Origin of the sequence: Billgrantia campisalis (assembly GCF_022341425.1) — a bacterium.
GTDB classification, from domain to species: Bacteria; Pseudomonadota; Gammaproteobacteria; order Pseudomonadales; family Halomonadaceae; genus Halomonas; species Halomonas campisalis.
Genome location: NZ_JABFUC010000011.1, coordinates 1 through 56,277, shown reverse-complemented (window position 1 = coordinate 56,277; position 56,277 = coordinate 1). Strand labels below are relative to the sequence as shown.

Genomic DNA, 56,277 nt, shown 5'->3' with positions numbered 1-56,277 from the left:
GCTACCCCATGGCCAGTTCGGGCAAGCCGCGCAAGGCGCTCAAGGTGGGCCTGCTGGCCTCGGTGATCGGCGACCTGCTGGCCACCCTGCTGCTGATCGCGGTGGCCATTCCCTTCGCGTCGGTGGCGCTGAAGTTCGGCCCCTACGAGCTGGCCGCCATCCTGATCTTCGCCCTGGTGTTCATCGCCGGCATGGCGGGGGGCTCCTTCCTCAAGGGCCTGGCCGCCGGGGGCATGGGGGTGATCCTCGGCACCGTGGGCCTCGACCCCGAGACCGGCGCCATGCGCCTGACCTTCGGCTATGCCGAGCTGATGGAGGGCGTGCCGATCCTGCCGCTGGTGATCGGCACCCTGGCACTCGCCGAGATGTTCGTGCAGCTCGACGAGTACCGCCGCAACAAGGACGCCAGCGTCATCAAGCTCGGCAAGAACGCCGATGACGACCTCTCCTACCAGGAGTTCAAGGGCACCCTGCCGACGATCCTCAAGAGCACCGGGGTGGGCGCCTTCGTCGGCGCACTGCCGGGGCTCGGCCCCTCGGTGGGCGCCTTCATGGCCTACGGGCTGGCCAAGCGCAGCGCCAAGGACCCGGACAGCTTCGGCAAGGGCAACCCCAACGGCATCGCCGCCGCCGAGGCCTCCGACAATGCGGTGATCCCCGCCAGCTATATTCCCCTGTTCGGTCTGGGCATCCCCGGCAGCGTCTCGGCCGCCCTGCTGGTCGGCGCCTTCATGATCCACGGCATTCAGGTCGGCCCGCTGATGCTGCGCGACCACCCGGAGATGCTCTTCACCCTGTTCTCGGGAATGATCGTCGCCAGTCTCTTGATGCTCGCCGTGGGCTGGTACGGCCTGCGCCTCTTCGCCCGGGTCACCAGCGTGCCGCCGCACATCGTAATCTCGGTGGTGATCTTCCTCTGCCTGGCCGGCATTCAAGTGCAGGGCTACGGCACCTTCGGGCTGGTCACGGTGTTCGTGTTCGCGATCTTCGGCTACTTCCTGAAGAAGTTCGACTATTCCTTCGTGACCTTCCTGGTCGCCTTCATCGTCACCCCGATGTTGGAGATGAATCTGCGCCAGTCGGTGATTCTGTCGGGTGGCGAGTTCAGCATCCTGCTGGAGCGGCCCATCGCCCTGGCCTTCGTCGTGTTCACGGTGCTGATGGTGCTGCATCTGGGCTGGACCAGCTACCGGCGCTGGATGCAGGCAAGGTACAAGGCCAAGCAGGTGTGATCCCCCGGCCGGCCGCCGAGGCCGGCCTTCACGACGGCCCCCGGGCCAAGAAACACAACAGCGCACCAAAGAGGTTCCAACCATGAAAATGAAACTGCTGGGTACCGCCGTGCTCTCCGCCGCCATGGCCGTTGGCGTGGCCGGCCAGGTCCAGGCCGATGACTTCCCGACCAAGCCGCTGACCCTGGTGGTCGGCTGGGGCGCGGGCGGCAGCACCGACATCCAGGCCCGGGTACTGGCCAACGTGCTCGAAGAAGAGCTGGGCCAGCCGGTCAACGTGGTCAACCAGCCGGGGGCCGGCGGCGGCGTGGCCCTGGCGCGCCTGGCCAACAGCACCGACGAGGGCTACACCTTCGTCTTCGGCACCTCCATGACCATCACCTTCGGTCCGCTCTCCACCGAAACCACCTACGACCTGGACGACTTCCGCTACGTGGCCGGCGTGACCCTGGGGCAGTCGGCCATCGTCACCGGCGAGAATCGCCCCTTCGGCGACAGCTGGGAGGACCTGGTGGCCTACGCCCAGGAGAACCCCGGCACCAGCTACGCCAACCAGACCGCGCTGGATCGCATGATCATCGAGTACATCGCCCAGCGCGAAGGCCTCGACCTGCGCATCGTGCCCACCTCCGGCGGCGCCGGCATGGCCCCGCTGATCCTCTCCGGCGACGTCGACTTCGCCTACAGCGGCGGCACCCACTCCGGCTACGCCGAGACCGGCGAGATGCCGGTGCTGCTGAGCCTGGCCGAGGATCGCCTGGTGGCCTACCCGGACGCCCCGACCCTGCAGGAGGCCGGCTACGACATCAACGCCGCCGAGATCCGCGTGGCCATGGTGCCCAAGGATACCCCGGACGCCCACGTCGAGCGCCTCGCCGAGGCGCTGAAGGCGGCGACCGAGGACGAGCGCTTCATCGAGGTCACCGAAGAGCGCATCCTGATGCCGGTGACCTGGATGCCAGAGGAGGAGGTCACCCAGACCCTCCGCGACCAGGTGGAAGGCTACAAGGCGCTGCTCGAGGAGCTGGGCGGACTGCCGGAAGACGAGGAGTGATCGACGCACACCGCCCAGCGTAAGCGGGCAGTGACCACTGCGCCCGAGGCCAGCGAAAAGCGGTCTCGGGCGTTTTTTCGTGATAGCACCTAATGCATCAGACAGGTGATGCAGTCTGCTGCACCTCATGGCGCCAAGAATGCAACGCAGTGCATCGTTGCGCCCAATTTTTTCAATCAGATCAACTGGTTTAATCGGAAAGCGCTACCAACAAGGAGGCGTGATCATGCCAAGCATTCTACTTCTGTACACCGGAGGCACCATCGGCATGCAGCCCTCTGCCGCGGGCTATGTACCCGGTGAGGCCTTCGCCGAACGGCTGGCGAGCCTGCTGGCGGCCCACGGCGGCGCGGCCCTCCCCGAATACCGGCTGGTGGAGATGCAGCCGCCGATCGACAGCGCCGACCTGACCCCGGAGGTGTGGAACCGAATCGTCGAGGTGCTGGCACGCCACTGGGACGCCCATGACGGGGTGGTGATCCTGCACGGCACCGATACCCTGGCCTATACCGCCTCGGCGCTCTCCTTCATGCTCGGCGCCCTGGACAAGCCGGTGATGCTGACCGGCGCCCAGATCCCCCTTGGCGAGCCGCGCAGCGACGCACCGGGCAACGTCGCCACGGCGATGCAGGCCGCCTTTGCCCCCGGGGCGCCACGGGAGGTCTGCGTCGTCTTTCATGATCGGGTGCTGCGCGGTAACCGCACCCGCAAGGTACGCAGCCAGGGCATGGATGCCTTCGACTCGCCCAATGCCCCCTGGCTGGGCGAAGCCGGTATCGAACTGCACTTGGACCGGGCGCCGACCCTGCCCGTGGGCACGCCGGACTTCTCACCGGTGGTCTTCGAAGCCGACCGCGTCGGCGTGCTCCATTGCCACCCCGGCATGTCGGCTCGCCTGGCGGAGGCAATGCTGGAGGACTCCCGGCTCCAGGGGCTGGTGCTGCTGACCTATGGCGTCGGCAACCCACCAAGCCTGGAGGGACGTCTCATGGAGAGCCTGCGGCGGGCCACGGAGAGAGGGCTGGCCGTGATCAACCTGACCCAGTGTCACCAGGGGCTCGTCCACCAGGGCACCTATGCCACAGGCGCCGCCCTGAACGCCGCCGGGGTCGTCTCCGGTCAGGACATGACCCCGGAAGCCGCCGTGACCAAGCTGCAGGTGCTGATGGGCAGAGGGCTGGAGGGCGACGCCCTGCGCCGGGCCATGGCCCGGCCGCTGCGCGGAGAAATGGCGCCGCTCTAGGCGGCAGCCAGCCACGCGGGAAGTGCGACAGCGCCGCCCCTCCGGGCGGCTTCGATCGCTCGGCGCCTAGTCCCCCAGCGCGGCCAGGCGGTCGGCCTGGATCACCTCGATCCAGTAGCCGTCCACGTCCTTGACGAATACCACGTCCTTGAGCTTGCCCTGGTCGGCGCGCTTGACGAACTCGACGCCGTTGGCGTCGAACCAGGCCTCGGCGGCATCCAGGTCCGGCACCGAGAAGCAGATATGTCCGAAGCCCTGGGGCTGGTCGTTGCCGTTGTGGTAGGCGAAGTCGGCCTGCTCCTCGGTGCCCCAGTTATGGGTCAGCTCCAGCAGACCCTTCTGGCGAAAGGTCCAGACGGTGCGCTCGCCGGCGTCCTCGGGCACCGACTCGTCCTCCTCCAGCCGGGCCAGGAAGTAGAGCGAGAACTGCAGCTCCTCGAAGTCGAGCCGACGCAGCACCCGCATGCCGAACACTCGGCTGTAGAAGGCCAGGGCCTTCTCCGGGTCCTTGACCCGCAGCATGGTGTGGTTGAGCCGGAAGCCGGCGCTGTCGGCGGTGGGGGTCTGAACACCGGGATACTGCTCACCCTTGAAGCTCATGCCATTCTCCTCGCGTCGTCGTTCGATACCCCTAAGATGGGGACCCGGGCGTGATGATTCCAGCCCCGTGGCGGCACGCGGTCCGCCGGGGCATTTTTCGATACAAATACTATACGCCTCAGCGTCGCATGTGCAGCCACCCAGCGCAATCGCCACGGCCTCAACCGGCATAAGGCTAGCCGGTCAGAATGGCGTGGAAAAAGCCCTGACAGACTTCTACGCTGGTTATACACCAGACCATCACCCGCGAGATAGCACCATGTCCGACAGCGACCTGACCCTTGGTGACCACATCACCCACAAGCAGCTGATCAAGGCCGTGGCCAACGGCTTCACCCCCATCGTCGAAGTCGAATCCCAGGACGGCATCTACACGGTGCGCCTGCACCATGCCAACGGCGTGGCGACGCTCTCCGATGCCCAGGGCCACACCCTGACCTTCATGGGCACCGGCGAGATCCGCGACCTGATGGGGGAGACCGGCCTGACCCACGGAGTGCTGACCTGGGCCGACCAGTGCGGTGACGAGATGATCGGCGTGCCGGGGCATGCCATGACCCCCGACGAGATGCTGACCTACGGCACCCGCATCGCCTTTAGCTGACGCTTCCCCAACCCCGGGGCAGCGGCTAATGTAGGGACATGCCCACTGCGCAGGAGCCTCCGGCATGCCCAACCGCCCCGCTACCTGGCGTCTGATCGCCTGCCTGGCACTGCTGGTCCTGCTGGCCGGCTGCGCCGGGCGGGATATCCCCGACCGTAGCCCGGCCCCAGAGGCCGGGCTCTCCATCGAACGCGCCCTGGCCCTGTCGACCGCCAAGCGCGCCCTGGGCACCCCTTACCGCTTCGGGGGCAATACTCCGGAGGGCCTGGACTGCTCGGGGCTGGTGGAAATGGCCTACCGCTCAGCCGGCATTCAGGTGCCGCGCACCGCCGACGAGCAGTATCGCCGCCTGCCCGCCGTGGCGCAGCCGCAGCCCGGCGACCTGCTGTTCTTCGGCGATCGCCGCAAGGCCTCCCACGTTGGCATCTACCGCGGCAACGGCCAGATGATCCATGCCCCGGGGCGGGGCCGCGAGGTGGTCAGCGTGCCGCTGGACGTGGCCTACTGGCAGCAGCGCTTCCTGGGCGCCGCTCGCCCGACGCCCTGAGCCTTCCCCCACCCGCCGCCCGACGCGTATCATCTTCGGCAATACGACAGGGGCGCCGGTGCACCGGCTGAGAAGCACCCTTGGAACCTGACCCGGATCATGCCGGCGGAGGGAGTCGTGCAGGCCGCGCCTGTACCTCGCCGCTCCGCCCGGAGGAGCCCATGCGAATCGATCTTTCCCTCTATCTGGTCACCGACCCGACACTCTGCGCCCGCCATGGGCTGGTGGAGACCGTGGTGGCCGCGGTACGCGGCGGTGTGACGGTGGTGCAGCTACGCGACAAGCACGCCAGCGACGCCGAGCTGACCGACCAGGCGCGACGCCTCAAGGCGGCACTGGCCGGCAGCGGCGTGCCGCTGATCATCAACGACCGCCTCGACGTGGCTCTGGCCAGCGGGGCCGATGGCCTGCATATCGGCCAGGACGACGGCGATGTGGCGCGGGCCCGGGCCGCCCTGGGGCCGGCGGCCATCCTCGGGCTCTCGGTGCAGCGCCACGACCAGCTCGCCGCCCTCGACCCGCAGCCGCTCGACTACCTGGGCCTGGGCCCGGTGTTCGCCACCGCCACCAAGCACGACCACGCCGCGCCGCTGGGCTTCGACGGCCTGGCCGCCCTGGTGGCGAAGAGCCCCCTGCCGGCGGTGGCCATCGGCGGCCTCAAGGCCGAACATGCCGCCCGCGTGCGCGCCGCCGGCGCCCAGGGGCCGGCGGTGATCTCGGCGATCTGCGGACAGGCGGACCCCGAGGCCGCCGCACGGGCGTTTTTCACCGACTGAATCAGCGAACGAAACGAACGCTACGAAGGGAAGGGATCGAAAGCGAGAGTCAGCGTTCCCGCTCCCGCGTGAAGCGCTGCATGATGTCCAGGGTCTCCTGGCTGACATGGTGCTCCATGCCCTCGGCATCGATTCGCGCCGTGCGATCGCTGACCCCCAGGGCACGCAGGAATTTCAACACGATGGCATGACGCTGATGCGACATCGCGGCCATCGCCTCGCCCTTTTTGGTCAAGAACAGCGAGCGGTAGGGCTTGCTGGAGACCAGCTCCAGGGCCTTCAGGCGGGCCACGGTCTTCGACACCGTGGCCTGGCTGACCCCCATGCGGGCGGCGATATCCGTCGAGCGCGCCTCGCCCTGATGCTGCAGCAGATCCGCGATCAACTCCACGTAATCCTCGAGAAGCTCGGTTTCATGGGCGTTGCGCACGGCAACGTACTGCTGCGCATGCTGGTCGCTGGGCGGCAGGGCATCCGCCTTGCTAAGGCGATCCGGCGTCACATCGTTCGGGGAGTCGGTCATCGCGCCAATATAGCCAAAGTCTTGATTGGGCAGCAACCAAGCGGCGATAGAAATTTCCTACTACCCTACAAGTTAACCTTGGCTAAAATATTAACCATGGACTCAGAAAATCGCTGCAGCGACACACCCCCATGCAACGGCTTGCCGCCAGAGGAGAGTGACACCATGCCGGCCCCCAAAGGTTTCATGCTGCTCAGCGCCCTCACCTTAGCGTTGACGACCACGGCAGTGTCGACCACGACACAGGCCGAGCCCCCCCCGCTCAGGGTGGCCGCCACTTTCTCGGTGCTTGGCGACCTGGTGCGTGAGGTGGCGGGCGACGATGCCCGGGTCGAGCTGCTGACCCCGGCGGGTGCGGAGGTGCATGAATGGGAGCTGATTCCGAGCAACTTCATCACCCTCGAAGAGGCCGAGATGGTGTTCTACAACGGTTACGGCCTCGAGCAGTGGATGGGCCAGGTCAATGCCACCGCAGCCGACGGCGTGCCGGTGATCGCCGTGGCGGAGCAGAGCGGCTACCCCACCCAGCCCATCGTGACCGGCGATTACGCCGGCGAGGTCGACCCGCACATGTGGATGGACCCGCGTGCCGCCGCCGAGTACGCCCGGGTGATCGCCGACGCCCTCGCCGAGGCGCGGCCCGAGGCGGCCGAGGCCTTCCAGGCGCGTGCCGAGGAACTCGGGGAGTCGCTGCATGCGCTGTATGACGAGCTGATGGCGTCGCTCGCGACCATTCCCGAGGAGCAGCGTCTGCTGATTTCCAGCGAGGCGGCCTTCGTCTATTTCGCCGAGGCGTTCGGCTTCGAGCACGACGGCATCTGGGGCACCAATGCCGAGGAAGAGGGCACGCCGCGCCAGATCATGCGCATCATCGACATGATCGAGGAGAAGCAGCCGGCCGCCATCTTCTGGGAAAGCACCATTTCCGATCGCCATGTGCGCAGCGTGGCCGAGGAGACCGGGGTGGCGATCGCCGGCCCCCTCTACGTCGACTCCCTCAGCGAGCCGGATGGCGAAGCGCCGGACTATGCCGGCATGCTGCGCCACAACGTCCGGCTCTTGCGCGATGCCCTGGGTGGCGAACATGAGTGACGCGGTTGCCGCGCTGGAGGCACGCCGCCTCTATGCGGCCTATCACCAGCAGCCGGTGCTGGAGGACATCACCTTGCGGCTGCCGCAAGGGCAGTGGACGGCGATCATCGGCCCCAACGGCGCCGGCAAATCCAGCCTGCTCAACCTGGTGATCGGTAGCCTCGCCCCGCTGCGCGGCGAGCTGAGAGTCCTCGGCGAACGCCCCGCCGCCCAGCGCAAGGCCGGCAATATCGCCTACATGGCCCAGCAGGAAAAGATGGAGTGGGATTTTCCCATTTCGGTGCGCGAGACGGTGCTGACCGGCCGCTACGGCCTGATACGTCAGGATCCGCTCTGGCAGCGCCTGCTGCCGCGCTACTGGGCCAATCCCAGCCACCGGCGGGCCGTCGAGGCCGCCCTCGAGGCCGTCGACATGGCCGAGCATGCGGAGCGCCCCATCGGTGAGCTCTCGGGCGGCCAGAAGAAGCGCGTGCTGCTGGCTCGCGCCCTGGCTCAGCAGGCCAAGATCCTGCTGCTCGACGAACCCCTGGCCGGGGTGGACCCGCCCAGCGAAGCGCTGATTCTCACCACGCTCGAGCGTGAGCGCAGCAAGGGGCGCAGCGTCATCATGGTGACCCATGACATGCCCAGCGCGCGCCGCCATGCCGACAACGTGCTGCTGATCAATCGCACCCTGGTCGGCATGGGTCCCCCCGACGAAATGCTCAGCGACGCCATGCTGGCCCGCCTGGCAGTCGGGGCACCCGAAAACGGGCGCGGAGGGGTGAGCGTTGCCGCTTGAACCACTGGCCACCGGCATCATCGACGCCCTGATCGCCCTGCTGATGATGGCAGTCAACCTGCTGCCCGAGTCGCTGGCGGCTCCCTTCGAGTACCGCTTCATGCAGCGCGCCCTGCTCACCTCGGTCCTGGTGGGGGCGATCTGCGGGCTGCTCTCCTGCTACGTGGTGCTCAAGCGCTGGTCGCTGCTGGGGGACGCCATCTCCCACGCGGTGCTGCCCGGCGTGGCCATCGCCTACCTACTGGGCTGGCCGTTTTTCATCGGCGCCTTCGCCACCGGCGCGCTGACGTCGCTGGGCATCGGCGCCCTGGAGCGCCATACCCGCATCAAGGCGGATGCCGCCATGGGCCTGATGTTCACCGCCGCCTTCGCACTGGGCATCGTGATCATCAGCAAGATCGCCACCAGCACCCACCTGATGCATATCCTGTTCGGCAACGTGCTGGGCGTGCAGACCTCGGCGCTGATCCTCACGCTCGCGGCAAGCCTGGTGGCCCTGCTCGCTATCTGGCTCGCCTATCGCCCCCTGCTGCTCTACACCTTCGACCCCCAGCAGGCCCAGGCGCTGGGTTTCCATACCGGCCTCATCCACTACGGGCTGATTCTGCTGCTGACGCTGACCATCGTCGCCAGCCTGGAAACGGTGGGCATCATTCTGGTGGTGGCGATGCTGATCACCCCGGGTGCCACGGCCCACCTGCTGACCGACCGCTTCCCCAGCATGCTGGCGATCTCGGTGGGCGTCGGGGTGAGCTCCGCGGTGACGGGGCTGGTGCTCTCGGTGTCGCTGGATGTCGCCTCGGGGGGCACCATCGTGCTGGTGGCCTCCGGGCTGTTCTTCGTTGCCCTGCTGGCGGCCCCCCGGCACGGCCTGGTGGCACGCCACTGGCGGCGCTGGCGGATGAATCGTGCCTAAGAAGTTGGGCGGCGCTTCAGCGTCGTCCGACGATCATGATAGGCGATGGCCAGGCCGCTGCCGATGATCAGGGCGCTGCCGATGAAGACCCAGAGATCAGGCATCTCGCCCCAGAACCACCAGCCCAGTAGCACCGCCCAGAGCATGGCGGTGTAGTCGAAGGGCGCGGCAATCGCAGCTGGCGCGAAACGGAAGGCCATGGTGATGCAGCCCGTGGCGCCCACCCCGAAGACCCCCGCCGCCAGGAAGCCCGGCCAGTGCCAGGGGTGAGGCGTCTGCCACACCCAGGGCAGCGCCACCGCGGTGATCACCAGCGGCACCAGCGTCATGTAGAACACCATCGCCCAGAGATGCTCGCGGCCGCCGTAGCGCCGCGCGGTGATCATCATCAGCGCATAGAAGACCGCCGCGCCGATCAGCACCAGCGACCCAAGCTGGAAAGCATCGCCGCCGGGGCGCACCACGATCAGCACCCCCACGAAGCCGAACAGTGAGGCGGCCAGCACCGGCGGGTCGATCTTCTCGCCGAGCAGCGGCACCGACAGCAGGGTGACGAACAGCGGCGCCACAAAAGCGATGGCCGTGGCCTCGGCCAGCGGCAGCAGGGTCAACCCCAGCACGAAGCAGACCATGGTGCCGGTATAGATCAGCCCGCGCACCAGATGCACCCCGGGCCGGCGGGTACGCAGCTTGCGCAGCCCTCCGCCGTAGTAGGCCAGCAGGGCGATCAGCGGCAGCGACACCAGGGTACGAAAGAAGATGATCTGCAGCGGCGAATGCACCTCACCCAGCCACTTGGCGATGGCGTCGCCGATCGCCAGGCACAGCACGCCAGCGCACATGAACAGAATGCCCTTGAACGACGGAGACATCGCCCCTCCCTAGACGGCCAAAAAACCACCCCGCCGACCTGGGACGGACGACGGGGCTTGTTGATTAACAACCTAACGGCTGGTGGAGTCGGCGGCAAGCAGAACGCCCCAAAATGGCGCATCTGAGCATCGGCAAGCCGGAAATGGGAGGCCGACTAGCCCCCGCGCCGCGGCGGGGTGACGCGGCCATCACGCCCGCGCCCCGCGTTGAGCGGGGCGCGGACAGTTGCCAAGCCAGACTAGGGCGCTAGTAGTGGGCGACCACCATACAGTCCATCCCCTGCTGGCGCAGGCTGTTGCAGGCGCTGTGCGCCTCGCTCTCCTGCAGCTCCACCAGACGGGCGCGGTAGACGCGCTGCTCGCCTTCGGACGGCGCCACTGCGACACGCCCCCCGTTGACCTGGCTGGCCAGCCGCTCGGCGGCGCGCGAGGCCAGGCTGCGGGCCTGGTCGGCATTGCTGAAGGCGCCGACCTGGACGGCCCAGGCGCCTGCCGGCTGCGGAGCTTCGGCCCGGGCGATCAGGTCGCGAAGCGGGTCGTCGGCAGAGCCCATCTCGGCGTCGGCCCGGCCGTACGGCTCGGTGCTCGACTCGGTGAGGCGGGTCTGCAGGGCGGAGCTCAGCGACACCGTGGACGCCGGTTCTGCGCTCGCCACCTGGACAGCCGGCGTCGGCGACGACGGCTGCTGCGGCAGTTCCATGCGATCACCGAAGACATCGGCCTGGGCGATCCAGTCGCCGCGCTGAAGCATACTGAGCCGCACGTAGCCGCGATCGAGCAGGTCGGCCATATGGGCATCGCGGGATGCCGCGGTAAAGCCCCCCATCACCACCGACACGATACGCCGATCATCACGCACCGCCGAGGTCGCCACATTGAAGCCGGAGGCGCGAATAAAGCCGGTCTTCAACCCATCGGCCCCCGGATAGCTGCCGAGCAGGCGGTTGTGACCAGTGATGGTCTGGCCATTCCAGGAGAAGCGGGTCTGAGAGAAGTAGTGATAGTACTGGGGAAAGTCCTGCATCACCCGGATCGACAGGGTCGCCATGTCCCGTGCGGTGGTGGTCTGGCCGGCATCGGGCAGGCCGTTGGGGTTGCGGAAGGTGGTGCGGGGCATGCCCAGCTGGCGCGCCTTGTCGGTCATCATGCGGCCGAAGTTTTCCTCACTGCCTCCCAGGGCCTCGGCCACCACCACCGCCACATCATTGGCGGAGCGGATCACCAGCGCCTGAATGGCGGTCTCCACGGGAAGGGTCGAACCCGCCTTCACATAGAGTTTGGACGCCTGCCGGGAGGCGGCATAAGCAGAGACCGGCAGCGGTGAATCGAGGCGCAGGTCGCCCCGCTCCAGCGCTTCGAACAGCATATAGAGGGTCATCATCTTGGTCAGCGAGGCGGGATAGCGCGTGGCATCGGCATTGGCCGAATGCAGCACGTCGCCACTTTCCACATCGATCACGATAGCCGCATAGCGCGGGTTGGCGTGGGCCGTCTTGATCGTCAGCAGCAAACAGCTCAACAGCACGACGGCGACCGCGCCGAGGCGAACTCGGTGGGAGGAGCGCATGGCAGACACCTCTAGGTTCCCTTGTTTATCCCCTGCGGCCCGTTTCTGTCACGCGAGCCTGTCATCAGTATGGCCATTAATCGCCGGCTTTACAGCTCGAAAAGCGGCGAAAAGAGGTGATATTCCAATAGCGTTGAATCATTCAACTCTGCAGGCACTCCCCCAAGGCGCACACCTGCCCCGCCTCTCGTGGCTAGGCCAACACCTTAGCCGCACCCACATAAGGCAACAAGAATCATTTACATTAATTTGCCTAAGTGGGACACTTCCTGACGATCTTCACCACGGCCATTCTCACCATGTACGATCTCGCCGAGCTGACCTCCTTCGCCCAGGTGATGCAGACCGGCAGCCTGACCCGCAGCGCCCAGCAGTTGGGCGTCGCTAAATCGACGCTGAGCCGGCGCATCGCCCAGCTCGAGAACCAGCTGGGCCAGCCGCTGCTGCGCCGCCAGTCCAACCGCCTGCTGCCCACCGAGGCGGGCCTGATGTTTCACGGCTACTGTCTGCGGATACTGGAACTCGCCGAACAGGGCCAGCGGGCACTGAACGAGCTGCATCAGGAGATCAGCGGCGAGCTGGTAGTCGAGGCGCACAACGCCCTGGCTCGCAGCTGGCTGGCATCGCAGCTGGCGGCCTTCATGGAAGCGCATCCCGGCATCCGCCTGACGTTGCAGACCTGCCACGCCCCGCCTGACGCCCCCGACAGCCCGGTCATCTGCCTTTGGCTGGGAGCGATTCCGCCCTCGGCACTGCGCCAAGAAACCCTCACCTGGCTGGGGCGCGGGCTCTATGGGCACCCCGACTATCTGGCTCGCCACGGCCATCCCCGCCACCCCGAGGAGCTCTCACGCCATGCCTGGATCGACCTGCTGGGCGAAACCGAGTGCGGACTCACCCTGAGCCACCCGGATGAAGGCGACTATCACTTCCAGCCGCCCGATTCACGCTTTCGCGTCGACCAGCACATGCTGCACGGCGATGCGATCGCGCGCGGTCATGGCCTCGGCCTGATGCCCCACTGGCTGGCCGCCAAGCGGGAAGCCGCCCACCCGGGCTCCCTGCACGCCTGCCTGCCTGACTGGCAGGCTCCGCCGATCCCGGTGACCCTGCTGCATGCTTACGGACAGCAGCCACGCAAGGTCTCGGCCCTGCTCGATCACCTGCGTCAGACGATGCCGCAAGAGTGGCAATCCTCCCCGCGCGGCGGAGCACCGAGCCGACCGCCGCGCCTGGCGCCCGCCTGAGTGCGTCACGCCCCGCACCGGGGAATCGTGCCGGGCGTTGTCGATTACGCAACGCAGCGTTGCCCAGCCTCACCCTGGAAATGGGAACTTTTCGCACTAGAATCACCTGCACGATTGATAATCAATATCATCAACACAGGTGACCCATGTTCCGTTTCCGACCGACCGTCCTGGCGGCGGCCATCGCCGCCGCCAGCCTCACCGCTCACGCCCAGGACAGCGCCCGGCTCGATAGCATCGTGGTGACTGCCGCCGGCTTCGAACAGGCCCTTCGCGACGCCCCGGCCAGTATTTCGGTCATCACCCGAGAAGAGCTGGAGCAGAAGCGTTTCTCCAATATTGGCGAGGCGCTCGCCGACGTGCCGGGCATCGACGTGCGCGCCGGCACCGGCAAGACCGGCGGGAAGAACATCAGCATTCGCGGGATGCCGAGCGAGTATACGCTGATCCTGATCGACGGCCGCCGCCAGAACACCTCGGGCAGCGTCACCCCTAACGGTTTCGGGGAAACCTCCACCAGCTTCATGCCGCCGCTCTCGGCCATCGAGCGCATCGAGGTAATCCGCGGCCCCATGTCCACGCTCTACGGTTCCGATGCCATGGGCGGGGTCATCAACATCATCACCCGCCCGGTCAGCGACACCTGGACGGGCAGCCTCTCGCTCGACACGACCTTTCAGCAGGACCGGGACGCGGGGAATTCACAGGGCCTCAACCTCTCCGGCTCCGGCCCGCTGGTCGACGATGTGCTGGGGCTGCAGCTGCGCGGCCGACTGTTCGACCGCGACGCCTCCGAGCGTTTGATCACCGACAGCGCCGGACGCGACCCGCGCCCCGTGGAAGCCCGCATCTATTCGCTTGGGGGCCGTCTGACCCTGCGCGCCGACGACAGCCACTCGGTCTGGCTGGATGCCGAACGCGCCCGCCAGACCTACGCCAACGACGACTGCCGACTCGGCACCCTGGACGGCACCAGTCGGGCCACGTGCGAGCCCGAGCCAGGGCAGTTCTGGGGCTACGAGGACGAACTGCGCTTCAATCGCGATCAGGTGGCCATCGGCCACACCGGCCGCTTTGCCGTCGGCACCCTGGAGAGCAGCCTCACCCACAGCGCCACCGAGACGCTGGGGCGAACCCTGCCCGCCGGCAGCGCGCCGACCTATGGCTACGAAGCCCAGGGCGGTGAGCCGCGGCTGCTGGAAAACCGCGATATCGTCCTCGACACCAAGCTCACCCTGCCCGTCGATGCCCACATGGTGACCCTGGGCGGCCAGTATATCGATGCCCGCCTGGAGGATGGCGCGGCCGGTGATCAGGCCTTCGAGCAGCACAGCTGGGCGCTGTTCGCCGAGGACGAGTGGTGGCTGCGTGACGACCTGGCACTGACCCTGGGCGGGCGCTACGAGCACCACGATGCCTTCGGCGGCCACTTCAGCCCCCGTGGCTATCTGGTGTGGAACACCACCGACCAGTGGACGCTCAAGGGCGGTGTGAGTCGAGGCTACAAGACCCCGACCCTCAACCAGCTCCACGACGGCATCACCGGATTCGGCAACCAGGGCCAGTCGGTGAGCATCGGTTCGCCGGACCTCGAGCCGGAGAAGAGCACCAACTTCGAACTCGGTGCGGTCTATGACAGCCTGGATGGGCTCTCAGTGGGCGGCACCCTGTTCTATAACCGCTTTACCGACCGCATCGCCACTGGCGCCGAGATTCCCAACTGCCTGCATCCGGACGGCAACGTGCCCGGCTGCATCAGCGTGGGCAACTTCTCCCAGCAGACCGGCTTCTCCCAACTGATCAACATCGACAAGGCGCAAACGCACGGCCTCGAACTGGAGGCACGCTATCGCTTCTCGCCCGCCTGGGAGGTAAGTGGCGGCTATACCTTCACCGATTCCGAGATCACCTCCGGCGAAGACGAAGGCATGCTGCTCACCAACGCCCCCAAGCACAAGCTGACCGCCAGCCTGACCTGGGACATCAGCGACCGCTGGAGCACCACCCTGGACGGCGAGTACTACTCTTCTCGTAAACGCTTCCCGGAAGGCACCCCCACATCGGGCTCCAACCTGTCTCTGTACGAACAGCTTGGCAACACGCTGGACAGCTACGAACTCTTCCACCTGCGGACCAACTACCGGTTCACCGACCAGCTGCGCCTGACTGGCACCGTCTACAACCTGTTCGACAAGGACTTTGGCAAGGCCGATACCTATGAACACAACGGCCAGACCGAGTACGCCCATCGCTACACACGAACCTGGCGTGCCACGGAAGGTGTCGCCCTGGATGGCCGTAGCCTGTGGCTCTCCGCCACCTACGAGTTCTAGGCTCGACAAGCCCTAAGCAAATGGGCCGTGCCCAGTGACGATTTACTAGCCTGATCGTATTTGCCCCGGCCTTGGCCGGGGCGTTTTGATTGCGGGAATGGTGCCTCGGGTTGCGCCAAAGATCAGCGCTGCACTACGCCGGGCAGCCCGTGGTTTCGGAGAGACGTTTCGCGAGAGCATCGAAGCGCTCCAGCTGAACGGCATTCAGCTGCCGCGATGCATCCCGTCCCACATACACCTTGAACATGCAGCGGCCCTCGGCGGTAAAGAACTGCACCGAGGCGGTATCCACCCCCATGAAGGGGCGCTTGAGAAAAATGATGTGACGGCAATGGTCTGGCTTGAGGTGGCCGCTGATCCCCAGGCCCCCTTTGAGGTTATAGAAGCCCCTGCCCATTTCGCCGTCGGGAAGCGGGCCGGAAAACTCGAGAATCACTCCCTCCGTATGCACGATGGTCGTGACATCCCCCCAGTCGGCCAGGTCATGCATTGCGCTGACGAAATGCTGGCCGTCTGCGCGCCCCCAGCAGTCATCGGGCAGGCAGCGCACCACATCCAACAGCGTCAGCTGCTGCTGCACCGCGATAGCCTCGAGGATGCCGTCCTGACTCTCCGCCAGCTGGCGACGCAGCGCTTCAAGACGCTCGGGCTTGCTGGAATGAAGGTCCGTGGTCATGATGCTCTCCTTATTTCGGTTGAATGCCATCGATATTCGCCTCGCTGCCTGGCTCACCTGGCGCTGGGCCGTCTGCAACGAGCTGCCGGTTGAACCCGGCAATCAGGTTGGTGCTCCAGAACCGGCCCGCCGTGGTGAGTCTCACCACGCCATTGCGGCAGTGCGCGAGCCCTGCCGACTCCCAGTGGCGCACTAGCCCATCCAACTGGGAAGCCATCGCCTCCATGCGTGGCCAGCGCCGCCGCAGCTCGCCCATGTCAAGTCGCGCCGTCTCGAGACTCCCGGCCACCCAATCCCGCAAGGGTTGCAGCGAATCCGCTTCCAGCATGCCGGATAGCGGCTTGCGGCCTTCATTACCTGCCATCAGGTACGCCTGCAGGTCCGGGTCGACGCTGTAGCTGTAACGCCCAAGGCTGCCTCCGGCACCCGAGCCGAAAGCCAGCGTCTCGGCGCCGCTCTTGATCAAGAGGTTGTAGAGATTGCGCTCACGGGTCGTTCGCGCCCAGTGGCTATTGCTGACCTGGTGCCAGCCGGCATCGGCCAGGCGCTCGCTCACCGCGGCGTACCGGCGCCCCTGCTCGGCCAGGGAAGCGGGGGGCTCGACCTTGCCCTTGGCGACCGCCTGATACAGCGGCGTTCCGGGAAACAGCGCCAGGCAGTAGGCGTCCAGCCCATCCGGCCCCAGGGCAAGCGCCGTCTCGATATCACGTGCCCAAACACTCTCATCCTGATCCGGCAGGCCGTACATCAGGTCGATGACGACAGCGGCTCTATCCCGCTCGATCAAATCGGCAATGAAGCGCTCCGCCTGGGGACCGCTGGCGCGCCGCCCCTGCTGCCGGCGAACCTGGGTATCGAAACTCTGCACGCCGATGGAGATCCGGTTGATACCCGCATCGAGGCAGGCATCGACCTTCTCGTCATCGAAGTGCAGGATGCGCCCCTCCAGGGTGAGCTCACAGTCCCCCGCCAGCGGAAGCGCCTCACGCAGCGCCTCGATCAGGCGCACCAGGTCCGGCGTTTCCAGCGCCGTGGGGGTTCCCCCTCCCAGGTAGAGGGCATGAATGGGCGCCCGCCCCACGCGCTGCGTGTCGGCGTCCCGGCGCACTTCATCGATCACCGCCCGGGTGTAGCGCGCCGAATCTTCCGGCCGATACTTGTTGCGATAGAAGCCGCAGAACAGGCAGTGGTTCGCACAGAACGGTACGTGCACATAGGCTAGGCGCTTGCCCCGCCCCCGGCGGGCATCCTCCAGCTGCCGCCACAGGCGCGCCACCTCGGCCCTGGCCACCGGGCGCTTGTCGCGCCAGGGCATCAGCGGCTCTCGCGAAGCGAAGGCTTCCGTCAGCGGGTCGACGCCGAGCCTGGGCAACCGGGTACCCCTTTGCGGCACCTCCGGGCGTGTCCGCGGTGCTCGGCGAGGCGCACGGGTCGAGGCAATCAGGCTCATCCGAAGCTCCCTTCCTAGAAATGCAGGGTCGTAGTGAGGGCAGCGCTTCGCTCCGCTCCGGTGAGCTCACCGAAGGAGCGGTAGCGCTTGTCGAGCAGGTTCTCGAGGCTTAGGCCCACATCCAGGCGGTCCGCGTATTGAACGCCAAGGAAGGCATTGAGCGTGCCGTAGCCCGCGCTGCGCTGCGTCAACTCACCGGCTGCGTCGCGTTCCCGCGCTTCGCTCTCACCGCGCAGGAAAAGATCGCCCTCCAGCCGCGTTGTCGGCGTCAGCATCCAGTCCTGGCGTACCCCGACCCGCCCCGAAAGCCGCGGCGTACCGCTGTCATAGGTTTGCGACTCGCCGAAATCGAACTTGCGGCGCATCAGGCTGCCGTTCGCATAGAGCGACGTATCGGTCGCGGCCAGTCGATACTCGCCGAACAGCTCCAGACCGGTGGTGGTGGCCTGATGAATATTGACGTAGCGGCGGATCGGCCGGTTACCGCTGCCGGCCTGCTCCTCGGTACCGATGTAGTCATCGGCACGGGTATGAAACAGGGTCGCATCCAGGGTCACTCCGCCATCGCGGTACCGGGCACCCAGCTCCAAGGTGTCGGCCGTTTCCGGAGATAGCCCCGGATTACCCACGGTGGTCTGACCGCCCGCCGTCGTCGTTAAGAAGAGCTGCTGCAGCGTGGGATAGGAGTAGCCTTGCGCCAGGTTGGCACGCAGCGACCAGTTTTCCGCCGGGGTATAGACCAGGCCCAGCGAGCCCAGCGCCTGGGTATCGGTGTTGCGCTCGAGCGGCTGCTCACCGCTCGCCTCGAGCTCCGCCTCCACGGCGTAGAGGCGACCACCGAAATAGACGGTAGTCGCCTCGCCGAGCTCCCAGGCCTGCTGGGCATAGGCGGACAGCGTCTCTATGCGCGCCTCATCGGAGGTGGCCGAGGCGGTGCGCTGTCCCGTCGGCGGCGGAAACGGCATGAACACATCCGAGGTCTTGTCGGTGTCCAAAGCGTCGTTCTCATACTCGAACCCCAGCACGGTTCCGCCCATCTCGGACAGCGCCAGCTCGAACTGCAGATTGCCGCCATAGGTGGTTTGACGGTCATCGCTGGTGGTTGCCACCGTCATACCGCTGGTCATTGCCGCACGGTTCTCGAAAAGGCGATCTACCGTCTGGCGGTACAGGCTCGCCTCAACGCGGCTGACAGATGGCGATAGCGACTCGCCTTCGTAGAAGACCCCCACCTTTCGCAGGTCGCGCTGCGGCAGGCGAATGAAGAAGTCAGTGAAGTTGGGTGGCAGCGGATTGAAGACATCGGCCTCCAGGCGGTACTGGTCGGCCTTCAGCGCCACATAGTGATTTCCGTAGCGATATCCCAGGTGAGTCGACAGCTGATCCTGCTCGAAGCCGGACGGGGAGAGCGTTCCATCCGGCGTGCGGCGATCGCCTTGGTCCGCCAGGCTACCGGTCACCCGCCAGTCCAGGCCCCCACTTGCCCCCAGCAGGGTGGCGCCGGCCTGATAGCCGCGGGTGGCCGAGTGTCCCGTTGCGCTGACGCTCCCCTCCAGCGGCGCCTCGCCCCCGCGCCGGGTGATGATATTGACCACACCGCCGATGGCATTGGAGCCGCTAAGCACCGAAGAGGGGCCGCGAATCACCTCGATGCGCTCGATGATGGCCGGGTCGAGCAGCAGCGGTGTGCCGTAGGGCGAGTGGTCGGTCAGGGCATGGCCATCGATCTTGATGGTGACCCGGCGCGAGGTTTCGCCACGAATGCTGATCCGTTTCATGCCGGGGGTGCCATCATCGAACAGCCGCACCCCGGGCACGTCGCGCAGCAGTTCGGCCACGCTCGCCGTAGGGGTACGGCGCAGCTCATCGGCCCCCAGTGCGGTAATCGACGCAGGGTTATCGAACACCGGGGTGCGAGTACCGGTGCCTAGCACGACCAAGGTGTCCAGTGCCCCGGGAACCGAGCCGGTCGAGTCATCGTTTGCGGCAACCGGCTGCCATGCCAAGGGCACGCCAAGCGCCACCATCATCAGTCTGCGCTGCCATGCGTACACACCCGTGCTCATGAAGGCTCCTTTTCACGTCGCTGACCAAGATGATAAATATAAATACAAACGATACTCGTTAACAACTGCCCTTTGTATCTTAGTATGATTTAGGTCACTTTGCTGCCCATCATGTCCGCCTGTGACGCCTTTCGAGGGATTGAGACTTGACGCATCAAAAGATAATGATAATCCTTAGCGTTTGGTCAAGGAGGTGACCATGCCCATCACCCTACAGCGGCCACCGCCCCAGCCAACCCGCGCGGCCGCTTTTTCGCGCCGTCACCACCTGCTGCTGACGCTCGTGGCGGCCACTCTGTCATGGCTGGCGGTCATGCAAGCCCAGGCGGCCGAGCGCATCGTCATCGCCGGTGGCGACCTCACCGAAATCGTCTTCGCCCTGGATGAGGGCCACCGCGTGGTCGGCGTTGATACCACCTCCACCTATCCGGCCAGCCTCGAGGCACTGCCCAGCATCGGCTACGTTCGTACGCTGTCCCCCGAAGGGGTGCTCTCGCTGCGCCCCGAGATGGTGCTGGCCAGCCACTTCGCCGGCCCCGATGCCACCCTGGCCCGGCTGCGCGCCGCCGGCGTCTCGCTCCTGCAGGCACCGGCCCCCAACGGCAAGGCAGCCGAGGACGTTTCCGCCAAGATCCGCTTCGTCGGTGAGGCCCTCGGCAGAGAGTCCGCGGCCGACCGGCTGGCAAACCGCTTCGAGTCGGAGCTGGCCGAGGTGCAGCGGCGCATCGACGTCGATACCCACGCCCCCCGGGTCCTGTTCGTGCTCTCGGCGGACAGCGGGCCGATGATCATCGGGGGGAAGGGTACCGTTGCCGAATCGATGATTCGGATGGCGGGAGGCAAGCCGCTGACCGGCGGCATCACCGGCTATCGCCCCTTGTCCATGGAATCGGTGATATCCCTGCAGCCCGATATCGTGCTGATGATGGCGGAGCAACTGGAGGGTGGATCACCACAGACGATCCTGCAGCGGCCGGATCTTGCCGACACGCCGGCCGGCCAGCAGCAACGCCTTATCACCATGGAAGGTATGCTGCTGCTCGGCTACGGCCCGCGCACGCCCCTCGCCATCCGCCAGCTGCACGAATCGATCGTTGCCACCATGAACGCCTCGCAGGGGGCATCACCATGATCGCTGCGGTCCTACGCAAGAGCGCCTGGCGGCCAACAGCTTCCCGCCAGGCGCTGATTCTGGCCGCCCTCGCTGCGGTGACGCTGTCGCTGATGCTGGCCGAGCTCATGCTCGGCCCGGTACCGATCGGCGGCACCCGGCTCTGGGCGGCGCTCATCGGCCAGGGGGAGCCGCTGGATGCCAGCATCCTCTGGCAGATCCGCCTGCCGCGGCTGACCCTGGGCCTGGCAGTGGGCATGGCACTTGCGCTCTCCGGCACCGCGCTTCAGGGGATGTTGCGAAACCCCCTGGCCGATCCAGGACTGATCGGCATCACGGCCGGGGCCTCCATCGGGGCCGTCAGCGCCATCGTGCTTGGCGGGCTGGTGGCCCCGGAACTCCCGGCGCTGGCCCAGGGCGCGCTACTGCCGCTGGCGGCGTTTCTCGGCAGCACGATCGCCATGGCCTGCGTGTTCACGCTCTCCCGCCGAGGGGGCGAAACCTCCGTGGCGCTGCTGATCCTCATCGGCATTGCGATCAACACCATCGCTGGCGCACTGCTGGGCGTACTGGTCTATGTCGCCGACGACCAGGCCCTGCGCGACCTCACCTTCTGGAGCATGGGGGGACTGGGGCACACCGGCTGGCCGGTGGTGTGGATGGCGCTGGGCATCACCCTGGCGGTGACGCCCGTTTTCTGGTTCCAGGCACGCGGGCTCGACCTGTTTCAGCTCGGAGAGCGTCAGGCCTTTCATGCCGGGCTGGATGTGGAGCGCAGCAAGCGTCGCCTGGCCCTGGCCGCCGCGCTATGCGTCGGCGCCGTCACCGCGGCCGCCGGCCCCATCGGCTTCATCGGACTGGTGGCCCCCCATCTAGCGCGCCTGCTGATCGGCCATGGCCACCGCTGGGTGCTGCCGGCGGCGGCCCTGCTGGGTATCAGCCTGGTGCTGGCCGCCGACCTTGCCGTGCGCCTGACGATTCCTCCACAGGAACCCCCCATCGGCATCGCCACCAGCCTGATCGGTGGGCCCTTCTTCCTCTGGCTGTTGACGCGACGCTCCAGGAGTCTCTCCCATGCTTGAAGCCAAGGCCTTGACACTGGTAAAGGGCGGAAAGCGCCTGCTCAACGATATCAACCTGCGGCTGCGGCCCGGGGAGTTCGTGGCCGTGCTGGGCCCCAACGGCGCGGGCAAGTCCACGCTGATGCACTGTCTTAGCGGCGCCGAACGGGCCAGTGGCGAAGTGCGCATGGACACCCGCTGCCCCACCACGCTCAGCGCCTTCGAACTGGCAACCCAGCGCGCGGTGCTGGAGCAGACGCCAAGGGTCATTGCTCCCTTCAGCGTTGAGGCGCTGGTCCAGCTGGGCATCCCGCGGGAACTGACAGGCAGCGAGATCGCCATGATCACCGACCAGGCTCTCCGGCTGCTCGACCTGGAGGCACTGCGCCGGCGCCCGATATCGAACCTCTCCGGCGGGGAGCAGCATCGCACCCACATGGCCCGGGTGATGGCCCAGCTATGGGCCGGTCAGCGGCTCGGCGGTGGGCGCTATCTGCTGATTGACGAACCCACCGCCAGCCTCGACCTGCAGCATCAGATCACGGTACTCAAGGCAGCCCGGGAAGCCGCCTCACAGGGGGTCGGCGTACTGGCCATCCTCCACGACATCAGCCTGGCCGCCAGCGTGGCCCAGCGCATCGTGCTCCTCAAGCGCGGCCGGGTGGTCGCCGACGGCTGCCCGCAGTCGATCCTGACCGGCTCTCGGCTGGGGGAACTCTATGGATTGCCCATCAGGGTTCAAGAAGTGGAAGACGGCCTCACGGTGACCCCCCACTATTCGGCGTGCTGGGCGAGCGCCTGAGAAGACCGGCATCAGGCACCGATCGCCATGAGCCGCTCCACCCCCAGCCAGATCAGGCGCAGGGCGAGCAGGGTCAGCACCCAATTGAAGAGAAAGTCGAAGCGATGGTCGGTGACCCGGTGAAGCAGCCGCAGGCCGAGCCAGGTGCCGGCGAAGCCCGCCGCCACCATGGCCAGCATCAGCCCCAGCCAGTCGCGGAAGACGAAACCGGCGAAGCCGAAGATGAACGCCTTGGTGGTGTGCTGAAGCGTCATGCAGGTGGCGAAGGTGGCCACCCGCGGCAGGCGCTCGCTGATGCCGAGCTTGATGAAGGAGGCAACCAGCGGACCGCTGGCCCCCACCAGGCTGGAGAGCAGCGTGGTCACCGCGCCAGCGATCACGGTGCCGGTGCGCCCCACCGCCCGCTGGGGCAGGCCCGGCCCCCAGCAGGAGTAGAGCACGAAGGCGGCAATACACAGTTCCAGCACGCCGTAAGGCAGGCGAATCAGCAGCCAGGCCGCCGCCACGGCGCCCAGGATCACGCCTGGCAGGAACGCCGCGACGATGTCGCGGCGAACGTGGCGCCAGGTCATCACCGCCCGGCCGCCGTTGGAGCCCAGCTGCACCATGCCGTGCACCGGAATCAGCGCCGCGGCGGGCATCACCTGGGCCATGGTCATGATCAGCAGGGTGCCCCCGCCAATGCCCGCGGCGGCGGAGATCCCCGAAGTCAGGGCCGAGAGCGCCACCAATCCCAGGTTGACCCCGCCCGACAGCGGCGAGAGCAGTTCCAGCATCAGCCTCGCCCGCTCACTCGATGCGCCCCTCCTCGACGCCGTGACAGGCCACTTCGCTGCCGTCGTCCCGGGCAATCAGCAGCGGCACTTCCGCCTGGCAGCGCTCATTGGCATGGGGGCAGCGCGGGTGGAAGGCGCAGCCCGAGGGCGGATGGACCGGGTTGGGCACCTCCCCCTGGATGGTGGTGCGCTCCTTGCCGGCCCCTTCCAGCGACGGCACCGCGGCCAGCAGCATCTTCGAGTAGGGGTGGCGGGGGTTGGCAAAGAGCGCCTCGGCCGGGGCGATCTCGGCGATGCGGCCCAGGTACATCACCGCGATACGGTCGGCCATGTGCTTGACCACCGCCATGTCGTGGCTGATGAACAGGTAGGTCAGGCCGTATTCGTCCTGCAGGTCGCGCATCAGGTTGAGGATCTGCGCCTGCACCGAGACGTCCAGCGCCGAGGTGGGCTCGTCGCAGATCATGAACTCCGGCTCGTTGGAGAGCGCCCGGGCGATGGAGATACGCTGACGCTGGCCGCCGGAGAACTCGTGGGGATAGCGCAGCGCATCCATGGGGGACATGCCCACCTGTTCGAGCAACTCGCCCACCCGGCGGCGACGGTCGGCACTGCTCAGCTCGGGGCGAAAGAAGCGCAGCGGTTCGCCGATGATGGTCCCCACCCGCCAGAGCGGATTGAGGCTGGCGTAGGGGTCCTGGAAGATCATCTGGAAACGCTTGCGCAGGCTGGCCGCCTGGCGGCCGGTCCGGTTCGCCAGATCGCTGATGTCCTCGCCGTCGAAGACGAGGCTGCCCCGAGTCAGGCCGTAGAGCCCCACCACCAGCCGGGCCACCGTGGACTTGCCGCAGCCGGACTCGCCGACCAGCGCCACGGTCTCGCCGCGCCGGATGGAAAAACTCACCCCGTCCACCGCCTTGAGCGACAGCTTTTCGCGGCGCTCCAGCACCCGGTTGAGCCAGGGCTTGGAGACGTCGAAGTGGCGCGCCAGGTCACGGGCCTCCAGAAGGATGTCGCCACCCGCCGGTACCGGCTGTTGCTTGATCGCCGTGTCAGCGCACATGGGCATGCTCCTGTTTGTCGTTCTGGTCAATCCGGGGAAGCGGATCGACCGGGTCGTGCAGCCAGCAGGCGGCCTGGCCGGCCCCCGCCGGCATCAGGTCGGGCCGCTCGCGGCGACAGCGCTCCTGGGCGTGGGGGCAGCGCGGGTTGAAGGCGCAGCCGGGGGGAATGGCCGCCAGCCGCGGCATGGAGCCCTCGATCTGGTAGAGCCGGTCGAGGGTCTTCTCGATGCCCGGGATCGAGGCCATCAGGCCCTTGGTGTAGGGGTGTTGGGGATCGCGGATCACCTCCTCCACGGGGCCGATCTCGATCAGCCGGCCGGCATACATCACCGCCACCCGGTCGGCGGTCTCGGCGATCACCCCCATGTCGTGGGTGACCAACATCACCGCGGTGCCGTGGTCGGCACAGAGCCGCTTGAGCAGGGCGAGGATCTGCGCCTGTACCGAGACATCCAGTGCCGTGGTGGGCTCATCGGCGATGATGAACTCGGGCCGCGCCGCCAGGGCCAGGGCGATCACCACCCGCTGGCGCATGCCGCCGGAGAACTGGTGAGGGTAGCTGTTCAGCCGCTCCTCCGCGGCGGGGATGCCCACCTCCCGCAGCAGTTTCAAGGCCTCCTCGCGCGCCTGCTTTTCGTTCATCGGCAGGTGGGTGCGGATGGTCTCGATCAGCTGGTCGCCGATCGAGAACAGCGGGTTGAGGCTGGTCAGCGGGTCCTGGAAGATCATGCCGATATGGCGGCCCCGCAGCGGCACGAAGTCCTCCTCCGGCAGGTCATCGATGCGTTTGCCGCCGAGGCGCACCTCGCCGCCAGCGATACGCCCGGGCGGCTCGAGCAGCTGAATCACCGCATTGCCGGTCATCGACTTGCCGGCACCGGACTCACCCACCACGCCGAGAACTTCCCCCGGGGCGATATCGAAGGAGACATCGTCCAGCGCCACCAGGGTGCCGTGGCGGGTGGGAAACTCCACCCGCAGGTGCTGAACGCTGAGTACCGGCGTCGACGCTTCGGCGGCGTTTGGCTCGTGGCCCGCCGCCGGCATCGCACCTTGGTTGCCCTTATCGGAGCTTGGGGTTGAGGACATCACGCAACCAGTCTCCCAGCAGGTTGACGGAGAGCGCCAGCATCAGCAGCGCCACCCCGGGGAAGAGCAGGATCCACCACTCTCCCGAGAACATGTAGTCCTGGCCGACCCGGATCAGGGTCCCCAGGCTTGGCTGGGTGGCCGGCATGCCGACCCCCAGGAAGGAGAGCGTCGCCTCGGCGATGATGGCGAGCGCCAGCCCGATGGTGCCGATCACCAGCACCGGTCGCATCACATTGGGCAGGATATGCTGAAAGAGGATCTTGCGCGCCGGCAGGCCGATCACCCGGGCCGCCTGCACGTACTCCTTGCCCTTCTCGACCATGGTGGCACCGCGCACCGCCCGGGCGTACTGCACCCAGTCGGAGAGGCCGATGGCGATGATCAGCACGATGATCGCCACCTCGGCATGCATCGAACGCGGCAGAAACCCGCGGATCACGCCGAAGATCAGCAGCGCCATCAAGATCGAGGGAAAGGTGAGCTGGACGTCGGCGATACGCATGATCAGCGCATCGCGCCAGCCGCCGCGGAAACCCGCCATCAGGCCCAGGGCGGTGCCCAGCGCCAGGGCGAAGATCACCGCCGCGAAGCCCACCAGCAGCGAGATGCGCGAGCCGTAGAGGATCGCCGAGAAGACGTCGCGGCCCTGGCTGTCACTGCCCAGCAGGTAGAAGTTACCGGTGAAGTCCGACGTGGTCAGCGGCGGCGTGAAGGCGTCGATCAGCTCCAGCTGGCGAGGATCGAAGGGGTTCTGCGGCGCGATCCAGGGGGCGAAGAGCGCGCCGGCGAACATCACCAGGGTCACCAGCGTCGCCACTATCACCACCGGCTGGCGCTTCCAGGAGTAGACGATATCGCTGTCCAGGAAGGCGCGCAGCTTGCTGGGTGGCTTGGGCACCGCCGGGGCCGCTGCGGGCGTTTTCTGTTCCTGGCTCATTTGGCACCTCCCTGCACCCGCAGGCGCGGGTCGACGGCGTAGTAGAGCAGGTCCACCACCAGGTTGATGACCACGAACACCAGGCCGATCATCATCAGGTAGGCGGCCATCACCGGGATATCGACGAAGCGCACTGCAGTAATGAACAGCGCCCCCACGCCGGGCCACTGGAACACCGTCTCGGTGATGATGGCGAAGGCGATAATGGTCCCCAACTGCAGGCCGATGATGGTGATCACCGGGATGAGGGTGTTCTTCAGCGCATGGCGCAGATTGACCACGCGCTTGGAGAGCCCCCGGGCCCGGGCGAACTTGATGTAGTCGGTGCTGAGCACCTCGAGCATCTCGGCACGCACCAGGCGCATGATCAGCGTCAGCTGGAAGAGCCCCAGGGTGATCGCCGGCAGGATCAGCGAACGCAGGCCGCTGGTGGTCAAAAGCCCGGTGGTCCACCAGTCGCCGATGTGCACCGTCTGGCCCCGACCGAAGGCCGGCAGCCAGCCCAGTTCCACCGCGAACAGGTAGATCAGCAGCACCCCGATCAGGAAGGTGGGCAGCGAGACGCCGATCAGCGAGGTGGTCATGATGAACTTCGACAGCCAGCTGCGGCGGCGCAGGGCCGTGAAGATCCCCAGACCGATGCCCATGACCACGGCGAAGATCGCCGAGATGATGGCCAGCTCCAGGGTCGCCGGCAGGCGCTCCATGATCAGGTCGGTGACCGGGCGCGCCGAGCGGTAGGAGATGCCGAACTCGAACTGAGCGGCATTGACGATGAAACGATAGAACTGCACCACCACCGGCTGGTCGAGGCCCAGTCGCGCCCGCAGCTCGGCCCGGTCGGCCTCGGTGGCCTCCTGGCCGAGCATGTTGAGCACCGGGTCGCCGACATAGTGGAACAGCGAGAAGGCGATGAGCGCGACCACGAACATCACGAAGACGGCCTGTAGTACACGCTGTATTAGAAATGCAAGCATGGGATTACCACATTAGTTAGCCCCCCGGTCGCTTGTGGCGGCCGGGGGGCTGGTTTGCATCGTTGGCTTAGTTATTGAACTTCAGATACTTGAAGTGCGGCGTATTCTCGCTCTGCACCTTGAAGTCGATGTCGTCACGCATCGACCAGGTCAGCATCTGGTGGTGGATCGGGATATAGACAATCTCGTCGTGGACGATCTGCCAGGCCTCCGCGATCATGGCGTTGCGCGTCTCTTCGTCGGTCTCCTGGCCCATGGCCACGGTCAGCTCGTCCACCCGCTCGTCGGAGTAGCCGGTGAAGTTCCAGGTGCCGCGGTCGTCCTCCTTGGTGTGGTAGAGGTAGTTGAAGACGTACTCGGAGTCCATGGTCGGCACGCCCCAGCCGAGCATGTAGAAGTCATACTCGCCGCGGGCCAGTTCGGCGAAGTGCAGCGAGCGGGTCTGGGCCACCAGGTCCACGGTGATGCCGATGCGCGCCAGCATGCTGACCACCGCCTGGCAGATCTGCTCGTCATTGACGTAGCGGTCGTTGGGGCACTGCAGGGTGACGCGGAAGCCGTCGCCGTAGCCGGCCTCTTCCATCAGCTGCTGGGCACGACCCATATCCGCCGGCAGCACCACGTCCATCTCCTCGGTGTAGCCGTTGACGAAGGGCGGCGCGATCATGCCGGCGGGCTCGGCGTTGCCGCGCATCACCGCTACCTGGATGGTGTTGGCGTCCACCGCCAGATTGATCGCCTCGCGCACGCGGCGGTCGGCGAAGGGATTGTCGTCGGTATCGACGGTCTCCAGGGTTGCCGCTCCCATCTGCATGCCCAGGAAGATGGTGCGGTTCTCGGCGCCCTGCTCGTTCTTCAGGCCGGGCGCGTTGCCCAGGCGCTCGATGTCCTGTACCGGGGTCTCCTGGAGCAGGTCGACCTCGCCGGAGAGCAGCGCCGCCACGCGGGTGGCAGCCGACTCGATGGGGGTGAACACCAGCCGGGAGATCTCCATCGGATAGTGATCGATGCCCCAGTAGTCGTCGTTGCGCACGAAGACGGTACGCACGTCGGGCTCGCGGCTTTCGACCCGGAAGGGACCGGTGCCGTTGGCGTTGCGCACCGCATAGGTCTCTTCACCGGCGGCGTAGTTCTGCGGCTCCTCGACGCCGTGCTCCTCGGCCCACTCGCGGCTCATGATGAACAGGTTGGTGAGGTTGTTGGGCAGCAGCGGGTTGGGGTCGTGGGTCTCCACGTGCACCGTGTAGTCGTCGGCGGCACGCACCTCGGCGATGGAAGTCAGCAGGCCGCGCATGTCGGCGTGCTCGTGGCGGGCGCGGTTGAGCGAGAAGACCACGTCGTGGGCGGTCAGCGACTGGCCCTCGTGGAAGGTCACCCCCTCGCGGATCTCGAACACCCAGACCTTGGGGTCGTCTGGATGGACATACCAGTCGGTGGCCAGGCCCGGCTGATAGTTCACGTCCATGTCCTGGTAGACCAGGGTATCGAAGATCTGGTGGTTGACCGAGTGGGTCGGCCCCTCGTTCTGGGAGTGGGGATCCATGGTCAGGCTGTCCGCGGAGCGGGTCCAGCGCAGGGTTTCGGCATGAGCGGCGGTGGCCAGCATGGCGCCGATCACGGCGCTGGCCAGGACGGTCTTCTTGAACATCTTGTTGTTCCTCGTTCAATCGTTTGTTGGGCGATAGCCCTGACGCTTTTCTCCCATACCTTAGCCGGTAAATCCAGCGCCGCCGCGTGGAAAGATTCAGCGCTTTCGCCAAGCGGCCGACCAGTGGGGGGCATCCGAGCCTGACCGTGATTCTTGAGCCTGCAAGGCGTGTCAAGTGTCGGGAGGGCTGTTATAAGTGAAGGGGTAGGCTGCAAGCGCCACGCCATCATCGACAAGCCCCCGTGTGGACACCGCTTCAGCGTTTACTCAAAAGCGTCGCTGGGCGACGAAAGGGCCATGACCTATCCGCTCCACTCGGTATCCGGCCACCTCGTAGCCATCGGAGGGGCCGAAGACAGGACATCCGATCTCGCGATCCTTAAACAGGTCTTCGCCCTGGCCCCTGCGGATAGCCATGAGGTCGCGGTCATCGCCACCGCGAGCGGCATTCCCGACGAGGTGCTGCCCGACTACGAAGCGGCCTTCTCTCGCCTGGGTGCCAGCCGCGTCCATTCGCTGGATATCCGTGACCGCCAGGAGGCGGCCGATGCCGACACGGTGCGCCTGATCGAGCAGAGCGGCGTGATCTTCTTCACCGGCGGTGACCAGCTGCGTCTGACCAATGTCCTGGGCGGCTCGCCGACCCTCAAGGCCATCCGCAGTCGCCTGAAGGGCGGCGCGGTGGTGGCCGGGACCAGTGCCGGCGCGGCGGCCATGCCGGGCACCATGATCTACAACGGCGCCGCCGCCGATGCCCTGCGCAAGGGCGCCGTCAACATGACCTTCGGTCTCGGGCTCGTCGAAGGCTTGATCATCGACAGCCACTTCCTCGAGCGAGGCCGCTTTACGCGCCTGATGGAGGTCGGAGCGAGCAACCCGGAGCATCTGGGCGTGGGCCTTGGCGAAGATGCCGGCGTGATCATCCACCCCCACGGCATTCTCGAAGCCATCGGGCCGGGCCACGTCATCATCATCGACAGCCGCGACCTGGCGAGCTCCAACATCGCCGAGCTTGCCATGGGCGAACCGGTGGCCGTCGAGAATATGATCCTCCATGCGATGGTCAGCGGCCACGGGTTCGACGTCGAAGCGCGACGCTATCTGGTTGCCGACGAACTCAGTGCCATTCTCGCGGAGAAACGATGATCATTCTCGAGCATCGGGCGCTGCGCGGCCCGAACTACTACAGCCGCTATCCGGCCATCTTCATGCGCCTGGACATCGGTGAACTCGAAGAGCGGCCGAGCGATAGCGTTCCTGGCATCGTAGAACGCATTACCGAACTTCTGCCGACCCTTTACGAACACCGCTGCTCGGTCGGCCGACCCGGCGGGTTCCTGGAACGGCTCGAGCGCGGCACTTGGGCCGGCCACGTGGTAGAGCATGTCTCGATCGAACTACAGAATCTGATCGGCTTTTCGGTGGGTTACGGCAAGACGGTCGATTCCTATGAAACCGGTATCTATAACGTCGTCTATCGTTACCGTGACGAGGCCTGTGGCCTGGCCGCCGGCATCGAGGCCGTCGACTTCGTCGAGCGACTGTTCGCTGGCGAGGCGATCGACATGCCGGCGATCATCGACCGCCTACGCAAGGTGCGCGATGCCCATATGCTCGGACCCTCCACGGCCGCCATCGTCGACGCCGCCAAGCAGCGGGGCATTCCCTATACCCGCCTGAGCGAGGAAAACAGCTACATCCAGTTCGGTCACGGCCATCGGCAGCAGTGCATCCAGGCGACGGTGACCGGCCATACGAATCTGATCGGCTACGGCATCGCCGACGACAAGGCCTGGACCAAGCAGGTGCTCGGCGATGCCGGCATCCCGGTCCCCCAGGGGCGGGTGTGCGGCACCTTCGACGAGGCCCTCGAGGCCGTACGCGACATCGGCTATCCCGTCGCGGTAAAGCCGCTCATCGGCAACCATGGCCGCGGGGTGAGCACCAACATCGAGGACGACCAGGCGCTGCGTGACGCCTTCGACATCGCCGCCCATCACAACCCCTCGGCGATCGTCGAGCAATACATCAGAGGCGAAGACCATCGTCTGCTGGTCATCGACGGCAAGCTCGTGGCCGCCGCCCGGCGTCGCCCGGCGCATGTGGTCGGCAACGGGGTCGCCACCCTCCAGGCCCTGGTCGACGAGGAGAACCGCGATCCGCGTCGTGGCATCGGCCACGAGAACCTGCTGACCCAGATCCCGCTGGACGAGCAGTCGCTGCGGCTGATCGGCCAGCAGAACCTGACCCTGCAGAGCGTGATCCCAGCGGGCGAAATCGTCTTTCTCAAGCCCACGGCGAACCTGAGCACCGGCGGCACGGCCACGGACGTGACCGACAATGTCCACCCGGAAGTGCGCTATGTGGCGGAGCGCATCGCGCGGCTGGTCGGGCTCGACATCATCGGCATCGACCTGCTGGCCGAGACCCTGACCCGGCCCCTGGAGGAGCAGTCCGCCGCCGTGGTCGAGGTCAACGCCGGGCCCGGCTTGCGCATGCACCTGTCGCCCACCCACGGGGAGGGCCGCGATGTGGGCCGCCCGGTGATCGACATGCTGTTCCCCAACAGCGAGGCCACGGGGCGCATTCCCATCGCGGCGATCACCGGCACCAACGGCAAGACCACCACGGTGCGCCTACTCTCGCACCTGCTGCGCCAGGCGGGACGCAACGTCGGCATGGCCTGCACCGGCACCATCGAGATCGACAACCACGTGATCCTGCGTGGCGACTACAGCGGTCCCCAGGCGGCCACGATCGTGCTGCGCGAGCCGACGGTGGAGACTGCGGTGCTCGAGGTCGCCCGCGGCGGCATCATGCGCCGTGGGCTCGGCTTCGACGAATGCGACGTGGGCGTGCTGCTCAACATCGCCAGCGACCACCTGGGCGAGCACGACATCCACACCCTCGATGAACTGGCACGCTGCAAAACGGTGGTGGTCGATGCCGTCCGCCAGGACGGGACGGCCGTGCTCAATGCCGACGACCCCCGGGTGCTGGAAGGCCAGCAGTGGGCCCGGGGCGACATCATCTTCTTCACGCTGGACCCCGACTCGCGCCCCGTCCGCCAGCATGTCCGCGAACAGGGTGTCGCCTTTACGGTGCACAACGAGTGCATCGTGATGCGCCAGGGCCACGTCGAGGCCGAGGTGATCCCGGTAGTGGACGTCCCCATCACCTTCGAAGGGCACGCGCGCTTCAATGTCGCCAATGCCCTGGCCGCCAGCGCCTCGGCCTATGCCCTGGGGCTCTCCATCGCCGACATCCAGATGGGCCTGCAGACCTTCCACCCCACCCCGGGACAGAATCCCGGGCGCACTAACCTGATCGAGGCCGACGGTATCAAGGTGCTGATCGATTATGGGCACAACGTGCCGGCGCTCGAGGCCCTGAGCGAGCTGGTGAGCTGTATTCCGGCCCGGCGACGGATCAGCGTGGCCAGCGCCCCCGGCAATCGCCGCGATCAGGACCTGTTCACGCTGGGCACCCTGCTCGCCAGGATGCACGACGTCGTCTTCATCTATGAGACCGATGCCCGAGGACGCGCCCCCGGCGACGCCGCTCGCCTGCTTCGCGAAGGGGCCGAGTCGGTGCCCGATGCGTGCCAGGTCGAGGTCATCATGGAAGAGCAGCAGGCCGTCGACCGGGCCTTCGATGAGGCAAGCGAAGGCGACCTGCTGGTATTGCTGATCGATGATGTCGATGGCGCCATCGAGCGTATCCGGGGGCGGCGTTTCCGTTCGGCCGCCGCGACGGGGTCCGGGGGTGAGCCATCATGATGCCCACCGCCCTCCGGGCAGACCGGCTGCTGACCCTGCTGCGGGTTGGATGCCTCCATGCGCCGGAGCCGCTCGACGCCACCGACCTGCTGATCGCCGACGGCCGGATCGCGGCCCTGGGGCGGGATATGGAGGTCCCGGCGGGCTGGCCGGTGCGGGTCGTGGAAGCGCGTGACCTCACCGCTGTGCCCGCCTTTATCGACCAGCACGTGCATGTGACCGGCGGCGGCGGCGAGGGGGGCTGCGGCACCCGCTGCCCGGAGATCACCGCCCACGAAATTGCTTCCATGGGCATCGGCACCGTGGTGGGGGTGCTGGGAACCGACAGCATCAGCCGCTCCCCCGCGGACCTGCTGGCCAAGGTACGCGGGCTCAAGGCCGAAGGCATTGCGGCCTATATGTACACGGGCGCCTATCGCGTGCCGCCCCCGACCCTCACCGGCGACGTTCAGCGCGACCTGGCCTGGATCCCCGAGGTCATCGGCCTGGGGGAGCTGGCGATCTCGGACCATCGTTCGAGCCAGCCGCGCCAGGACGAGATCGAGCGACTGGTCAGCGAGGTCCGGGTCGGCGCCATGCTGGCCGGCAAGCGCGGCATCTGCCATTTCCATCTCGGCGACGGCAAGCGCGGGCTGGAGCCGCTGCATCGACTGCTCGCAGAGACCGAGATCCCCGCCGACCAGGTGATCCCCACCCACGTGAACCGTCACCGCCAGCTGCTCGAGGAGGCCGCCGACTATGCGTTGAGGTTCGAGGCCTGTGTCGACGTAACCGCCTTCGAGGACCCCGGCGAGGAGGGGCTGTCCGGCTTCGACGCGGTGTCGAGACTGCTCCGCCGCGGCGTTCCCGTCGAGCGCATCACCATGAGCTCCGACTGCAATGGCAGTCTGCCCGAGTTCGACGCCCAGGGCGCCTATATCGGCATGCGGGTGGCGCGCAACACCGCCCTGATCGCGGACTGGCAGCGCCTGGTGAGCGAGGACGTGCTACCACTCGAGCAGGCCCTGGAGCTGATCTCGGGGAACGTGGCTCGTGTGCTCGGCCTGCATGGCCGAAAAGGCCGCTTGGCCGTGGGCTATGACGCCGACATTACCCTGCTCGACGGCGACCTCCAGCCGCAACAGACCTTTATTCACGGTCGCTGCATCTTCAGCGCGACCTAGACATGATGGATTGACCTGCCCCCTCCTCAACGTTGTGCCATGCTAGCATCGGCTTGACACTCGAGACGCTTGGCAAGAGATTCGCGATGCACAACGGAAAACACTTTCTCGGCGGCCTGGCCTTGCTGCTCTGCCTCTTCCCTGGCTTGCCGGTCGCTGCCGCACAACTCGCAGTGACCGATGCCAGCAGCCATGAACCACTGGACGAGGCGGTGATCGAGATCCTCCATTCCCAGGTCGTGCCGACAGCCGGCCTGGCGCATCAGGTGATCCAGCGCGACGCGACCTTCCACCCCCATGTCTCGGTGGTGCCCATCGACAGCCGGGTCGAGTTTCCCAACCACGACACCACACGCCACCACGTCTTCTCCTTTTCGCCGGCCAAGGTATTCGAACTCGAGCTCTACCTGCAGGAAACGCCTCCCCCCATCCACTTCGACCAACCGGGCGTGGTGGTGCTGGGGTGCAACATTCACGATCACATGCAGGCCTTCATCGTGGTCAGCGACGCCGCCGCGGTGGCCCTAACCGGCCCCAATGGGCAGGCCGAGTTTCCTGACCTGCCCCCCGGCGAACATCGCCTGCGCATCTGGCACCCACGCCTCGACGATACCCACCAGACGTGGTGGGAGGGCGAAATCAGCGCGGGAGAATCGCTGACGGTGGCACTGGACCTCCAGGCGAGCCTGCCGACACCGCAAGAACCCTCGGCCCTTCAGCAACACTTCTGGCAGGCGTTGCAAGAGTCAAAGGATGAGTGAATGTCGTTTCGCCGCCGCCTTCTGCTCGTGATGCTCGCCATGGTGATCGTAGCCCAGCTCGTGGCCGCCGGTGCCATCCTGCGAACGCTACAGCAGGACACTCTCACCAAGGGCGAGCGCCAGCTTGAGGTGGGGCTGGATGTCGCCCTTCAACTGCTTGATGAGCGCGGCCAGCAGCTGCGCGACAACGTCGCCATCCTGGCCGCGGATTTCGGTTTCAAGAGCGCCGTGGCCACCCAGGACACCGAGACGCTGCGCAGCGTCCTCGCCAACCACGGGGACCGGGCCGGCGCCGACATGGTACTGCTGAGCAGCCCGCAGGGGGAGCTACTGGCCAGCAGCCACCACCGCGCCGGGGCGCCGCCGCCCTTCCCCAAGCGTTGGGAACAGGCGCGCCGCGAAGGGGAGGTGGTCGACGTAGTGCTTCACGACGGTCGCCCCTACCAGTTCGTGCTGTTGCCGGTACGGGCGCCCGGCCTGATCGCCTGGGTTGGGATGGGGTTTCTGCTCGATGCCAATCTCGCCGAGGAGATCAGCGCCCTGACCCGGCTGGATACCCGCTTCGTCACCGACGATACCCGGGCGGCCTTGCTGGCCGAGGACGGCTACCTGACCCGCACCCAGCCGCTTTCCGTCGGGGATGACGAGCAAGCCTACGCTCTGACGCGCCGGACGCGACATGAGCTGCTGGAGATCTATGCCGAGCTGCGCTGGCGCCTGCTGGCGATCTTCGCCCTGACGCTGCTGGTCACCGCGGTGATCGCCGCGCTGAGCGCTCGCAGCATGGCGCGACCGCTGATCAAGCTCACCGAGGCCGCCCGGCGTATCGGCCGCGGCGAGCGGCTGTCGCACATCCCCGTCTCGTCACGGGGGGAGACGGGGGTTCTAGCCCAGACCCTGCTCGCCATGCAGGACGACATCGACCGCCGTGAGCAGTCCCTGATCCACCAGTCCCTGCACGATCTGCTCACCGACCTGGGTAACCGACATTCGGCCCAGCAGGACATCGGCACTGCTATCGAAAAGGGCCATCCCTTTACCCTGCTGCGCCTCTCCATCCACGGGCTGCGCACCATCAACGACACCTTCGGCTATGCCGTGGGTGACCAGGTGCTCAAGGTGTTCGCCCAGCGACTCAAGGCACTGCCCATGCCGAAGACCGCCGCCTATCGCTTGAGCGGCGACGAGTTTCTGCTGCACCTCGCGGCACCGGCCGCCGACGAAGACTGGCTGGAGACGCTGCAACACCGCCTTGCCGAACCCATCGACTTGCAAGGATCGCCGCTTCGCCTGACGCTGGCCATCGGCGAGGTGCGCTACCCCGGTCACGGGGACAGTGCCACACTGCTGCTGCGTCGGGCCGAGATCGCCCTCGATCTGGCCCGACGTGCGCGACAACCCCATCGGTGCTATGTGGTGGGGCAGGACGAGCAGCACCTACGCCAGCTGACCCTGGTACACGACCTTCAGGAAGCCGCGCCCCAGGGCCAGCTGACGATGGTCTATCAGCCTCAACTCGACGCCCGCACGGGCCGGGTGACCGCGGTCGAGGCGCTGATGCGCTGGCAACACCCCCGCCTCGGCTTCATCCCCCCGGACGAATTCATCACCCTCGCCGAGCACTCGGGCAGCATCCAGCGCCTGACGCAGTGGATGGTGGACACCGTCTGTGCCCAGCTCCGCGCCTGGGAGCAGGATGGCTGTCGGGTCGACGCCGCCATCAACCTCTCTGCCAAGGACGTGACCGACGACAGCCTGCCCGGCCGGCTGCAGCACTGCCTGACAAGCCATGGACTGAGTCCCGAGCGGCTGCGCCTGGAAATCACCGAGAGCGCCATCATGCAGGAGCCCGAGCAGGCCGCCTGCCGGCTCGATACGCTGCGCCAGGCCGGGCTGCGCATCGCCGTGGACGATTTCGGCACCGGCTATTCGTCACTGGCCCAGTTGAAGCGCCTGCCGGTCCAGGAGCTCAAGATCGACAAGTCCTTCATTCTCAAGCTGGACGAAAACGCCGATGACGAGATCATCGTGCGCTCGACCATCGAGCTTGGCCACAACCTGGGCCTCGAGATCGTCGCCGAAGGCGTGGAAACCGAGGCATCAAGGGTCCTGCTAACGCGTCTGGGCTGCGACATCTTGCAGGGCTATCTGTTCTCACACCCCTTGTCGGCCAGCCAGTTCTGCGCCTGGAAGGCCGCTCACGACAAGGCCCTCACCAAGGAGAGGCAATGACACCGGCATCACGCGCAGCCGTCCGGCCGTTATGGCTCATCCTGCTATGTGGCCTGCTGCTGCAGGCCCCCCACAGCTGGGCCGGCAGTCGACTGCTGGGCACCGGCGGGGTGACCCAGATCGAAGGCGCCAGCGGCGGCGGCCTGTCGCCCTGGGGCGTGCTGACCGGCACCGCCAGCGAAGGGGAGTGGGCGATCACGGCAACCCGCAGCGCCGCCCGCCTGGAAGACTACCGGCTGGATGTCGCCGGCGTGGCCGCCAACTGGAACGATCGCCTGGAGCTCTCCTTCGCGCGTCAGCGCCTCGGCCTGGACACCCTGGGCGGCAAACTCGCGCAGGACATCCATGGCCTGAAGGTTCGCCTGTTCGGCGACGTGCTCTATCACCCCTGGGGCATCTGGAGCCTGGGCCTGCAACACAAGCGCCTGGACGACGGCAACCTGGCCCGGGCGGTGGGCGCCCGAGCCAACCGAGGCAACGATATCTACCTCGCCGGCAGCAAGCTGTTCTTCGATGCCGCGGCCGGGCGCAACCTGCTGGCCAACCTGACGCTGCGATCAACCAAGGCCAATCAGGGCGGTCTGCTAGGCTTCGGCGGTGACCGGCAAGCGAGCCGCTCACTGGTCGCCGAAGGCTCGCTGGGACTCTTCCTGACCCCGAACTGGGTCGTCGGCATGGAGTACCGCCAGAAACCCGATAATCTGGGCTTCGCCCGGGAAGACGGTTGGCAGGCTGCCTACAGCGCCTTCTTCTTCAACAAGCATGTCTCCCTGACCGGCGCCTGGCTCGACTTGGGGTCGATCGCTGGTCTCGACGATCAACGCGGCGGCTATCTGTCACTGCAAGTCGCCTTCTGAGCCGGAGCCCCTCATGCCTTCCCTGCGCCCACTGCTCATCACCCTGCTCGTCAGCATCCTGCTCGCCGGCTGCGCTCAACAGCGGCAGGGCTCACTCTATCAACAGCTTGGCGGCGATGCCGGCATCAGTGCCATTGTCGAAGACTTCACGCTGCGCCTAGCCGACGACCCCGAGATTGTCGGCTTCTTTGCCAACACCAACATCGATCTGTTCGTCGCCTCGCTGGAGCAGCAGCTGTGTGAGACCAGCGACGGCCCCTGTCGCTATGACGGCCCACCCATGGACCGCGCCCACCAGCACATGGGGCTTACCGACGCCCACTTCAACGCCGTGGTGGGGCACATGCAGCAGGCGCTGATCGACCAAGGCATACCGCCCGGCCCGCGCAACCAGCTGCTCGGCCGCCTGGCCCGGCTGCACGGCGATATCATGCGACGCCAGTAAGGATCCGGCGTCGGCCATCAACTCCATGACGCCTGATGCCAACTCCCCCCGGCGCGAATTCCCCACACTAGCGGCGTATCCACTCCATAACGGGAGCGCGCCCATATGAACCGCAACGTGATTCTGACCTGCGCCGTCACCGGCGCCGGCGACACCACCGCCAAGAGCCCCCATGTGCCGGTCACCCCGAAGCAGATCGCCGACAGCTGCATCGAGGCCGCCCGGGCCGGCGCCAGCGTGGCGCATATCCATGTGCGCGACCCGGAGACCGGTGGCATCAGCCACTCCGTGGAGCACTTCCGCGAGGTGATGGAGCGGGTCCGCGAAGCGGACGTGGATATCGTCATGAACATCACCGCCGGCGGCGGCGGCGACTGGATTCCCGACGCCGAAGACCCCACCCGCGGTGGCCCGGGCACCGATATCCAGACCCCGGCGGAGCGCCACGCGCCGGTGGGCGAGCTCCTGCCGGAGCTCTGCACCCTCGACTGCGGCAGCCTCAACTTCGGCGACATGGTCTACGTGAACCCCGCCGACTGGCTGCGCGAGCATGCCCGCCTGGTCCGTGCCGCCGGGGTCAAGCCGGAGCTGGAGTGCTTCGACCTGGGCCATGTGTGGTTCGCCCGCCAGCTGCAGCAGGAGGGCCTGCTCGACGGCGACCCCCTCTATCAGCTATGCCTGGGCATCCCCTGGGGCGCCGAGGCGGACACCGAAACCATGCTGGCCATGCGCAACAAGCTGCCGGAGACCGCCAACTGGGCCGCCTTCGGCATCGGTCGCCAGCAGATGCCCATGGTCGCCCAGGCGGTGCTGCTGGGCGGTCATGCCCGGGTCGGCCTGGAGGACAACCTCTACCTGGAGAAGGGGGTGCTGGCCACCAACGGCCAGCTGGTGGAGAAGGCCACCACCCTCATCGAGAACCTCGGCGCCCGGGTCATGACCCCCGCCGAGACCCGCGCCCACTTGGGGCTGCGCGACCCGCGCACCGGCCAGATTGTCGAGAAAGCGCTCGAGAGCGTCGCAGGAGGTGAGGCATGAGTCGTCGTCTCGCCGTGATCGGCACCGGGGTGATCGGCAACGGCTGGATCGCCCGGGCCCTGGCCCGGGGCTGGGACGTGGTGGCCTTCGACCCGGCCCCGGAGGCCCCTGAGCGTACCCGCGCCTTCGTCGACAACGCCTGGCCGTCTCTCGAGCGCCTGGGCCTGGCCGAGGGCGCCAGCCCCGCGCGACTCACCTTCGTCGACAGCCTCGAAGCGGCCGTGGCCGGCGCCGACCTGATCCAGGAGAACGTGCCGGAGCGCCTCCCGCTCAAGCGCGAGATCCTCGCCGCCCTGGACGCCGTGGCGGCACCGGAAGTCATCATCGGGTCGTCGACGTCCGGCTTTAAGCCCAGCGACCTGCAGCGGGACTGCACCCGCGCCCCGGGGCGGGTGATCGTCGCCCACCCCTTCAACCCGGTCTACCTGCTGCCGCTGGTGGAGCTGGTGGGGGGCGAGGCCACCGCCGTCGAGCCGATCGAGCGCGCCCGGGGGCTCTACCAGGCACTCGAGATGCGTCCCCTGGTGGTGCGCCGGGAGATCGAGGGGCATATCGCCGATCGCCTGATGGAGGCGCTGTGGCGGGAGGCCCTGCACCTGGTCAACGACGGCGTGGCCACCACCGAGGAGGTGGACGCCGCCGTGGTCTACGGCTGCGGCCTGCGCTGGTCGCTGATGGGCACCTTCCTGACCTTCCACCTGGCCGGCGGCGAATCGGGCATGCGCCATATGCTGGAGCAGTTCGGCCCCGCCCTGAAGCTGCCCTGGACCAAGCTCGAGGCCCCCGAGCTCACCGACACGCTGATCGACAAGGTGGTCGAGGGCTGCGAATACCAGGCCGCCGGCCGGCCGGTCAGCGAACTCGACCGTCGCCGCGACGACTTCCTGGTTGAACTGCTCGACCTGGTTCAGAAATACTGGCCGGAAGCGGAAGGCCTGGAGGGACGCATCTGATGGTGATTTTCACGACCCGGGTCGCCCCGGAGTGGGTCGACTACAACGGTCATATGAACGACGCCGAATACGCCAGGGTCTTCTCCCTGGCGGTGGAGGCGCTGATGGACCGTATCGACCTGGACTCGGCCGGGCGCGACCGGCACGGCTACACGCTCTACACCCTGGAGACCCATCTCTGCTACCGCCGCGAGGCCCATCAGGGCCAGCCGCTCGAGGTCGCGGTGACCCTGCTGGACCGCGACGCCAAGCGGCTGCATGCCTTCTTCACGCTGTTCGACGAGGAGGGCAATCTGCTGGCCACCAGCGAGCAGATGCTGATGGGCATGAACCGGGAGAGCGGCCGCCCCGACGCCTTCCCGGCGCCGGTGGCCGAGGCCATCGCCGCCCTGCCCCATGCCGACGACGGTGCCTGGCCGGAGCTCGCCGGACGCACCATCGGCATCCGGCGCTGAGCCTCAGCACTCGATGGCGTTGACGGCCAGGCCGCCGCGGGAAGTCTCCTTGTACTTCTCCTGCATGTCGGCCCCGGTGTCGCGCATGGTGCGAATCACCTTGTCCAGGGAGATGAAGTGCTCGCCGTCGCCGCGCAGCGCCATCTGGGCGGCGTTGATCGCCTTCACCGAGGCGATGGCGTTGCGCTCGATGCAGGGCACCTGCACCAGGCCTCCCACCGGGTCGCAGGTCAGCCCCAGGTTGTGCTCCAGGCCGATCTCGGCGGCGTTCTCCACCTGACCGACGCTGCCGCCCATCACCTCGGTGAGCCCGGCGGCAGCCATGGCGCAGGCCGACCCCACCTCGCCCTGGCAGCCCACCTCGGCGCCGGAGATGGAGGCGTTCTTCTTGCACAGGATGCCCACGGCCCCGGCGGCCAGCAGGAAATCCACCACGTCGCGCTCGCAGGCATCCGGCTGGAACTGCATGTAGTAGTGCAGTACCGCCGGAATGATGCCCGCCGCGCCGTTGGTGGGCGCGGTGACCATGCGCCCGCCGGCGGCGTTCTCCTCGTTGACCGCCAGGGCATAGAGGTTGACCCAGTCCATGGCCGTCATCGTCGAGGCGATCAGCGAGGGGTTGTCATCGGCCGCCAGCAGCCGCTGGTGCAGCGAGCGGGCGCGCCGGCGGACGTTGAGGCCCCCGGGCAGCACGCCCTCGGCCTCCAGGCCCTTCTCCACGCAGGCCTTCATGGCCAGCCAGATCTGCCACAGGCCGGCGCGAATCTCGGCCTCGCTGCGCCAGGCGGTCTCGTTGGCCAGCATCAGCTCGCTGATGCGCAGGCCGCTCTCCCGGCACATGCGCATCAGATCGGCGGCGGTCTGGAAGTCGTAGGGCAGCTCGGTGGTATCGGCGTCGAGATCGCCCTGCTCGGCCTGGGCCTGGTTCACCACGAAGCCGCCGCCCACCGAGTAGTAGGTGTTCTGGTAGCACTCACCGCCGTGGCCGTGGGCGATCAGCCGCATGGCGTTGGGGTGGTGGGGCAGGCTGTCGGGATGGAGCTGCATGTCCCGCTCCCACAGGAAGGGCACCGGGTGGCGCCTGTCCAGTCGCAGGGTGGCGGTCTCACGCAGTTCCTGGAGGCAGGGACCGATGATGGCCGGGTCGATGCGGTTGGGGCGCTCGCCCATCAGCCCCATGATCACGGCGCGATCGGTGCCGTGGCCGATGCCGGTGGCCGACAGCGAACCGAAGAGCTGGACCTCGAGGCGAGAGACACCTTCGAGCCATTCGCGCGCCTTGAGCTCATCGACGAAGTCGTAGGCGGCCTGCATGGGACCCACGGTATGGGAGCTCGACGGTCCGACGCCGACCTTGAACAGATCGAAGACGCTGATTGGCATGGTTTCATGACCTTTATGTTGAGTTCTTCACTGGGCGCCTGACGGCGCCATTCGCCCGGCAGAGCCGGCCTCCTACACCACACACCCACGTCATGCGTTAGCGATCGAAGACCACGGTGTGGTTGGCGTGCAGGAAGACGCGGCGCTCCACGTGCAGGGCGACGGCTCGGGACAGGGTGAGGCACTCGATATCGCGCCCCTTGGCCACCAGGTCCTCCGGGTAGTCGGTATGACTCACCGGCTCGACGCCCTGGGTGATGATCGGCCCCTCGTCCAGGTCGTCGTTGATGTAGTGGGCGGTGGCGCCGACCAGCTTCACGCCCTTGGCATAGGCCTGGTGGTAGGGCTTGGCGCCCTTGAAGCCCGGCAGCAGGGAGTGGTGGATATTGATCGCCCGGCCGCTGAGCTTCTCGCACATATCGCTCGACAGCACCTGCATGTAGCGGGCGAGGATCACCAGCTCGGCGCCGGTCTCCTCGACCACCGCCCAGACCCGGGCCTCCTGCTCGGGCTTGGTCTCGGCCGTGATGGGGAAGTGGTGATAGGGAATGCCGTGCCACTCCGCCAGGGTCGCCAGGTCCGGGTGATTGGAGACGATGGCGCGAATGTCGATCGGCAGCTGGCCGATGCGGTAGCGATAGAGCAGGTCGTTCAAGCAGTGATCGGCCTTGGAGACCATGATCACCACCGGCATGCGCGTGCCCGGGGCGGTCAGCTCGAAGCTCATCTCGAACTCGGCGGCGCGCTCGGCGAAGCCGGCCTGGAAGGCCGCCGCGTCGAAGTCCGCCTCCTCGGGACGAAACTCGGTGCGGATGAAGAAGCCACCGCTCTGCCGGTCATCGAAGGTGTGCTGCTCGGTGATGTAGCAGCGGCTCTCCTTGAGGAAGCGGGTCACCACGTCCACGGTGCCGAGCCGGCTCGGGCACTGGGCCGCCAGGATCCAGAGATTGTTGTTGTCGTGCATGATGTTCTCTCCCGGAGGGGGCCGACGGCTGCCGGCCCCGCCCCTGTCAGGCCTCGACGCCGATGGCATACTCCCTGCCAGCATCGAGGATCCAGCGATAGCAGTAGTCGGCAAAGCTTCTACGCAGCACCAGCTCCCAGCGGGTTTCCGTGGGGCGGCGCAGGATCAGGTTGCTCTTGGCGAATACCGTGGTCACCCCCTTGCCCACCGGGAAGGCGTCGGGATGGACGTCGTAGGGCGTCGACTTCATCAACAGCTCCCGGGCCTTGTCGCCCTCGAGCTCGAGCAGGGTCTGGCCGCCGCTGACGTTGACGATGGCGTAGTGGGCGTCGCCCAGGGCCTCGCGCAGCCTGCTCTCCAGAGAAAACTCCTCGCCGCCGGGCACGATCAACAGCCACTCATCCGGCGAGAGCCACTGGATCGAGCGCTCGCCGCCCTCGTCCTGGCTGAGCGAATTGGGGCGTCCCGGCACGCCGAAGCCGAGCACCCGGCGCACCGCCTCATCGAGCACGATGGCGCCGCCGCGCAGGATCAGATGGCCGAGCATCGGCCGTTCGCGCAGCACCACGCGGCTCCTCTGGCTGACGCTCGGCCGGCCGCTGTTCTGATAGGACCAGGCCAGCGGGGACTCCGCCGGTACCTCGGTGTCGGGTCGCGCGTCGTAGAGGTTGAACCAGTTGGCGGTTTGCTCAGACATGCTGGCGCTCTCCCTTGGGGTCGTAGAAGATCGGGCCGACGATTTCTGCGGCATGGGTCTTGCCGTCGGCCATGGGCAGATAGACGGTTTGGCCCATGCGCGACTGGCCGCCCTTGACCACGGCCAGCGCGAAGCCGCTCTGCAGGGTCGGGCTGTAGTAGCTGGAGGTCACATGGCCCACCATGGGCATGGGGATGGCGTGGTCCGGATCGAAGACAATCTGGGCACCCTCCTCCAGCACCACGGTGGGATCCTTGGGCTTGAGGCCCACCAGCTGCTTACGGTCGATGCGCCGAGTATCCGAGCGCGACAGGGCCCGCTTGCCCACCCAGGAGTAGGGCTTGTCGTAACCGACGGCCCACTGCATCCCCAGGTCCTCCGGGGTCACCGAGCCGTCGGTGTCCTGGCCGGCGATGATAAAGCCCTTTTCCGCGCGCAGGACGTGCATGGTCTCGGTGCCATAGGGCGTCAGGCCGTACTTCTCGCCGTGCTGGAAGAGCGTCTTCCAGACATGCAGCGCATAGTTGGCCTGGACGTTGATCTCGTAGGCGAGCTCACCGGTGAAGGAGATGCGGAACACCCGCGCCGGCACCTCGGCCACCTTGCCCTCGCGCCAGTCCATGAACTTGAACCGGTCACGAGCCAGATCGATATCGGTGATCTCGGCGAGCAGGTTACGCGCCTCCGGCCCGGTGATGGTCATGGTCGCCCAGTGGTCGGTCACCGAGGTGAAGGTGACGTTCAGCTCCGGCCACTCGGTCTGGTGCCACAGCTCCAGCCACTCCATGACCCCGGCGGCGCCGCCGGTGGTGGTGGTCATCAGGAAGTGGTTCTCGCCCAGGCAGCTGGTGGTGCCGTCGTCCATCAGCATGCCGTCGTCCTTGCACATCAGCCCGTAGCGGGCGCGGCCGACGGCCAGCTTGGCCCACTTGTTGGTGTAGATGCGGTTGAGGAACTCCCGGGCATCCGGCCCCTGGATATCGATCTTGCCGAGCGTGGAGGCATCGAGGATGCCGACCTTCTCGCGCACCGCCAGGCACTCCCGGGCCACGGCTTCATGCATGGTCTCCTGCTTGCCGTTGACGCTCTGTGGAAAGTACCAGGGGCGCTTCCACTGGCCCACCTCCTCGAACTCGGCGCCGTGTTCCACGTGCCACTGGTGCATGGCGGTGTAGCGCTCGGGGTCGAAGAGGTCGCGGCAGTGGCGACCGGCGATGGCACCGAAGGTGACCGGCGTGTAGTTGGGCCGGAACACCGTGGTGCCCACCTCGGGGATCGACTTGCCCAGGCAGCGGGCGGCGATGGCCATGCCGTTGATGTTGCCGAGCTTGCCCTGGTCGGTGCCGAAGCCCATGGCGGTGTAGCGCTTGACGTGCTCGATGGACTCGAAGCCCTCACGGGTGGCGAGCTCGATGGCCGCCGCGGTGACATCGTTCTGCATATCGACGAACTGCTTGGGCGCGCGCAGGGTCGGCTTCTCGTGGGGCACCTGATAGAGCGCGCAGGCGACCCCTTCCCGACGCGCCTCGACCTGGGGCAGCGCGATGACCTCGGCGGACTTGCCCAGCTCGGCGAGCGCCTCGCAGGCCTTGGCCATGCCGTCGGCCAGCCCTTCGGCCAGGTCATGGATCCCCCGGGCGCTGCCGGCGGCGTGCACGCCCTTCACCAGGCTCGGCACGAAGCCGAGGACCTCGTCGTTCCAGGTGGGTCGCGCCCCGGTGTGGGAGGCCAGGTGGATCACCGGGCTGTAGCCGCCGGAGCTGGCGATGGTGTCGCAGGCCAGGGTCTCGGCCTGGCCGGTGACCGTGAAGGTCGCGGTATCGATGGTGGCGATGCGGGCGCCGCTCACACGGGTGCTGCCCTTGGCCTCGAGCACGGCCGAGCCTGTGATGACGCGGAGTCCGCGGTCGCGGGCCTGCTCCACCAGCTCGCCGTCCGGCGCCGGACGTGCATCGACGATGGCCACCACCTCGCGACCGGCCTCATCCCAGTCCAGGGCGGCGCGGTAGGCGTGGTCGTTGCTGACGGAGAGCACCAGCTTGTTGCCCGGTACCACGCCGTAGCGACGGATATAGGTGGAGACGGCACCGGCGACCAGGTTACCCGGCACGTCGTTGCCGGCGTAGACCAGCGGCCGCTCGTGGGCGCCGGTGGCCAGCAGCACCTGGCCGGCGCGCACACGATGCAGGCGCGACCGGGCGGGACGAACGCCGGCGGCCAGCGGCGCGGTCTCGCCGAGATGCTCGGTGCGCCGCTCGTGCAGGGTCACGAAGTGGTGGTCGTGGTAGCCGTGGGCGGTGGTGCGGGGCAGCAGGGTGACGTTGTCGAGCCCGGCGAGCTCCTCCAGCACCTGGGCGACCCACTGGGAAGCCGGCTGGCCGTTGAGGGTCTCGCGACTGTCGAGCAGCGAGCCGCCCATCTCCTCCTGCTCGTCGGCCAGGATCACCCGGGCGCCGGTACGCGCCGCGGTCAGCGCCGCCGCGAGGCCCACCGGGCCGGCGCCGATCACCAGCAGGTCGCAGTGCTGGTTGAGGTGGTCATAGATATCCGGATCGCGCTCCATGGGGCTGCGGCCCAGGCCCGCGCCCTTGCGGATGAACTTCTCGTAGGTCATCCACATGGAGGCCGGGGCCATGAAGGTCTTGTAGTAGAAGCCCGGCGGCATGAAGCGCCCGCCCAGCTTGCCCACCAGGCTCATCACATCGCGCTGGACGTTGGGCCAGCCGTTGGTGCTCTGTGCGGTGAGCCCCTCGAACAGCGCCTGCTGGGTGGCGCGCACGTTGGGCACCTGGGTCGCCTCGGTGCTGCCCAGCTGGATCAGCGCATTGGGCTCCTCGGCGCCGGCGGCGACGATGCCGCGGGGCCGCGAGTACTTGAAGCTGCGGTTGACGATATCCACCCCGTTGGCGAGCAGCGCCGAGGCCAGGGTGTCGCCGGCATGGCCCTGGTAGCGCTTGCCGTTGAAGGTGAAGTTAAGCCGACGAGCGCGATCGATGCGCCCGCCCTCGCGAAGACGGTTGACCTGGCTCATGCCTTGACTCCTTCCTGACGCTCGACCCCTGCCGCCTCGGCGGCGACTTTCTCAGCGGCGACCTGCTCGTCGGGCTTGCCCTCGGGATACTCGGCGGTGAAGCGCGGCTGCTCGCCCATCTTGTAGGTCTCGAGGATCTCGTAGCTCACGGTGTTGCGCGTGATGTTGAAGAACTTGCGACAGCCCACGGCGTGCACCCACAGCTCGTGGTGAATGCCGCGGGGGTTGTCGCGGAAGAAGAGGTAGTCGCCCCACTGCTCGTCGGTGCAGGCCTCGGGGTCCGCCGGGCGGGCGATATGCGCCTGGCCCTTGGGATGAAACTCCTCTTCCTCGCGGTACTCCTCGCAGTAGGGGCAGTAGATATGAAACATGGGATTGCCTCCTTAATGCGCCACACCCGCGGCGCCGTGTTCGTCGACGAGGGCGCCGCTATGGAAACGGTCGATGGAGAACGGGGCCGCCAGCGGATGGGCCTGGTTCTTGGCCAGGGTCCAGGCGAAGACATGACCCGAGCCCGGTGTGGCCTTGAAGCCGCCGGTGCCCCAGCCGCAGTTGAAGTAGAGCCCCTTCACCGGCGTGGCGGAGAGGATCGGGCAGGCGTCCGGGCAGGTGTCGACGATGCCGCCCCACTGGCGGTTCATGCGCACCCGCGAGAAGATCGGGAACATCTCGACGATGGCCTGCAGGGTGTGCTCCACGGTGGGGTAGCTGCCGCGCTGGCCGTAACCGTTGTAGCCATCGATGCCGGCACCGATCACCAGGTCACCCTTGTCGGTCTGGCTGATATAGCCGTGCACGTGGTTGGACATCACCACCGTATCCAACACCGGCTTGAGCGGTTCGGAGACCAGCGCCTGCAGCGGGTGGGACTCCAGCGGCAGCCGGAAGCCGGCCATCTTCGCCAACACCCCGGAGTTGCCCGCCGCCACGCAGCCCACGGTCTTGGCCTCGATGTCACCGCGGTTGGTATGCACCCCGTAGACGCGGCCGTCGCGGATCTTGAAGCCGGTGACCTCGGTGTTCTGCAGCAGATCCACGCCGAGCGCATCGGCGGCCCGGGCATAGCCCCAGGCCACGGCGTCGTGGCGCGCCACGCCGGCCCGCGGCTGCCAGGAGGCGCCCAGCACCGGGTAGCGGGCGTTCTTCGAGCAGTCCATGATCGGCACGATCTCCTGCACGCCCTTGGCGTCCAGCACCTCGCCGTCGATACCGTTGAGGCGGTTGGCGTTGACCCGGCGCTGGATGTCGCGCATGTCCTGCAGGGTATGGCCCAGGTTGAGCACACCGCGCTGGGAGAACATCACATTGTAGTTGAGGTCCTGGGAGAGCCCCTCCCAGAGCTTCATGGCGTGCTCGTAGAGCGCCGCCGACTCGTCCCACAAATAGTTGGAGCGCACGATGGTGGTGTTGCGGGCGGTGTTGCCGCCGCCCAGCCAGCCCTTCTCCACCACGGCCACGTTGGTGATGCCGTGCTCCTTGGCCAGGTAGTAGGCGGTGGCCAGGCCGTGGCCGCCGCCGCCGACGATGATCACATCGTACTGCTTCTTGGGGGTGGGGTTGCGCCACTGGCGCTCCCAGTTCTCATGGTGGCTGAGCGCGTGCTTCGCCAGCCCGAATCCTGAATAGCGTTGCATGAAACCTCTCCTGATTCGTGTCGGCGTTTAGAGCACGGACTCGGCCGGCTCACCTGCCAGGGCCTTGTCGCCATCGGCCGCCGGCGTGGCATAGACCGGATGACGCTCGCAGAGCTCGGCGACCTTCTCGCGCACTTCGGCCTCCACGGCGTCGCTGTTGCGCTGCTCGGCCAGCACATCGAGGATGTCGCAGATCCAGCCGGCCAGCTCGCCACACTCGGTCTCACTGAAGCCGCGGGTGGTCACCGCCGGGGTGCCGATGCGCAGGCCGGAGGTGACGAAGGGGCTCTGGGGGTCGTTGGGCACGGCGTTCTTGTTGACGGTGATATGGGCACGGCCCAGCGCCGCGTCGGCGTCCTTGCCGGTGACGCCCTGTTTGATCAGCGAGACCAGGAAGAGGTGGTCGTCGGTGCCGCCGGAGACCACGTCGTAACCGCGCGCCATGAACACCCCAGCCATGGCCCGGGCGTTGTCGATGACGCGCTGCTGGTACTGGACGAACTCCTGGCTCATGGCCTCCTTGAAGGCCACCGCCTTGGCGGCGATGACGTGCATCAGCGGCCCACCCTGCTGGCCGGGGAAGACCGCACCGTTGAGCTTCTTGTAGAGATCCGCATCGCCGGCGGCGGAGAGGATCAGGCCACCGCGCGGGCCGCGCAGGGTCTTGTGGGTGGTGGTGGTGACCACGTGGGCATGGGGGATCGGGCTCGGGTAGTGGCCGGCGGCGATAAGACCCGCCACGTGGGCCATATCGACCATGAACCAGGCACCGACTTCGTCGGCGATGGTGCGGAAGCGCCGCCAGTCGACGACCCGGGCGTAGGCAGAGAAACCGGCAATGATCAGCTTGGGCTTGTGGCTGCGCGCCAGGCGCTCGACCTCCTCGTAGTCGATCTCGCCGGTCTCGGGGTTCAGGCCGTACTGCACCGCGTGGTAGTGCTTGCCGGAGAAGTTCGGCGCGGCGCCGTGGGTCAGGTGGCCGCCGTGGGCCAGGCTCATGCCGAGGATGGTGTCGCCCGGCTTGACCAGGGCCATGAAGGCCGCGGCATTGGCCTGGGCGCCGGAGTGGGGCTGGACGTTGGCGTAGTCGGCGCCGAACAGGTCGCAGGCGCGGTCGATGGCCAGCTGCTCCACCACGTCGACATGCTCGCAGCCACCGTAGTAGCGCTTGCCCGGGTAGCCCTCGGCGTACTTGTTGGTCAGTTGGGTGCCCTGGGCCTCCATGACGGCGCGGCTGGCGTAATTCTCGGAGGCGATCAGCTCGACATGCGCCTCCTGGCGAGCCACCTCCTCGGCGACGGCGGCGGCGACCTGGGAATCGAAGGCGGCGAGAGAAACCTGGTTCATGACTGACTCCTGTTGTTATCGGGTGCGGCAGGCTGTTTCTCGAATCTATCGATGACCTGCCCAGGTGGAAAATGTGAAATCCTTATGCGCTGATAACCGCTGCCGAGACCATCCGGCTCACGCCCTGATTAAAGGCGACGCCGACGGATAAGAATTGAACAAATGCGACAGACTTCCGGAACGCCAGGGACGCGCCCGGAATGCCGGCAGCCTGCCTAAGCGGGCACAGCCGCGCCCCACGCGGAAGGCATGAAGTCACGGCAGGCGGCGGTCAGCCAGGAGGGCATCAGAGTGCCGGACGGCCCTCGACATGCAGGAAGAAGGGATCGACGCGGTCGCTTCCGGGCTCGCCGGCGCGCTTGCGCATCTCCGACGGCGTCATGCCGAAGGCGCTACGGAAGTGGCGTGAAAAATGGGCGGTATCGGCGAAGCCACAGCGCTCGCCGATCTCGGTGATGCTCTTGCCGGTGTAGTGGAGCAGCCACACGCCATAGCGCAGCCGCAGGTCCCGGGCGAACTTCTGAGGCCCGACCCCCAGGGTTTCCTGAAAGCGGCGCTCCAGGTTACGGCGCGAGGTGCCGACCCGCTCGGCCAGCGCCTCCATCGAGATCGCCTCGCCCAGATGCTGCTCGAGCACGGCGATGGCGCGGCGCACCAGGCGATCCCCGATCTTGCCGAATACCACCGGCTGCGGCTGGGGCTGGGTGCCGGCACGGGCCTCGTCGAGCAGCATGATATGCAGGCTCTTCATGGCCCACGCCTTGCCCAGATGGCGCTCGACCAGGTAGGCGGCCAGGTCTGCCGCCGCCGCTCCGCCCGCACAGGTGAGGCGGTCGCCTTCGTCGATGAACAGGCGGTCGGCAACCGGTTCGATGGAGGGGAAGCGCTGGATCATGTCGCGATGGTGATACCAACTGACACAGCAGCGCCGCCCCTTCATCAGGCCCGCTTGGATCAGGGCAAAGACGCCGGTGCACAGCCCCACCAGCGGCACCCCGGCACCCGCCGCCTGTCGCAGGTAGGCCAAAGCGGTGGAATCCGTGCGGTCGCGCTCGCCCTGCACGCCCCCGATCACCACGATATAGTCGAACTCGGTGGGGTCTCGAAACGACAGGCAGGGGGAAACCGCGGCGCCGCAGCTGGAGAGCGCCTCCTGACCCGCACTGGTCATGAAGGTCCAGTGGCAGCGCAGCTGGCGGCTGCGGTCCCCCTCGTCGGCGGCCAGACGCAGGCAGTCGACGAAGGCGGCGAAGGGCAGCAGGGTGAAGCGGTGCAGCAGGACGAAGCCGACCGACAGCGGCGGCGCCTCGGGAGTCACGGTCATGACGGACTTGCCCCTGAGAGTGGCGAGGAAAGCCTTCAGTGTCGGGGAAGCGGCCATCCCGACGCAATGCCCGACGCCACTCACCCTGGTGGTGGAGTGCCTAGTACTCCACCACCACATCGCCCACCGGCTTGCTGCAGCAGGAGAGGATATAGCCCTCCGCCACGTCTTCGTCGGTGATGCCGCCGTTGTGCTCCATCTCCACCTGGCCCGAGGTCAGCGGGACCCGACAGGTGCCGCAGATCCCCATGCCACAAGCCTTGGGGATATGCAGGCCCAGCTTGGCGGCGGCGTTATGCACGGTATCGCCGGGCTGGATACGCACGCTCTTGCCGGTGGCCGTGAACTCCACGCTGAGCATATCGGCAACGTCCAGCTCCTCGGCCTCCACCTCGGCCTGCTCAGCGAGTTCAAGCACCTCCTCCTTCACATCTGCCGGGGTCGCCCCGAAGGACTCCTCGTGGTAGCGACTCATATCGAAGCCGCTGTGCTGAAGCAGGTTCTTGACGGCATTCATATAGGGGGTGGGGCCGCAGCAGAAGATCTCCCGATCCATAAAATCGGGGGTCATCAGCTCGAGCATCGCCTGACTCAGGTAACCACGGAAGCCGGACCAGGCCTCGCCGAGTTCGTCGCTGCGCTCGCAGATAATGTGCAGCTTGAACTCGGGAATCCGCGAGAAGATATGCGCAAGCTCGCGGTGGAAGATGATGTCCTGGGGAGTCCGAGCACTGTGTACGAACTCGACATCCACCGCCGAGTTGGTATCGAAGAACCAGCGCACCATGGACATCAGCGGCGTGACGCCGACGCCGCCGGAGAGCATCAGCACCTTCTCCGCCGGATAGTCGATGGCGTTGAAGTTGCCCACCGGGCCATGCACCGCCAGCTCGTCATTGACCTTGAGGTTGTCGTGGAGCCAGTTGGAGACCTTGCCTCCGGGCATCCGCTTGACGGTGATGGAGAAGCTGTAGGGCACCGAGGGAGAGCTGGAAATGGTGTAGGAGCGCATCACCTGCTCGCCGTCGATCTCCAGTTCCAGGGTCACGAACTGCCCCGGCTTGAAGAAGAACAGCACCGGCTGCTCGGCCATGAAGCAGAAGGTACGCACGTCCCAGGTCTCCTGGATCACCTTGACACAGCGCACCAAGTGGCGACCATTGGTCCAGGTCTGGGTGGTGACAGGGTTGAGGAAGTTCATTGTCATTATCGATTCGCCTGGGCTGCACCATGGGAGGGGGCTGTTTCCGACCGCGGCACCACCGCTTGTCGTTGAGGCGAATTTTGCGCCAAGGGTTAGCGTCATCACATGCCTGTTAGCGACACGGGCATATCCCTGGCACCCAGACACCAGCAGCGAAATTTCGCCCGGCGTCGCCGGCGTATCACCTTCTGTCGCCGACAGACAATTGCCTACTGCAACTCTGCCCCACACTCGCCGCAAATCACGCTCGCGCCGATGCAGCGCGAGCCTGACCCCAGCCGCTGACGAAGCTCACAATCAACAATGACTCGGCCTGACCCGCCGCCTGAAATTGAGGAAGTGCCCATGGAATCCAAGTCCCTCGCTCGTCTGGATGACCCCCTGGCCCCGGCCCGGGAAACCACCGTGGAGATGCTGCGCAGTCGTCAACGCAATTTCTCCCTGCCCCAGCCCTTCTATAACGACGAGCGCGTCTTCGCCCTGGATATGCAGGAGATCTTCGGCAAGGAGTGGCTGTTTGTCGGCATGACCAGCGAGATTCCCGCCAAGGGCAACTACATGACCCTGAATGTGGGCGACAACCCGGTGATCATCGTGCGGGGCGATAACGGCAAGATTCATGCTTTCCACAACGTGTGTCGGCATCGCGGCTCCCGGCTCTGCGTCGGCGACAAGGGTAAGGTCGCCAAGCTGGTCTGCCCCTACCACCAGTGGACCTACGAGCTGGACGGACGCCTGCTGTTCGCCGGCTCCGACATGGGCGAGAACTTCGATCTGAACCAGTACGGCCTCAAACCGGTGCAGGTAAAGAGCGGCGGCGGCTTTATCTTCGTCAGCCTGGCCGACGAACCGCCGGCCATCGACGATTTCCTGGCCACCCTGAATCACTACCTCGAACCCTATGACATGGAGAACACCAAGGTCGCGGTGGAGTCCTCCATCGTCGAGCAGGCCAACTGGAAGCTGGTGATCGAGAACAACCGGGAGTGCTACCACTGCAACGGCGCCCACCCGGAGCTGCTCAACTCCCTGCAGGAGTTCGACGACACCGACGACCCGCGTGCCACCCCCGCCTACAAGACTCTGGTGGCGAAGAAGCAGGCGGAGTGGGACGCCCAGGGGGTGCCCTGGCAGCTCCAGCGTTTCGGCAAGCGCAATCGCCTGACACGCACCCCACTGCTGGATGGCGCCGTCTCCATGACCATGGACGGCAAGCCCGCCTCCCAGAAGCTGATGGGGCGTATCGAGAGCGCCGACCTGGGCTCACTGCGTATCCTGCACCTCCCCAACTCCTGGAACCACTTCATGGGCGATCACGCCATCGTCTTCCGGGTGCTGCCGCTGGGGCCCCAGCAGACGCTGGTGACCACCAAGTGGCTGGTGCACAAGGATGCTGTGGAAGGGGTCGACTACCACACCGAGACCATGCGCCGGGTGTGGGACGCCACCAACGACCAGGACCGTCGCCTGGCCGAGGAGAACCAGCGCGGCATCAACTCCAAGGCCTACGAGCCCGGTCCCTACTCTGAGACCTACGAGTTCGGGGTGATCGACTTCCTCGACTGGTATGGCGAGCGCCTGCTGGAGAACCTGGGCCATAGTGCTCCGGACCTCAAGGTGGTGCAGGGCTAACCCGGTATTGCACCGAGCATGAAAGAAGCGGCTGAAAATCGGTTATAGTTCAAACTCCTACACAAGAACCAACCGTATCAGCCGCTATGACACATGGCGCGCGGCCGCCGCCGAGCGCCAGGACGGCGCGACGGTGGCGCTGATCCTGCCCGGGATGGGGCGTGGCATCGTGCCCATGTCGCCCGTGGCGCGACGCCTGTGCGGCCTCCCGGCTGGCTGGCCCAGGACGCCGCAGAGCAAGGGACAATCATGAAAACCACACGTAACGCTACCCGTGGCCTGGCCGCCTTTGGCCTCGCCGCGCTGCCGCTGGCCGTCCAGGCCCAGGCCCCCGAGGCCGACACCAACCAGGCCATGCGCCTCAATCCCCTGGTGGTCACCGCCGCCCTGGCGCCGCGCACCGCCGACGAAACCCTGGCTTCCGTCACCGTGCTGGATGAGGCCACCCTGCGTCGCCAGGACCCCACCAGCGTCACCGACCTGCTCCGTGGCCAACCGGGTGTGGATATCACCACCCAAGGCAGCTTCGGCAAACAGAGCAGCCTCTTCCTGCGCGGGACCGGCAGCAATGCCCATGTCCTGCTGATCGACGGGATTCGGCTGAGAGCCGCCACCACCGGGGCGGCCGCCTGGGAGTTTCTCGACCCGCGGATGTTCGAGCGGGCCGAGATCGTGCGTGGCCCCCGCGGCAGCCTCTTTGGCGCCGATGCGGTAGGCGGGGTGGTGCAACTCTTTACCCCGAAAGGCGAGGAGGGGGCTCCTCAGCCGCGGGTTTCCGTGGGCGGTGGTTCCTTCAATACCCAGCGCTACAGCGCCAGCCTCACTGGCAGCAGCGGCGGTACCCGCTACTATGTTGCCGGCAGCCGCTTCGAGACCGATGGCGCCCCGGTGCGTCAGGATGGTGACGACAAGGGCCACGACAATACCAGCGGTCTGGTGCGACTCTCGCACACCTTCAATAACCATGCCGAAGTGGGGCTGCTGGCGTTGCGCTCCAGGGGGAGTGCGGAGTTCGATGCCCCCGGTGCTGCAACGGATGGCTTCCTGCAACAGGTGGCGGGTGTCTACGCGGAACAGCCGCTGACGGATCGCTGGAGGAGTCGCCTGACCCTCAGCGAAGCGCGCGATGAGCGTGACACCCAGGCCCCAACCTACAGCTCGCTGTTCGAGACCCGCACCCGCACCGCTCAGTGGCATAACACCCTGGCGCTGGGGCCCCACGAGCTGGTGGCCGGTGCCGAGTATGCCGAGGATGATCTGGGGGACAGCCAGACCTCGGGCCTCTCCTTCGATGAAGATAGGCGATACAACCGGGCTGTGTTTGCCCAGGGCTTCTTGGACTTTCACCCGCTGACGACACAGCTGAGCCTGCGACATGATGACAACCAGGCGTTCGGTGAGGAGCTCACCGGAAGCCTGGCCCTCGGCTACGCCCTGGACGAGTATCATGTCGCTCGTGCCAGCTATGGGTCGGCCTTTCGTGCACCCACCTTCAATGAGCTCTACTTCCCCTTCGCAGGGTCCAGCAATCCCGACCTGAAGGCGGAAACGTCGAGTACCGTCGAGCTCGGCCTGCGTGGCCAGTATGGTCACTGGTTCTGGGATCTTGCCGCCTACCAGACCGAGGTGGAGGAGCTTATCGCTCTCGACGAGGCCTTCCGCCCGGTCAATGTCCACGAGGCTCGCATTCGTGGCGCCGAGCTGGCGCTGGGTGCCGAGGTCGATGACTGGGCGCTTGCCGCGGCCTTGACCTGGATGGACCCCGAGAATCGCAGCGGCGACAACGCCGGCAAGCGCCTGGCGCGTCGTGCCACCCAGGGGCTGCGTTTGGATCTGGACCGTGAGCTGGGCGACTGGTCCCTGGGGGGCTCTTGGGTCGTCCAGAACCACCGCTACAACGATGCCGCCAACGCCGAGCGCCTACCCGGCCATGGCACTGTTAACCTCCGCGCAGGATGGGACTTCGCGCCCATGTGGTCGCTGCGCGCCACGCTGGATAACGTGCTGGACAAGGAGGTCGTCACGGCTCAGGGCGCCGAGTTCGACCCGGTCACCTTCCAGTCGATGCCGTTCGATTACATCAACGCCGGCCGGGCCGCCTTCCTTAGCCTGCACTTCGGTGGATAATGGCCACTAGCCTGTTACGGCATCTGCCCCTGGCGCTGCTGTCCCTGGCAGCGGCGCCGGCCCTGGCGGATGGGCGCTGCGCGGTGGACGACCGCGACCGCGAGGTATGCCTCGAGCAGCCGGCAAGCCGCATCGCCGCGCTCTCGCCCGGGGCCACCGAGCTGGTCTATGCCGCTGGGGCGGGGGAGAAGGTGGTGGCGGTGG

The 56,277-nt window shown here is 66.7% G+C and carries 48 protein-coding genes, 1 pseudogene and 1 riboswitch (1 of these 50 only partly in view); of the genes and pseudogenes, 27 read left to right on the top strand and 22 right to left on the bottom strand.

Annotation, left to right across the window (positions count from 1 at the left end):
• From HOP52_RS13765 to HOP52_RS13755, 3 genes are all read left to right on the top strand, one after another.
• On the top strand, window positions 1-1,232 hold the 3' portion of the coding sequence (locus HOP52_RS13765; protein WP_238977971.1) for a tripartite tricarboxylate transporter permease. The gene continues 289 nt to the left of window position 1, outside the view; the window shows 1,232 of its 1,521 coding nt (coding positions 290-1,521); its start codon lies beyond the left edge, outside the window; the stop codon is at window positions 1,230-1,232.
• A gap of 82 nt (window positions 1,233-1,314) precedes the next feature.
• Window positions 1,315-2,286 (top strand): Bug family tripartite tricarboxylate transporter substrate binding protein, encoded by a 972-nt coding sequence (locus tag HOP52_RS13760; RefSeq protein WP_238977970.1) that lies wholly within the window; start codon window positions 1,315-1,317, stop codon window positions 2,284-2,286.
• A gap of 226 nt (window positions 2,287-2,512) precedes the next feature.
• Complete coding sequence (locus tag HOP52_RS13755) at window positions 2,513-3,529, top strand: asparaginase (RefSeq protein ID WP_238977969.1); 1,017 nt, start codon at window positions 2,513-2,515, stop codon at window positions 3,527-3,529.
• Window positions 3,530-3,595: 66 nt separating this feature from the next.
• On the opposite strand, the gene gloA is transcribed toward HOP52_RS13755, so the two are convergent.
• Window positions 3,596-4,129, bottom strand: a complete 534-nt coding sequence (gloA, locus tag HOP52_RS13750) for a lactoylglutathione lyase (protein WP_238977968.1) — start codon at window positions 4,127-4,129, stop codon at window positions 3,596-3,598.
• 259 nt (window positions 4,130-4,388) lie between these two features.
• On the opposite strand from gloA, the gene HOP52_RS13745 reads away from it, so the two are divergent.
• From HOP52_RS13745 to thiE, 3 genes are all read left to right on the top strand, one after another.
• Window positions 4,389-4,733, top strand: coding sequence for a hypothetical protein (locus HOP52_RS13745; RefSeq protein WP_238977967.1), 345 nt, complete (start codon window positions 4,389-4,391; stop codon window positions 4,731-4,733).
• A 64-nt stretch (window positions 4,734-4,797) separates the two neighbouring features.
• Window positions 4,798-5,280: a C40 family peptidase gene (locus tag HOP52_RS13740; RefSeq protein WP_238977966.1), complete on the top strand. Its 483-nt coding sequence runs from the start codon at window positions 4,798-4,800 to the stop codon at window positions 5,278-5,280.
• A gap of 38 nt (window positions 5,281-5,318) precedes the next feature.
• Window positions 5,319-5,411: riboswitch (TPP riboswitch) on the top strand.
• Window positions 5,412-5,441: 30 nt separating this feature from the next.
• The gene (gene thiE, locus HOP52_RS13735; RefSeq protein WP_238977965.1) at window positions 5,442-6,056 is read left to right on the top strand and encodes a thiamine phosphate synthase; all 615 of its coding nucleotides are present in this window, start codon (window positions 5,442-5,444) and stop codon (window positions 6,054-6,056) included.
• A 49-nt stretch (window positions 6,057-6,105) separates the two neighbouring features.
• On the opposite strand, the gene mntR is transcribed toward thiE, so the two are convergent.
• Window positions 6,106-6,579, bottom strand: a complete 474-nt coding sequence (gene mntR, locus HOP52_RS13730; protein WP_238977964.1) for a manganese-binding transcriptional regulator MntR — start codon at window positions 6,577-6,579, stop codon at window positions 6,106-6,108.
• Window positions 6,580-6,744: 165 nt separating this feature from the next.
• Between mntR and HOP52_RS13725 the strand changes: the two genes are divergently transcribed.
• The 3 genes from HOP52_RS13725 to HOP52_RS13715 are packed head-to-tail and all read left to right on the top strand — an operon-like array spanning window position 6,745 to window position 9,368.
• Window positions 6,745-7,671, top strand: a complete 927-nt coding sequence (locus HOP52_RS13725; protein ID WP_238977963.1) for a metal ABC transporter solute-binding protein, Zn/Mn family — start codon at window positions 6,745-6,747, stop codon at window positions 7,669-7,671.
• Complete coding sequence (locus HOP52_RS13720) at window positions 7,664-8,452, top strand: metal ABC transporter ATP-binding protein (RefSeq protein ID WP_238977962.1); 789 nt, start codon at window positions 7,664-7,666, stop codon at window positions 8,450-8,452. The genes HOP52_RS13725 and HOP52_RS13720 overlap by 8 nt, the downstream gene beginning before the upstream one ends.
• Window positions 8,453-8,495: 43 nt before the next feature.
• Window positions 8,496-9,368, top strand: a complete 873-nt coding sequence (locus tag HOP52_RS13715) for a metal ABC transporter permease (protein WP_238978062.1) — start codon at window positions 8,496-8,498, stop codon at window positions 9,366-9,368.
• Here HOP52_RS13715 and HOP52_RS13710 read toward each other — a convergent pair.
• Together HOP52_RS13710 and HOP52_RS13705 are read right to left on the bottom strand one after the other, a co-directional pair.
• On the bottom strand, window positions 9,365-10,240 hold the full coding sequence (locus tag HOP52_RS13710) for a DMT family transporter (protein ID WP_238977961.1): 876 nt from the start codon (window positions 10,238-10,240) through the stop codon (window positions 9,365-9,367). The genes HOP52_RS13715 and HOP52_RS13710 overlap by 4 nt on opposite strands.
• 247 nt (window positions 10,241-10,487) lie before the next feature.
• Window positions 10,488-11,807 carry a serine hydrolase gene (locus HOP52_RS13705; RefSeq protein WP_238977960.1) on the bottom strand — a complete coding sequence of 440 codons (1,320 nt, stop codon included), beginning with the start codon at window positions 11,805-11,807 and terminating at the stop codon, window positions 10,488-10,490.
• Window positions 11,808-12,064: 257 nt separating this feature from the next.
• Here HOP52_RS13705 and HOP52_RS13700 point away from each other — a divergent pair, with 257 nt between their 5' ends.
• Complete coding sequence (locus HOP52_RS13700) at window positions 12,065-13,054, top strand: LysR family transcriptional regulator (RefSeq protein ID WP_309675237.1); 990 nt, start codon at window positions 12,065-12,067, stop codon at window positions 13,052-13,054.
• Window positions 13,055-13,200: 146 nt separating this feature from the next.
• Complete coding sequence (locus HOP52_RS13695) at window positions 13,201-15,387, top strand: TonB-dependent receptor domain-containing protein (protein WP_238977959.1); 2,187 nt, start codon at window positions 13,201-13,203, stop codon at window positions 15,385-15,387.
• Window positions 15,388-15,520: 133 nt separating this feature from the next.
• Here the strand turns inward: HOP52_RS13695 and hutX are convergent, their stop codons facing one another.
• Genes hutX through HOP52_RS13680 form a run of 3 tightly spaced genes read right to left on the bottom strand, consistent with a single transcriptional unit; the run spans window position 15,521 to window position 19,579 of the window.
• Window positions 15,521-16,063 carry a heme utilization cystosolic carrier protein HutX gene (gene hutX, locus HOP52_RS13690; RefSeq protein WP_238977958.1) on the bottom strand — a complete coding sequence of 181 codons (543 nt, stop codon included), beginning with the start codon at window positions 16,061-16,063 and terminating at the stop codon, window positions 15,521-15,523.
• Window positions 16,064-16,073: 10 nt separating this feature from the next.
• Window positions 16,074-17,513, bottom strand: coding sequence for a heme anaerobic degradation radical SAM methyltransferase ChuW/HutW (gene hutW, locus HOP52_RS13685; RefSeq protein WP_238977957.1), 1,440 nt, complete (start codon window positions 17,511-17,513; stop codon window positions 16,074-16,076).
• A gap of 14 nt (window positions 17,514-17,527) precedes the next feature.
• On the bottom strand, window positions 17,528-19,579 hold the full coding sequence (locus HOP52_RS13680; RefSeq protein WP_238977956.1) for a TonB-dependent receptor plug domain-containing protein: 2,052 nt from the start codon (window positions 19,577-19,579) through the stop codon (window positions 17,528-17,530).
• A 199-nt stretch (window positions 19,580-19,778) separates the two neighbouring features.
• On the opposite strand from HOP52_RS13680, the gene HOP52_RS13675 reads away from it, so the two are divergent.
• From HOP52_RS13675 to HOP52_RS13665, 3 genes are read left to right on the top strand one after another with little or no spacing between them, the layout of a single operon-like run.
• Window positions 19,779-20,711 carry a heme/hemin ABC transporter substrate-binding protein gene (locus HOP52_RS13675; RefSeq protein ID WP_238977955.1) on the top strand — a complete coding sequence of 311 codons (933 nt, stop codon included), beginning with the start codon at window positions 19,779-19,781 and terminating at the stop codon, window positions 20,709-20,711.
• Window positions 20,708-21,772 carry a FecCD family ABC transporter permease gene (locus tag HOP52_RS13670; protein ID WP_238977954.1) on the top strand — a complete coding sequence of 355 codons (1,065 nt, stop codon included), beginning with the start codon at window positions 20,708-20,710 and terminating at the stop codon, window positions 21,770-21,772. The genes HOP52_RS13675 and HOP52_RS13670 overlap by 4 nt, the downstream gene beginning before the upstream one ends.
• Window positions 21,765-22,553 (top strand): ATP-binding cassette domain-containing protein, encoded by a 789-nt coding sequence (locus HOP52_RS13665; protein WP_238977953.1) that lies wholly within the window; start codon window positions 21,765-21,767, stop codon window positions 22,551-22,553. Before HOP52_RS13670 ends, HOP52_RS13665 begins: the two co-directional genes overlap by 8 nt.
• Before the next feature lie 11 nt (window positions 22,554-22,564).
• Here the strand turns inward: HOP52_RS13665 and HOP52_RS13660 are convergent, their stop codons facing one another.
• The 6 genes from HOP52_RS13660 to HOP52_RS13635 all read right to left on the bottom strand — a co-directional run bounded on the left by HOP52_RS13660 (window position 22,565) and on the right by HOP52_RS13635 (window position 29,047).
• Window positions 22,565-23,329, bottom strand: a complete 765-nt coding sequence (locus tag HOP52_RS13660; protein WP_238977952.1) for a sulfite exporter TauE/SafE family protein — start codon at window positions 23,327-23,329, stop codon at window positions 22,565-22,567.
• Between the two features lie 13 nt (window positions 23,330-23,342).
• A complete protein-coding gene (locus tag HOP52_RS13655; RefSeq protein ID WP_238977951.1) occupies window positions 23,343-24,392 on the bottom strand; it encodes an ABC transporter ATP-binding protein in 1,050 nt (349 codons plus the stop codon).
• On the bottom strand, window positions 24,382-25,482 hold the full coding sequence (locus HOP52_RS13650; RefSeq protein WP_238977950.1) for an ABC transporter ATP-binding protein: 1,101 nt from the start codon (window positions 25,480-25,482) through the stop codon (window positions 24,382-24,384). Before HOP52_RS13650 ends, HOP52_RS13655 begins: the two co-directional genes overlap by 11 nt.
• Entirely contained in the window at window positions 25,457-26,422 is a 966-nt protein-coding gene (locus HOP52_RS13645) for an ABC transporter permease (RefSeq protein WP_238977949.1), read from the bottom strand. Before HOP52_RS13645 ends, HOP52_RS13650 begins: the two co-directional genes overlap by 26 nt.
• Window positions 26,419-27,399, bottom strand: a complete 981-nt coding sequence (locus HOP52_RS13640) for an ABC transporter permease (RefSeq protein ID WP_238977948.1) — start codon at window positions 27,397-27,399, stop codon at window positions 26,419-26,421. The genes HOP52_RS13645 and HOP52_RS13640 overlap by 4 nt, the downstream gene beginning before the upstream one ends.
• Before the next feature lie 67 nt (window positions 27,400-27,466).
• Entirely contained in the window at window positions 27,467-29,047 is a 1,581-nt protein-coding gene (locus HOP52_RS13635; RefSeq protein WP_238977947.1) for an ABC transporter substrate-binding protein, read from the bottom strand.
• A gap of 297 nt (window positions 29,048-29,344) precedes the next feature.
• On the opposite strand from HOP52_RS13635, the gene HOP52_RS13630 reads away from it, so the two are divergent.
• The 10 genes from HOP52_RS13630 to HOP52_RS13585 all read left to right on the top strand — a co-directional run bounded on the left by HOP52_RS13630 (window position 29,345) and on the right by HOP52_RS13585 (window position 40,730).
• The gene (locus HOP52_RS13630) at window positions 29,345-30,193 is read left to right on the top strand and encodes a cyanophycinase (RefSeq protein ID WP_238977946.1); all 849 of its coding nucleotides are present in this window, start codon (window positions 29,345-29,347) and stop codon (window positions 30,191-30,193) included.
• Window positions 30,190-32,826 carry a cyanophycin synthetase gene (gene cphA / locus HOP52_RS13625; protein WP_238977945.1) on the top strand — a complete coding sequence of 879 codons (2,637 nt, stop codon included), beginning with the start codon at window positions 30,190-30,192 and terminating at the stop codon, window positions 32,824-32,826. Before HOP52_RS13630 ends, cphA begins: the two co-directional genes overlap by 4 nt.
• Window positions 32,823-33,989 carry a beta-aspartyl-peptidase gene (iadA, locus tag HOP52_RS13620; protein WP_238977944.1) on the top strand — a complete coding sequence of 389 codons (1,167 nt, stop codon included), beginning with the start codon at window positions 32,823-32,825 and terminating at the stop codon, window positions 33,987-33,989. Before cphA ends, iadA begins: the two co-directional genes overlap by 4 nt.
• Window positions 33,990-34,075: 86 nt before the next feature.
• Window positions 34,076-34,750 (top strand): cupredoxin domain-containing protein, encoded by a 675-nt coding sequence (locus HOP52_RS13615; protein WP_238977943.1) that lies wholly within the window; start codon window positions 34,076-34,078, stop codon window positions 34,748-34,750.
• Window positions 34,751-36,982 carry a putative bifunctional diguanylate cyclase/phosphodiesterase gene (locus tag HOP52_RS13610; protein ID WP_238977942.1) on the top strand — a complete coding sequence of 744 codons (2,232 nt, stop codon included), beginning with the start codon at window positions 34,751-34,753 and terminating at the stop codon, window positions 36,980-36,982. It begins immediately after the preceding gene.
• Entirely contained in the window at window positions 36,979-37,839 is an 861-nt protein-coding gene (locus tag HOP52_RS13605; protein ID WP_238977941.1) for a DUF3034 family protein, read from the top strand. Before HOP52_RS13610 ends, HOP52_RS13605 begins: the two co-directional genes overlap by 4 nt.
• A gap of 13 nt (window positions 37,840-37,852) precedes the next feature.
• Window positions 37,853-38,284 carry a group I truncated hemoglobin gene (locus HOP52_RS13600; RefSeq protein WP_238977940.1) on the top strand — a complete coding sequence of 144 codons (432 nt, stop codon included), beginning with the start codon at window positions 37,853-37,855 and terminating at the stop codon, window positions 38,282-38,284.
• A 105-nt stretch (window positions 38,285-38,389) separates the two neighbouring features.
• Entirely contained in the window at window positions 38,390-39,322 is a 933-nt protein-coding gene (locus HOP52_RS13595; RefSeq protein WP_238977939.1) for a beta-keto acid cleavage family enzyme, read from the top strand.
• Window positions 39,319-40,275 carry an L-carnitine dehydrogenase gene (locus HOP52_RS13590; protein WP_238977938.1) on the top strand — a complete coding sequence of 319 codons (957 nt, stop codon included), beginning with the start codon at window positions 39,319-39,321 and terminating at the stop codon, window positions 40,273-40,275. The genes HOP52_RS13595 and HOP52_RS13590 overlap by 4 nt, the downstream gene beginning before the upstream one ends.
• Window positions 40,275-40,730 carry a thioesterase family protein gene (locus HOP52_RS13585; RefSeq protein ID WP_238977937.1) on the top strand — a complete coding sequence of 152 codons (456 nt, stop codon included), beginning with the start codon at window positions 40,275-40,277 and terminating at the stop codon, window positions 40,728-40,730. Before HOP52_RS13590 ends, HOP52_RS13585 begins: the two co-directional genes overlap by 1 nt.
• 3 nt (window positions 40,731-40,733) lie before the next feature.
• Here HOP52_RS13585 and HOP52_RS13580 read toward each other — a convergent pair whose 3' ends face one another.
• From HOP52_RS13580 to HOP52_RS13540, 9 genes are all read right to left on the bottom strand, one after another.
• On the bottom strand, window positions 40,734-42,113 hold the full coding sequence (locus tag HOP52_RS13580; RefSeq protein ID WP_238977936.1) for an L-serine ammonia-lyase: 1,380 nt from the start codon (window positions 42,111-42,113) through the stop codon (window positions 40,734-40,736).
• Window positions 42,114-42,210: 97 nt separating this feature from the next.
• Entirely contained in the window at window positions 42,211-43,077 is an 867-nt protein-coding gene (purU, locus tag HOP52_RS13575) for a formyltetrahydrofolate deformylase (protein WP_238977935.1), read from the bottom strand.
• Between the two features lie 46 nt (window positions 43,078-43,123).
• Window positions 43,124-43,774: a sarcosine oxidase subunit gamma gene (locus HOP52_RS13570; protein ID WP_238977934.1), complete on the bottom strand. Its 651-nt coding sequence runs from the start codon at window positions 43,772-43,774 to the stop codon at window positions 43,124-43,126.
• On the bottom strand, window positions 43,767-46,805 hold the full coding sequence (locus tag HOP52_RS13565; protein ID WP_238977933.1) for a sarcosine oxidase subunit alpha family protein: 3,039 nt from the start codon (window positions 46,803-46,805) through the stop codon (window positions 43,767-43,769). Before HOP52_RS13565 ends, HOP52_RS13570 begins: the two co-directional genes overlap by 8 nt.
• A complete protein-coding gene (locus HOP52_RS13560; protein WP_238977932.1) occupies window positions 46,802-47,176 on the bottom strand; it encodes a sarcosine oxidase subunit delta in 375 nt (124 codons plus the stop codon). The genes HOP52_RS13565 and HOP52_RS13560 overlap by 4 nt, the downstream gene beginning before the upstream one ends.
• A gap of 12 nt (window positions 47,177-47,188) precedes the next feature.
• Window positions 47,189-48,439: a sarcosine oxidase subunit beta family protein gene (locus HOP52_RS13555; RefSeq protein ID WP_238977931.1), complete on the bottom strand. Its 1,251-nt coding sequence runs from the start codon at window positions 48,437-48,439 to the stop codon at window positions 47,189-47,191.
• A gap of 27 nt (window positions 48,440-48,466) precedes the next feature.
• Window positions 48,467-49,786 (bottom strand): serine hydroxymethyltransferase, encoded by a 1,320-nt coding sequence (gene glyA, locus HOP52_RS13550; protein WP_238977930.1) that lies wholly within the window; start codon window positions 49,784-49,786, stop codon window positions 48,467-48,469.
• Window positions 49,787-50,072: 286 nt separating this feature from the next.
• Window positions 50,073-51,110: a GlxA family transcriptional regulator gene (locus HOP52_RS13545; protein WP_238977929.1), complete on the bottom strand. Its 1,038-nt coding sequence runs from the start codon at window positions 51,108-51,110 to the stop codon at window positions 50,073-50,075.
• A 100-nt stretch (window positions 51,111-51,210) separates the two neighbouring features.
• Entirely contained in the window at window positions 51,211-52,317 is a 1,107-nt protein-coding gene (locus tag HOP52_RS13540) for an FAD-binding oxidoreductase (protein WP_238977928.1), read from the bottom strand.
• Between the two features lie 342 nt (window positions 52,318-52,659).
• On the opposite strand from HOP52_RS13540, the gene HOP52_RS13535 reads away from it, so the two are divergent.
• From HOP52_RS13535 to HOP52_RS13525, 3 genes and pseudogenes are all read left to right on the top strand, one after another.
• Window positions 52,660-53,946, top strand: a complete 1,287-nt coding sequence (locus HOP52_RS13535; protein ID WP_238977927.1) for an aromatic ring-hydroxylating oxygenase subunit alpha — start codon at window positions 52,660-52,662, stop codon at window positions 53,944-53,946.
• Between the two features lie 249 nt (window positions 53,947-54,195).
• Window positions 54,196-56,073, top strand: a complete 1,878-nt coding sequence (locus HOP52_RS13530; RefSeq protein WP_238977926.1) for a TonB-dependent receptor domain-containing protein — start codon at window positions 54,196-54,198, stop codon at window positions 56,071-56,073.
• A pseudogene (locus HOP52_RS13525) lies at window positions 56,073-56,277 on the top strand (cobalamin-binding protein); the annotation flags it as partial. The gene HOP52_RS13530 and the pseudogene HOP52_RS13525, both read left to right, overlap by 1 nt.

Excerpts from the sequence above, each read along its gene's own strand:
- hutX (WP_238977958.1), bottom strand. The coding sequence starts at position 16,063 with ATGACCACGGACCTTCATTCCAGCAAGCCCGAGCGTCTTGAAGCGCTG.
- HOP52_RS13560 (WP_238977932.1), bottom strand. The coding sequence starts at position 47,176 with ATGTTTCATATCTACTGCCCCTACTGCGAGGAGTACCGCGAGGAAGAG.
- gloA (WP_238977968.1), bottom strand. The coding sequence starts at position 4,129 with ATGAGCTTCAAGGGTGAGCAGTATCCCGGTGTTCAGACCCCCACCGCC.
- HOP52_RS13755 (WP_238977969.1), top strand. The coding sequence starts at position 2,513 with ATGCCAAGCATTCTACTTCTGTACACCGGAGGCACCATCGGCATGCAG.
- HOP52_RS13545 (WP_238977929.1), bottom strand. The coding sequence starts at position 51,110 with ATGACCGTGACTCCCGAGGCGCCGCCGCTGTCGGTCGGCTTCGTCCTG.
- HOP52_RS13695 (WP_238977959.1), top strand. The coding sequence starts at position 13,201 with ATGTTCCGTTTCCGACCGACCGTCCTGGCGGCGGCCATCGCCGCCGCC.
- HOP52_RS13610 (WP_238977942.1), top strand. The coding sequence starts at position 34,751 with ATGTCGTTTCGCCGCCGCCTTCTGCTCGTGATGCTCGCCATGGTGATC.
- HOP52_RS13745 (WP_238977967.1), top strand. The coding sequence starts at position 4,389 with ATGTCCGACAGCGACCTGACCCTTGGTGACCACATCACCCACAAGCAG.
- HOP52_RS13570 (WP_238977934.1), bottom strand. The coding sequence starts at position 43,774 with ATGTCTGAGCAAACCGCCAACTGGTTCAACCTCTACGACGCGCGACCC.
- HOP52_RS13660 (WP_238977952.1), bottom strand. The coding sequence starts at position 23,329 with ATGCTGGAACTGCTCTCGCCGCTGTCGGGCGGGGTCAACCTGGGATTG.
- HOP52_RS13650 (WP_238977950.1), bottom strand. The coding sequence starts at position 25,482 with ATGTCCTCAACCCCAAGCTCCGATAAGGGCAACCAAGGTGCGATGCCG.
- HOP52_RS13640 (WP_238977948.1), bottom strand. The coding sequence starts at position 27,399 with ATGCTTGCATTTCTAATACAGCGTGTACTACAGGCCGTCTTCGTGATG.
- HOP52_RS13615 (WP_238977943.1), top strand. The coding sequence starts at position 34,076 with ATGCACAACGGAAAACACTTTCTCGGCGGCCTGGCCTTGCTGCTCTGC.
- HOP52_RS13710 (WP_238977961.1), bottom strand. The coding sequence starts at position 10,240 with ATGTCTCCGTCGTTCAAGGGCATTCTGTTCATGTGCGCTGGCGTGCTG.
- HOP52_RS13705 (WP_238977960.1), bottom strand. The coding sequence starts at position 11,807 with ATGCGCTCCTCCCACCGAGTTCGCCTCGGCGCGGTCGCCGTCGTGCTG.
- purU (WP_238977935.1), bottom strand. The coding sequence starts at position 43,077 with ATGCACGACAACAACAATCTCTGGATCCTGGCGGCCCAGTGCCCGAGC.
- HOP52_RS13530 (WP_238977926.1), top strand. The coding sequence starts at position 54,196 with ATGAAAACCACACGTAACGCTACCCGTGGCCTGGCCGCCTTTGGCCTC.
- HOP52_RS13565 (WP_238977933.1), bottom strand. The coding sequence starts at position 46,805 with ATGAGCCAGGTCAACCGTCTTCGCGAGGGCGGGCGCATCGATCGCGCT.
- HOP52_RS13675 (WP_238977955.1), top strand. The coding sequence starts at position 19,779 with ATGCCCATCACCCTACAGCGGCCACCGCCCCAGCCAACCCGCGCGGCC.
- HOP52_RS13540 (WP_238977928.1), bottom strand. The coding sequence starts at position 52,317 with ATGACAATGAACTTCCTCAACCCTGTCACCACCCAGACCTGGACCAAT.
- HOP52_RS13725 (WP_238977963.1), top strand. The coding sequence starts at position 6,745 with ATGCCGGCCCCCAAAGGTTTCATGCTGCTCAGCGCCCTCACCTTAGCG.
- HOP52_RS13605 (WP_238977941.1), top strand. The coding sequence starts at position 36,979 with ATGACACCGGCATCACGCGCAGCCGTCCGGCCGTTATGGCTCATCCTG.
- HOP52_RS13655 (WP_238977951.1), bottom strand. The coding sequence starts at position 24,392 with ATGTGCGCTGACACGGCGATCAAGCAACAGCCGGTACCGGCGGGTGGC.
- iadA (WP_238977944.1), top strand. The coding sequence starts at position 32,823 with ATGATGCCCACCGCCCTCCGGGCAGACCGGCTGCTGACCCTGCTGCGG.
- HOP52_RS13555 (WP_238977931.1), bottom strand. The coding sequence starts at position 48,439 with ATGCAACGCTATTCAGGATTCGGGCTGGCGAAGCACGCGCTCAGCCAC.
- HOP52_RS13645 (WP_238977949.1), bottom strand. The coding sequence starts at position 26,422 with ATGAGCCAGGAACAGAAAACGCCCGCAGCGGCCCCGGCGGTGCCCAAG.
- HOP52_RS13585 (WP_238977937.1), top strand. The coding sequence starts at position 40,275 with ATGGTGATTTTCACGACCCGGGTCGCCCCGGAGTGGGTCGACTACAAC.
- HOP52_RS13740 (WP_238977966.1), top strand. The coding sequence starts at position 4,798 with ATGCCCAACCGCCCCGCTACCTGGCGTCTGATCGCCTGCCTGGCACTG.
- glyA (WP_238977930.1), bottom strand. The coding sequence starts at position 49,786 with ATGAACCAGGTTTCTCTCGCCGCCTTCGATTCCCAGGTCGCCGCCGCC.
- HOP52_RS13580 (WP_238977936.1), bottom strand. The coding sequence starts at position 42,113 with ATGCCAATCAGCGTCTTCGATCTGTTCAAGGTCGGCGTCGGACCGTCG.
- HOP52_RS13715 (WP_238978062.1), top strand. The coding sequence starts at position 8,496 with ATGATGGCAGTCAACCTGCTGCCCGAGTCGCTGGCGGCTCCCTTCGAG.
- hutW (WP_238977957.1), bottom strand. The coding sequence starts at position 17,513 with ATGAGCCTGATTGCCTCGACCCGTGCGCCTCGCCGAGCACCGCGGACA.
- HOP52_RS13535 (WP_238977927.1), top strand. The coding sequence starts at position 52,660 with ATGGAATCCAAGTCCCTCGCTCGTCTGGATGACCCCCTGGCCCCGGCC.
- cphA (WP_238977945.1), top strand. The coding sequence starts at position 30,190 with ATGATCATTCTCGAGCATCGGGCGCTGCGCGGCCCGAACTACTACAGC.
- HOP52_RS13670 (WP_238977954.1), top strand. The coding sequence starts at position 20,708 with ATGATCGCTGCGGTCCTACGCAAGAGCGCCTGGCGGCCAACAGCTTCC.
- mntR (WP_238977964.1), bottom strand. The coding sequence starts at position 6,579 with ATGACCGACTCCCCGAACGATGTGACGCCGGATCGCCTTAGCAAGGCG.
- HOP52_RS13665 (WP_238977953.1), top strand. The coding sequence starts at position 21,765 with ATGCTTGAAGCCAAGGCCTTGACACTGGTAAAGGGCGGAAAGCGCCTG.
- HOP52_RS13760 (WP_238977970.1), top strand. The coding sequence starts at position 1,315 with ATGAAAATGAAACTGCTGGGTACCGCCGTGCTCTCCGCCGCCATGGCC.
- HOP52_RS13635 (WP_238977947.1), bottom strand. The coding sequence starts at position 29,047 with ATGTTCAAGAAGACCGTCCTGGCCAGCGCCGTGATCGGCGCCATGCTG.
- HOP52_RS13630 (WP_238977946.1), top strand. The coding sequence starts at position 29,345 with ATGACCTATCCGCTCCACTCGGTATCCGGCCACCTCGTAGCCATCGGA.
- HOP52_RS13600 (WP_238977940.1), top strand. The coding sequence starts at position 37,853 with ATGCCTTCCCTGCGCCCACTGCTCATCACCCTGCTCGTCAGCATCCTG.
- thiE (WP_238977965.1), top strand. The coding sequence starts at position 5,442 with ATGCGAATCGATCTTTCCCTCTATCTGGTCACCGACCCGACACTCTGC.
- HOP52_RS13595 (WP_238977939.1), top strand. The coding sequence starts at position 38,390 with ATGAACCGCAACGTGATTCTGACCTGCGCCGTCACCGGCGCCGGCGAC.
- HOP52_RS13720 (WP_238977962.1), top strand. The coding sequence starts at position 7,664 with ATGAGTGACGCGGTTGCCGCGCTGGAGGCACGCCGCCTCTATGCGGCC.
- HOP52_RS13680 (WP_238977956.1), bottom strand. The coding sequence starts at position 19,579 with ATGAGCACGGGTGTGTACGCATGGCAGCGCAGACTGATGATGGTGGCG.
- HOP52_RS13590 (WP_238977938.1), top strand. The coding sequence starts at position 39,319 with ATGAGTCGTCGTCTCGCCGTGATCGGCACCGGGGTGATCGGCAACGGC.